At 65.4% G+C, this 56,363-nt stretch carries 53 protein-coding genes (1 of these 53 running past the window's edge); 29 read left to right on the top strand and 24 right to left on the bottom strand.

Annotation, left to right across the window (positions count from 1 at the left end; all coding sequences use genetic code 11):
- Nucleotides 1-429 carry the 3' portion of a TetR/AcrR family transcriptional regulator gene (locus AC57BR_RS00645; protein ID WP_496357866.1) on the top strand. Its footprint begins 258 nt before the window's first position, so the window shows 429 of its 687 coding nt (coding positions 259-687); its start codon lies beyond the left edge, outside the window; it ends in the stop codon at nt 427-429.
- Between the two features lie 29 nt (nt 430-458).
- The gene (locus tag AC57BR_RS00640) at nt 459-2,534 is read left to right on the top strand and encodes an acyl-CoA dehydrogenase family protein (protein ID WP_496357865.1); all 2,076 of its coding nucleotides are present in this window, start codon (nt 459-461) and stop codon (nt 2,532-2,534) included.
- 82 nt (nt 2,535-2,616) lie between these two features.
- Here the strand turns inward: AC57BR_RS00640 and glgA are convergent, their stop codons facing one another.
- Nucleotides 2,617-3,813, bottom strand: a complete 1,197-nt coding sequence (glgA, locus tag AC57BR_RS00635) for a glycogen synthase (protein WP_496357864.1) — start codon at nt 3,811-3,813, stop codon at nt 2,617-2,619.
- A 99-nt stretch (nt 3,814-3,912) separates the two neighbouring features.
- On the opposite strand from glgA, the gene glgC reads away from it, so the two are divergent.
- The 3 genes from glgC to AC57BR_RS00620 all read left to right on the top strand — a co-directional run bounded on the left by glgC (nt 3,913) and on the right by AC57BR_RS00620 (nt 7,426).
- Nucleotides 3,913-5,328, top strand: a complete 1,416-nt coding sequence (gene glgC, locus AC57BR_RS00630; protein ID WP_496357863.1) for a glucose-1-phosphate adenylyltransferase — start codon at nt 3,913-3,915, stop codon at nt 5,326-5,328.
- A gap of 77 nt (nt 5,329-5,405) precedes the next feature.
- The gene (locus AC57BR_RS00625) at nt 5,406-6,857 is read left to right on the top strand and encodes an SDR family NAD(P)-dependent oxidoreductase (RefSeq protein ID WP_496357862.1); all 1,452 of its coding nucleotides are present in this window, start codon (nt 5,406-5,408) and stop codon (nt 6,855-6,857) included.
- An 86-nt stretch (nt 6,858-6,943) separates the two neighbouring features.
- Complete coding sequence (locus AC57BR_RS00620) at nt 6,944-7,426, top strand: pyridoxamine 5'-phosphate oxidase family protein (RefSeq protein ID WP_496357861.1); 483 nt, start codon at nt 6,944-6,946, stop codon at nt 7,424-7,426.
- 15 nt (nt 7,427-7,441) lie between these two features.
- On the opposite strand, the gene AC57BR_RS00615 is transcribed toward AC57BR_RS00620, so the two are convergent.
- Genes AC57BR_RS00615 through AC57BR_RS00605 form a run of 3 tightly spaced genes read right to left on the bottom strand, consistent with a single transcriptional unit; the run spans nt 7,442 to nt 10,804 of the window.
- Nucleotides 7,442-8,293, bottom strand: coding sequence for a transglutaminase family protein (locus tag AC57BR_RS00615; protein ID WP_496357860.1), 852 nt, complete (start codon nt 8,291-8,293; stop codon nt 7,442-7,444).
- Nucleotides 8,290-9,216 (bottom strand): alpha-E domain-containing protein, encoded by a 927-nt coding sequence (locus AC57BR_RS00610; RefSeq protein WP_496357859.1) that lies wholly within the window; start codon nt 9,214-9,216, stop codon nt 8,290-8,292. Before AC57BR_RS00610 ends, AC57BR_RS00615 begins: the two co-directional genes overlap by 4 nt.
- Complete coding sequence (locus AC57BR_RS00605) at nt 9,209-10,804, bottom strand: circularly permuted type 2 ATP-grasp protein (protein ID WP_496357932.1); 1,596 nt, start codon at nt 10,802-10,804, stop codon at nt 9,209-9,211. The genes AC57BR_RS00610 and AC57BR_RS00605 overlap by 8 nt, the downstream gene beginning before the upstream one ends.
- A gap of 156 nt (nt 10,805-10,960) precedes the next feature.
- On the opposite strand from AC57BR_RS00605, the gene AC57BR_RS00600 reads away from it, so the two are divergent.
- Complete coding sequence (locus AC57BR_RS00600) at nt 10,961-11,986, top strand: YeiH family protein (RefSeq protein ID WP_496357858.1); 1,026 nt, start codon at nt 10,961-10,963, stop codon at nt 11,984-11,986.
- A gap of 55 nt (nt 11,987-12,041) precedes the next feature.
- Nucleotides 12,042-14,675 (top strand): aminopeptidase N, encoded by a 2,634-nt coding sequence (gene pepN / locus AC57BR_RS00595; RefSeq protein WP_496357857.1) that lies wholly within the window; start codon nt 12,042-12,044, stop codon nt 14,673-14,675.
- Between the two features lie 8 nt (nt 14,676-14,683).
- Here pepN and lplAB read toward each other — a convergent pair whose 3' ends face one another.
- The 5 genes from lplAB to AC57BR_RS00570 form a co-directional block, all read right to left on the bottom strand.
- Nucleotides 14,684-15,778 carry a lipoate-protein ligase LplAB gene (gene lplAB / locus AC57BR_RS00590; protein WP_496357856.1) on the bottom strand — a complete coding sequence of 365 codons (1,095 nt, stop codon included), beginning with the start codon at nt 15,776-15,778 and terminating at the stop codon, nt 14,684-14,686.
- Nucleotides 15,779-15,860: 82 nt separating this feature from the next.
- Entirely contained in the window at nt 15,861-16,118 is a 258-nt protein-coding gene (locus AC57BR_RS00585) for a type B 50S ribosomal protein L31 (RefSeq protein WP_003802336.1), read from the bottom strand.
- A gap of 167 nt (nt 16,119-16,285) precedes the next feature.
- Nucleotides 16,286-17,095 (bottom strand): TrmH family RNA methyltransferase, encoded by an 810-nt coding sequence (locus AC57BR_RS00580; protein WP_496357855.1) that lies wholly within the window; start codon nt 17,093-17,095, stop codon nt 16,286-16,288.
- A 19-nt stretch (nt 17,096-17,114) separates the two neighbouring features.
- Nucleotides 17,115-17,900, bottom strand: coding sequence for a sulfite exporter TauE/SafE family protein (locus AC57BR_RS00575; RefSeq protein ID WP_496357854.1), 786 nt, complete (start codon nt 17,898-17,900; stop codon nt 17,115-17,117).
- A gap of 18 nt (nt 17,901-17,918) precedes the next feature.
- Nucleotides 17,919-18,704, bottom strand: a complete 786-nt coding sequence (locus AC57BR_RS00570; protein WP_496357853.1) for an ABC transporter ATP-binding protein — start codon at nt 18,702-18,704, stop codon at nt 17,919-17,921.
- A 91-nt stretch (nt 18,705-18,795) separates the two neighbouring features.
- Here AC57BR_RS00570 and AC57BR_RS00565 point away from each other — a divergent pair, with 91 nt between their 5' ends.
- The 3 genes from AC57BR_RS00565 (at nt 18,796) to AC57BR_RS00555 (ending at nt 21,766) form a co-directional block, all read left to right on the top strand.
- On the top strand, nt 18,796-19,158 hold the full coding sequence (locus AC57BR_RS00565; protein WP_496357852.1) for an ArsR/SmtB family transcription factor: 363 nt from the start codon (nt 18,796-18,798) through the stop codon (nt 19,156-19,158).
- Entirely contained in the window at nt 19,155-20,333 is a 1,179-nt protein-coding gene (locus AC57BR_RS00560) for a cation diffusion facilitator family transporter (protein WP_496357851.1), read from the top strand. The genes AC57BR_RS00565 and AC57BR_RS00560 overlap by 4 nt, the downstream gene beginning before the upstream one ends.
- A gap of 170 nt (nt 20,334-20,503) precedes the next feature.
- Nucleotides 20,504-21,766, top strand: a complete 1,263-nt coding sequence (locus tag AC57BR_RS00555; protein ID WP_496357850.1) for an MFS transporter — start codon at nt 20,504-20,506, stop codon at nt 21,764-21,766.
- Here AC57BR_RS00555 and AC57BR_RS00550 read toward each other — a convergent pair.
- Nucleotides 21,743-22,501 carry a phosphatase PAP2 family protein gene (locus tag AC57BR_RS00550; RefSeq protein WP_496357849.1) on the bottom strand — a complete coding sequence of 253 codons (759 nt, stop codon included), beginning with the start codon at nt 22,499-22,501 and terminating at the stop codon, nt 21,743-21,745. The genes AC57BR_RS00555 and AC57BR_RS00550 overlap by 24 nt on opposite strands.
- A gap of 182 nt (nt 22,502-22,683) precedes the next feature.
- Between AC57BR_RS00550 and serB the strand changes: the two genes are divergently transcribed.
- Nucleotides 22,684-23,589, top strand: coding sequence for a phosphoserine phosphatase SerB (serB, locus tag AC57BR_RS00545; protein ID WP_496357848.1), 906 nt, complete (start codon nt 22,684-22,686; stop codon nt 23,587-23,589).
- Between the two features lie 10 nt (nt 23,590-23,599).
- On the opposite strand, the gene AC57BR_RS00540 is transcribed toward serB, so the two are convergent.
- The 3 genes from AC57BR_RS00540 to AC57BR_RS00530 form a co-directional block, all read right to left on the bottom strand.
- Nucleotides 23,600-24,460, bottom strand: a complete 861-nt coding sequence (locus tag AC57BR_RS00540) for a VOC family protein (RefSeq protein WP_496357847.1) — start codon at nt 24,458-24,460, stop codon at nt 23,600-23,602.
- A 225-nt stretch (nt 24,461-24,685) separates the two neighbouring features.
- Nucleotides 24,686-25,438 carry an SDR family oxidoreductase gene (locus AC57BR_RS00535; RefSeq protein ID WP_496357846.1) on the bottom strand — a complete coding sequence of 251 codons (753 nt, stop codon included), beginning with the start codon at nt 25,436-25,438 and terminating at the stop codon, nt 24,686-24,688.
- 161 nt (nt 25,439-25,599) lie between these two features.
- A complete protein-coding gene (locus AC57BR_RS00530; RefSeq protein WP_496357845.1) occupies nt 25,600-26,325 on the bottom strand; it encodes a beta-ketoacyl-ACP reductase in 726 nt (241 codons plus the stop codon).
- Between the two features lie 139 nt (nt 26,326-26,464).
- On the opposite strand from AC57BR_RS00530, the gene AC57BR_RS00525 reads away from it, so the two are divergent.
- Genes AC57BR_RS00525 through AC57BR_RS00510 form a run of 4 tightly spaced genes read left to right on the top strand, consistent with a single transcriptional unit; the run spans nt 26,465 to nt 28,537 of the window.
- Nucleotides 26,465-26,908, top strand: coding sequence for a DUF3099 domain-containing protein (locus AC57BR_RS00525; RefSeq protein WP_496357844.1), 444 nt, complete (start codon nt 26,465-26,467; stop codon nt 26,906-26,908).
- Nucleotides 26,905-27,165 (top strand): hypothetical protein, encoded by a 261-nt coding sequence (locus AC57BR_RS00520; protein ID WP_496357843.1) that lies wholly within the window; start codon nt 26,905-26,907, stop codon nt 27,163-27,165. Before AC57BR_RS00525 ends, AC57BR_RS00520 begins: the two co-directional genes overlap by 4 nt.
- Nucleotides 27,166-28,038 (top strand): SURF1 family cytochrome oxidase biogenesis protein, encoded by an 873-nt coding sequence (locus AC57BR_RS00515; protein ID WP_496357842.1) that lies wholly within the window; start codon nt 27,166-27,168, stop codon nt 28,036-28,038.
- A 16-nt stretch (nt 28,039-28,054) separates the two neighbouring features.
- Nucleotides 28,055-28,537 (top strand): YbaK/EbsC family protein, encoded by a 483-nt coding sequence (locus AC57BR_RS00510; protein WP_496357841.1) that lies wholly within the window; start codon nt 28,055-28,057, stop codon nt 28,535-28,537.
- A 37-nt stretch (nt 28,538-28,574) separates the two neighbouring features.
- Here the strand turns inward: AC57BR_RS00510 and AC57BR_RS00505 are convergent, their stop codons facing one another.
- From AC57BR_RS00505 to AC57BR_RS00495, 3 genes are all read right to left on the bottom strand, one after another.
- The gene (locus tag AC57BR_RS00505; RefSeq protein ID WP_496357840.1) at nt 28,575-29,153 is read right to left on the bottom strand and encodes a dihydrofolate reductase family protein; all 579 of its coding nucleotides are present in this window, start codon (nt 29,151-29,153) and stop codon (nt 28,575-28,577) included.
- A gap of 341 nt (nt 29,154-29,494) precedes the next feature.
- Nucleotides 29,495-31,177: a DUF222 domain-containing protein gene (locus tag AC57BR_RS00500; RefSeq protein ID WP_496357839.1), complete on the bottom strand. Its 1,683-nt coding sequence runs from the start codon at nt 31,175-31,177 to the stop codon at nt 29,495-29,497.
- A 304-nt stretch (nt 31,178-31,481) separates the two neighbouring features.
- The gene (locus tag AC57BR_RS00495; protein ID WP_496357838.1) at nt 31,482-33,080 is read right to left on the bottom strand and encodes an ABC-F family ATP-binding cassette domain-containing protein; all 1,599 of its coding nucleotides are present in this window, start codon (nt 33,078-33,080) and stop codon (nt 31,482-31,484) included.
- A gap of 313 nt (nt 33,081-33,393) precedes the next feature.
- Between AC57BR_RS00495 and AC57BR_RS00490 the strand changes: the two genes are divergently transcribed.
- From AC57BR_RS00490 to AC57BR_RS00480, 3 genes are read left to right on the top strand one after another with little or no spacing between them, the layout of a single operon-like run.
- Nucleotides 33,394-34,083: a biotin transporter BioY gene (locus AC57BR_RS00490; protein WP_496357837.1), complete on the top strand. Its 690-nt coding sequence runs from the start codon at nt 33,394-33,396 to the stop codon at nt 34,081-34,083.
- Nucleotides 34,080-34,805, top strand: coding sequence for an energy-coupling factor ABC transporter ATP-binding protein (locus AC57BR_RS00485; RefSeq protein WP_496357836.1), 726 nt, complete (start codon nt 34,080-34,082; stop codon nt 34,803-34,805). The genes AC57BR_RS00490 and AC57BR_RS00485 overlap by 4 nt, the downstream gene beginning before the upstream one ends.
- A complete protein-coding gene (locus AC57BR_RS00480; protein WP_496357835.1) occupies nt 34,802-35,425 on the top strand; it encodes an energy-coupling factor transporter transmembrane component T family protein in 624 nt (207 codons plus the stop codon). The genes AC57BR_RS00485 and AC57BR_RS00480 overlap by 4 nt, the downstream gene beginning before the upstream one ends.
- A 93-nt stretch (nt 35,426-35,518) precedes the next feature.
- Here the strand turns inward: AC57BR_RS00480 and AC57BR_RS00475 are convergent, their stop codons facing one another.
- Nucleotides 35,519-36,526 (bottom strand): LacI family DNA-binding transcriptional regulator, encoded by a 1,008-nt coding sequence (locus AC57BR_RS00475; RefSeq protein WP_496357931.1) that lies wholly within the window; start codon nt 36,524-36,526, stop codon nt 35,519-35,521.
- A 208-nt stretch (nt 36,527-36,734) separates the two neighbouring features.
- On the opposite strand from AC57BR_RS00475, the gene AC57BR_RS00470 reads away from it, so the two are divergent.
- The 7 genes from AC57BR_RS00470 (at nt 36,735) to AC57BR_RS00440 (ending at nt 44,655) form a co-directional block, all read left to right on the top strand.
- A complete protein-coding gene (locus AC57BR_RS00470; RefSeq protein ID WP_496357834.1) occupies nt 36,735-37,988 on the top strand; it encodes a Gfo/Idh/MocA family protein in 1,254 nt (417 codons plus the stop codon).
- Nucleotides 37,989-38,145: 157 nt separating this feature from the next.
- On the top strand, nt 38,146-39,369 hold the full coding sequence (locus AC57BR_RS00465; protein WP_496357833.1) for a sugar ABC transporter substrate-binding protein: 1,224 nt from the start codon (nt 38,146-38,148) through the stop codon (nt 39,367-39,369).
- A gap of 60 nt (nt 39,370-39,429) precedes the next feature.
- A complete protein-coding gene (locus AC57BR_RS00460; RefSeq protein WP_496357930.1) occupies nt 39,430-40,389 on the top strand; it encodes a carbohydrate ABC transporter permease in 960 nt (319 codons plus the stop codon).
- 10 nt (nt 40,390-40,399) lie between these two features.
- Nucleotides 40,400-41,266, top strand: a complete 867-nt coding sequence (locus AC57BR_RS00455) for a carbohydrate ABC transporter permease (protein WP_496357832.1) — start codon at nt 40,400-40,402, stop codon at nt 41,264-41,266.
- A gap of 32 nt (nt 41,267-41,298) precedes the next feature.
- Entirely contained in the window at nt 41,299-42,078 is a 780-nt protein-coding gene (locus AC57BR_RS00450) for a ThuA domain-containing protein (protein WP_496357831.1), read from the top strand.
- Nucleotides 42,079-42,092: 14 nt separating this feature from the next.
- Nucleotides 42,093-43,301, top strand: a complete 1,209-nt coding sequence (locus AC57BR_RS00445; protein WP_496357830.1) for a Gfo/Idh/MocA family protein — start codon at nt 42,093-42,095, stop codon at nt 43,299-43,301.
- A 145-nt stretch (nt 43,302-43,446) separates the two neighbouring features.
- Nucleotides 43,447-44,655 (top strand): multidrug effflux MFS transporter, encoded by a 1,209-nt coding sequence (locus AC57BR_RS00440; RefSeq protein ID WP_496357929.1) that lies wholly within the window; start codon nt 43,447-43,449, stop codon nt 44,653-44,655.
- 49 nt (nt 44,656-44,704) lie between these two features.
- Here the strand turns inward: AC57BR_RS00440 and AC57BR_RS00435 are convergent, their stop codons facing one another.
- Both AC57BR_RS00435 and AC57BR_RS00430 read right to left on the bottom strand, forming a co-directional pair.
- Complete coding sequence (locus AC57BR_RS00435; RefSeq protein ID WP_496357829.1) at nt 44,705-45,304, bottom strand: recombinase family protein; 600 nt, start codon at nt 45,302-45,304, stop codon at nt 44,705-44,707.
- Between the two features lie 1,077 nt (nt 45,305-46,381).
- Nucleotides 46,382-46,699: a hypothetical protein gene (locus AC57BR_RS00430; protein ID WP_496357828.1), complete on the bottom strand. Its 318-nt coding sequence runs from the start codon at nt 46,697-46,699 to the stop codon at nt 46,382-46,384.
- 127 nt (nt 46,700-46,826) lie between these two features.
- Between AC57BR_RS00430 and AC57BR_RS00425 the strand changes: the two genes are divergently transcribed.
- Nucleotides 46,827-48,155 (top strand): hypothetical protein, encoded by a 1,329-nt coding sequence (locus tag AC57BR_RS00425; RefSeq protein WP_496357827.1) that lies wholly within the window; start codon nt 46,827-46,829, stop codon nt 48,153-48,155.
- A gap of 75 nt (nt 48,156-48,230) precedes the next feature.
- On the opposite strand, the gene AC57BR_RS00420 is transcribed toward AC57BR_RS00425, so the two are convergent.
- From AC57BR_RS00420 to AC57BR_RS00410, 3 genes are all read right to left on the bottom strand, one after another.
- Nucleotides 48,231-48,545, bottom strand: coding sequence for a hypothetical protein (locus AC57BR_RS00420; RefSeq protein WP_496357826.1), 315 nt, complete (start codon nt 48,543-48,545; stop codon nt 48,231-48,233).
- A gap of 252 nt (nt 48,546-48,797) precedes the next feature.
- Nucleotides 48,798-49,250, bottom strand: a complete 453-nt coding sequence (locus tag AC57BR_RS00415) for a hypothetical protein (protein ID WP_496357825.1) — start codon at nt 49,248-49,250, stop codon at nt 48,798-48,800.
- 212 nt (nt 49,251-49,462) lie between these two features.
- Complete coding sequence (locus AC57BR_RS00410) at nt 49,463-49,696, bottom strand: hypothetical protein (RefSeq protein WP_496357824.1); 234 nt, start codon at nt 49,694-49,696, stop codon at nt 49,463-49,465.
- A 1,496-nt stretch (nt 49,697-51,192) separates the two neighbouring features.
- Between AC57BR_RS00410 and AC57BR_RS00405 the strand changes: the two genes are divergently transcribed.
- The gene (locus AC57BR_RS00405) at nt 51,193-51,831 is read left to right on the top strand and encodes a hypothetical protein (protein ID WP_496357823.1); all 639 of its coding nucleotides are present in this window, start codon (nt 51,193-51,195) and stop codon (nt 51,829-51,831) included.
- A gap of 1,119 nt (nt 51,832-52,950) precedes the next feature.
- Here the strand turns inward: AC57BR_RS00405 and AC57BR_RS00400 are convergent.
- Complete coding sequence (locus AC57BR_RS00400) at nt 52,951-53,460, bottom strand: hypothetical protein (RefSeq protein ID WP_496357822.1); 510 nt, start codon at nt 53,458-53,460, stop codon at nt 52,951-52,953.
- Nucleotides 53,461-53,835: 375 nt separating this feature from the next.
- A complete protein-coding gene (locus AC57BR_RS00395; RefSeq protein ID WP_496357821.1) occupies nt 53,836-54,162 on the bottom strand; it encodes a hypothetical protein in 327 nt (108 codons plus the stop codon).
- A 230-nt stretch (nt 54,163-54,392) separates the two neighbouring features.
- Here AC57BR_RS00395 and AC57BR_RS00390 point away from each other — a divergent pair, with 230 nt between their 5' ends.
- Both AC57BR_RS00390 and AC57BR_RS00385 read left to right on the top strand, forming a co-directional pair.
- Nucleotides 54,393-54,959 (top strand): hypothetical protein, encoded by a 567-nt coding sequence (locus AC57BR_RS00390; protein ID WP_496357820.1) that lies wholly within the window; start codon nt 54,393-54,395, stop codon nt 54,957-54,959.
- 210 nt (nt 54,960-55,169) lie between these two features.
- The gene (locus AC57BR_RS00385) at nt 55,170-55,751 is read left to right on the top strand and encodes a hypothetical protein (protein WP_496357819.1); all 582 of its coding nucleotides are present in this window, start codon (nt 55,170-55,172) and stop codon (nt 55,749-55,751) included.
- The last annotated feature ends 612 nt before the right edge of the window (nt 55,752-56,363 follow it).

The raw sequence follows: 56,363 nt of genomic DNA, 5'->3' as shown, positions 1-56,363 counted from the left end.
CAAATGCAGCAGCGCATCAGGGAGGCGGCGCAAAGCGCGCAGACGCCCCGGGAGGGTCTGTTCGCCATGGTCTCGGCCTACCTCCAGATGGCTGAAACCAGCCCCAACGTCTACACGTTTGTGACCCGGTACTCCGCTGCGGAGTCCGACGGCGGTCCCACCTCGATCACGACGGCCGGCGCCCTGGGCCACTTTTTTGACGCCATCGCGGCCATGATCGCAGCGCCCATGCGGGCCCACCTCGGTGAAGGCAGGGAGTCCGTCATCGGCTACTGGCCCAATGCCGCCATCGGCCTGGTCCGCAACGCCGGCGAGCAGTGGCTGGCCAGTCCGGACTCCCCCGGCAAGCCGGACCACGAAACCATGGCACGCCAGATCACCGACTGGCTGTGCGTCGGCATCGCGCCGGAACTCAACGACATCCAATAGAACCTGTCAATACCAGCAAAGGATTCGACATGACTGAAGTAGCGGACCGCCCGGGCACAACAACCCCGGCAGCAGCCGCCGGGACGGCGGGCCCGTTGCCCGCCGTCGACGTCGCCGCCCTGGGTGAGCTGCTCCTGGGAAAGTGGGCAGATGTCCGCCGGCAGGCGCGTGACCTGGCCGCACGCGAGGAGCTCCACAAGAGGGAAGGCCTCACGCACACGGAGCACCGGGCGCGCGCCCTCGGACAGCTGAAGCACCTTGTGGACAGTGGCGCCGTCCACCGCGCCTTCCCGGCCGCCTTCGGCGGGTCCGACGACCACGGCGGCAACATCGCCGGCTTTGAGGAACTGGTCACCGCAGACCCGTCCCTGCAGATCAAAGCCGGCGTGCAGTGGGGCCTGTTCGGCTCGGCCGTGATGCACCTGGGTACGGCGGAACACCACGAGAAGTGGCTGCCGGGCATCATGAACCTGGATATCCCGGGCTGCTTCGCCATGACCGAGACGGGGCACGGTTCGGACGTCGCCAGCATCGCCACCACGGCAACCTACGATCCTGACGCACAGGAGTTCGTGATCCACACCCCGTTCCGCGCCGCCTGGAAGGACTACATCGGCAACGCGGCCAATGACGGGCTCGGGGCCGTGGTGTTCGCCCAGCTGGTGACGCGCGGAGTCAACCACGGCGTGCACGCGTTCTATGTGGACCTGCGTGACCCCATCACCAAGGCATTCCTGCCGGGGATCGGTGGCGAGGACGACGGCGTGAAGGGCGGACTCAACGGCATCGACAACGGCCGGCTGCACTTCGACCATGTCCGGGTACCGCGCACCAACCTGCTCAACCGCTACGGCGACGTCGATGCCGGGGGCAACTACACCTCGCCCATCGCGAGCCCCGGACGGCGGTTCTTCACCATGCTCGGCACGCTGGTGCAGGGCCGCGTGAGCCTGGACGGTGCCGCCGTCGCAGCGTCCAAGATCGCACTGAAAACGGCCATCACCTACGCAACCGAACGCCGGCAGTTCAACGCCTCCTCACCCGTCGAGGAGGAGGTCCTGCTGGACTACCAGCGGCACCAGCGCCGGCTCTTCACCCGGCTGGCCACCACGTACGCCGCGGGCTTCGCCCATGACCAGCTTCTCGAAAAGCTGGACGATGTCTTTTCCGGCGCCCACGATTCCGACGAGGACCGCCAGGACCTGGAAACCCTGGCCGCGGCGCTGAAGCCGCTAAGCACCTGGCACGCACTGGATACCCTGCAGGAATGCCGCGAAGCCTGCGGCGGAGCCGGGTTCCTCATCGAGAACCGCTTCGCCTCGCTCCGGGCCGACCTCGACGTCTATGTCACCTTCGAAGGCGACAACACCGTCCTGCTGCAGCTCGTGGCCAAGCGGTTGCTGGCTGACTATGCCAAGGAATTCCGCAGCGCCACGTTCGGGGTGCTGGCCCGGTACGTGGTCAACCAGGCCGCCGGTACCGCTGTCCACCGTACGGGTCTTCGCCAGGTGGCTCAGTTCGTGGCTGACAACGGCTCCGTCCAGAAGGCCGCCATTGCCCTCCGCGACGAGGAAAGCCAGCGCGCGCTGCTCACGGACCGGGTCCAGACGATGGTAGCCGAAGCAGCCGCAGCCCTCAGGGGCGCCAACCGGCTGCCCCAGCGCGAAGCGTCCGCCCTGTTCAACCAGCACCAGGACGAACTCATCGACGCCGCCCGGGCGCACGCCGAACTCCTGCAGTGGGAGGCCTTCACCGAGGCGCTGGGCGGGGTCACCGACCCGGGAACCCGGACCGTGCTGACCTGGCTCCGCGACCTGTTCGGGCTGTCACTCATCGAGAACAACCTCTCGTGGTACCTGATGAACGGCAGGCTCTCGATGCAGCGCGCACGGACCGTGGGCGGATACATCAACCGCCTCCTGGTCAAACTGCGTCCCCATGCACTGGACCTCGTGGACGCCTTCGGCTACGGCCCGGCCCACCTCCGCGCGGCCATCGCCACCGGCGCTGAAAAGGTCCGCCAGGACGAGGCGCGGGATTACTACCGGGTGCAGCGTGCCAGCGGAACAGCCCCCGTGCCGGAGAAATCACTTCCGCGAGCCTGACCAGCGACTTACCAGCACAAATGCCCGACGGCGGGGACCTACGTTAGGAGGTCCCCGCCGTCGGGCGTTGTATTAGGTAACGCTAGCTGAGGACGGAACGGTAGACGTCCAGCGTGGTCTGGGTGATCGACTCCCAGGAGAAGTGTTCCTCGGCACGCTTGCGGCCCGCCTGGCCCATGGCACGGGCACGGTCCGGGTCCGACACGACCTCGGTCAGGGCCGCGGCGAACTCGCTGACAAACTTCTCCGGATCCAGCGGCGTGCCGGTACCGTCGGTCACCTGCTCGAGCTCCACCAGCAGGCCGGTCTCGCCGTGGCTGACCACCTCGGGGATGCCTCCGGTTGCGCTGGCCACCACGGCGGCGCCGCAGGCCATCGCTTCGAGGTTGACGATGCCGAGCGGTTCGTAGATGGAGGGGCAGGCGAAAGCGGTGGCGTGGCTCAGGACCTGGATCAGCTCGTTGCGGGGAAGCATGCGTTCGATCAGCACCACGCCGCTGCGCTGGCTCTGCAGCTCCTCGATCAGCCGGGCGGTCTCCGCTGCGAGTTCCGGCGTGTCCGCCGCGCCGAGGCAGAGGACCAGCTGGACGTCGGCGGGGAGCTTGGCGGCGGCCCGCAGGAGGTACGGGACACCCTTCTGCCGGGTGTTGCGGCCAACGAACACCACGCTGGGCCGGCCGGGGTCGATGCCCAGGGTGCGGATGACGTCATCGTTTTCGTCGCGGTTCCACAGGCTGACGTCGATGCCGTTGTGCACCACCTTGACCTTGGCCGGGTCCACCTCGGGGTAGCTGCGCAGGATGTCCTGGCGCATGCCCTCGGACACGGCGATGATGGCAGCTGCCGCCTCATACGCGGTTTTCTCGACCCACGAGGACAGCGCGTAGCCGCCGCCCAGCTGCTCGGCCTTCCAAGGACGCAGCGGTTCAAGGCTGTGGGCGCTGAGCACGTGCGGGATGCCGTGCAGCAGCGACGCCAGGTGGCCCGCCATATTGGCGTACCACGTGTGCGAATGCACCAGGTCCGCGCCCGCGATGTCCGGGACGATGCGCAGGTCCACGCCCAACGTCTGCACGGCGGCGTTCGCTGCGCCCAGGTCCTCGGGCACCGAGTAGGAGGTCACGGAGGCGCCATGATAGTCGGCGTCCCGGGGCGCGCCAAAGGCACGCACCTGAAGGTCGACATGCTTGGCCAGGACCCGGCTCAGCTCGGCAACGTGGACGCCCGCGCCGCCATAGATTTCCGGCGGAAATTCTTTAGTCACAATGTCTATTCGCACGTTACCCAAGGTAGTCGTTACGGTGGAACTGTTCTAGTGTGAAGAAAGTCCGGACAAACCGGATTTTTTGGGGAGTTACGAAGGCGTACAGGAGCGACCATGCCGTTAACAAAGAAAGTCCTGGCCATTGTCCTTGCAGGGGGCGAGGGAAACCGTCTTATGCCGCTGACGGCAGACCGGGCGAAACCTGGCGTGCCTTTTGCCGGCAGTTACCGCCTCATCGACTTCGCGCTGTCCAACCTCGTCAACTCCCGGTACCTGCAGATCGTGGTCCTGACGCAGTACAAGTCCCACAGCCTTGACCGGCACATCTCCGAGACGTGGCGGATGTCCACGCAGCTGGGCAACTACGTGGCCTCCGTCCCGGCCCAGCAGCGCGTCGGCAAAAGCTGGTTCCTCGGCAGCGCCAACGCCATCTACCAGTCCCTGAACCTGATCCGCGACGCCAATCCCGACATCGTCGTCGTGGTCGGTGCCGACCACGTTTACCGCATGGACTTCGCCCAGATGGTCGAGCAGCACGTCCTGAGCGGCGCGAAGGCCACCGTGGCCGCCGTCCGCCAGCCACTGAACATGGCCAACCAGTTCGGCGTCATCGAAGTTGACCCCGAAGACTCCCAGAAGATCGCCGCGTTCGTGGAGAAGCCCGCCTCCACCCCCGGACTGGCAGCAGACCCCACCCAGTTCCTGGCCTCCATGGGCAACTATGTCTTTGACGCCGACGCCCTGGTGGATGCCCTTCACGTTGATGCGGAACGGCTGGACACCAAGCACGACATGGGCGGGGACATCATCCCCTACTTCGTCAACCAGGGGCAGGCCGGCGTGTACGACTTCACCCTCAACGACATTCCCGGTTCCACCGAACGGGACCGGACATACTGGCGCGACGTAGGCACCATCGACTCCTTCTACGAAGCCCACATGGACCTGATCTCGCCGCTGCCGGTGTTCAACCTGTACAACTCCGAGTGGCCCATCTACACCCGCCAGAGCATTTCCCCGCCGGCCAAGTTCGTGCGCGGCGACAACAACACCGTGGGAACGGCCCTTGATTCCATCGTCGCCAGCGGCGTGGTCATCTCCGGCGGCATCGTGGAAGGCTCCGTGCTGTCCAACGACGTCTACGTCGGCTCGGCCAGCCGCGTCATCGATTCAGTACTCATGGACAAGGTGCAGATCGGCGAAGGCGCCGTGGTGCGCCGGGCCATCATCGACAAGAACGTCAAGGTGCCCGCCGGTGCGGCCATCGGCCTGGATGCGGAACTGGACCGCTCCCGCGGCTTCAAGGTGACCGACTCGGGAATCACTGTGCTCTCCAAGGGCCAGGCCGTTCCTGAGCCGGGCGACGAGGAGCGGGCGCTGTCCGCCGCGAACCTGCACCTGGTCCCCGACGCCGTAAAGGCCGCCACCGAGAACTGGCCCGAGGTCCGCAACTCGGTGGAACAGGTGGGCAAGGTCCAGGCGGCCTCCGTCGGCGTGGACTCCCCGCCGCACCAGGCCGTCCGTTCCTGATCCCCTGTTGAAGTAATCCCGGTTCAACAATTTCCCTGAGGCAGGTCTGACGCTCCACAGGCTGTAAAATCAGATCAATGAGCTCCGCCGATCTGACGCCTGAAGAGATTCAGGCCTGCCTCAAGGTTTTGAACACCATCCACGTCTACGACGAGGAACACCCCGACTACGTCTCGGTGCGCCGCGCCACCGGCAAGATGTTCAAGGCCGTGAAGCGGCACCGGCGGGTGACCAAGCGCGACCTGATCGCCGAAGCGGACCGCGCCGTGCTTGCGCAGACCGCCACCGCCGCGCCGGACCGGATCGACGACGAGACGCGCGGCAACAAGCTTGCCCCGTCCGCCACGGGACAGGTCGCCGGCCACCTCATCAGGTCCCGGCCCTGCTACATCTGCAAGCAGCACTACACGCAGGTGGACGCCTTTTACCACCAGCTGTGCCCCGAGTGCGCGGCGTTCAGCCATTCCAAGCGCGATGCCCGCACCGACCTCACCGGCCGGCGTGCCCTGCTGACCGGCGGCCGCGCCAAGATCGGCATGTACATCGCCCTGCGGCTGCTGCGCGACGGCGCACACACCACCATCACCACGCGTTTCCCCAAGGACGCCGCGCGCCGCTTCGCCGCCATGGAGGACAGCGGGGAATGGCTGCACCGGCTGAAGATCGTGGGCATCGACCTCCGCGACCCGTCGCAGGTCATGGCTCTCACCGATAACCTCAATGCCGCGGGGCCGCTGGATATCATCATCAATAACGCAGCCCAGACGGTGCGCCGCTCCGGCAATGCCTACAAGCCGCTCGTGGACGCAGAGGACGAGCCCCTGCCCGCCGCCCTGGAGGTGGCCAACGGCGGCCCGGAACTGGTCACCTTCGGCCACGCCCACGACAAGCACCCGCTCGCGATTGCCAGTAGCGTCACCGAACATCCGGTCCTGGCCGGCGACGCCGTCACGTCCCTTGCCCTGTCCACCGGTTCGGCATCACTGGAGCGGATCGCGGCCGGAACGGCCATCGACGCCGGTGGCCTGGTCCCGGACCTGGCCACCATCAACAGCTGGACGCAGGTGGTGGACGAGGTGGACCCGCTGGAGATGCTCGAGGTCCAGCTGTGCAACGTCACCGCGCCGTTCCTGCTGGTCAGCCGGCTGCGGGACGCCATGAAGCGCTCAACGGCGCACCGCAAGTACATCGTCAACGTCTCCGCCATGGAGGGCCAGTTCTCCCGCGCGTACAAGGGACCCGGCCACCCGCACACCAACATGGCCAAGGCGGCCCTGAACATGATGACCCGGACCAGCGCCCAGGAGATGTTGGAAACCGACGGGATCCTCATGACCGCCGTCGATACCGGCTGGATCACCGACGAACGCCCGCACTTCACCAAGGTCCGGCTGATGGAGGAAGGCTTCCACGCTCCCCTGGACCTGGTGGACGGTGCGGCCCGGGTCTACGACCCCATCGTCATGGGTGAAAAGGGCGAGGACCAGTACGGTGTGTTCCTGAAGGACTACAAGGCCAGCCCCTGGTAGACCGCCGCCGTCTTCTGTCGGGGCCGCGGTCCGGCTAGCCGGCTGCGCTCTGGCGGGACCTGTGGCTCCAGCGTAGGCTCTGGTCCATGACGAACGTGCAGCCCGCCGACGCATCCCACGAGTCCGTTGAACACCTGGATTCCAGCCAGTGCTGGGACCTGCTGAGGCAGGTTTCCGTGGGTCGCCTCGCCGTGTGGGTGGACGACCATCCGGATATCTTCCCGCTCAACTACACCGTGGACCACGGAACACTGGTGTTCCGCACAGGCGAGGGCACCAAACTTGGTGGCGCCCTCGGGGAATCCGCCGTGGCACTGGAAGCCGACGGCGTGGATGCGACTTCCGGGTTGGCCTGGAGCGTGGTGGTCAAAGGGAAGGCTGCCGCCCTCAAGAGCACCGAGGAGATCCTCGATTCCGCCTCGCTCTACCTTTTTCCATGGCAGGCAGGGCAGAAGGACAACTTCATCCGCATCACGCCGGACTCGATCACCGGCAGGCGGTTCAAGGTCACCGCGCCGCTGACCTGGTGGACCCAGCTCAGCGGCGCGGTTAAGACCTCGGCGGAGTGAAGCTTCCGCTGGAGCCTAGGCCAGCCGGGTGATCTCCACGCTCACGCTCAGGTTCGAGCCGCCGCCACCGGAGAGGATGCCCTTCAGCGGTGGCACGTCCCGGTAGTCGCGGCCGCGCGCCACCGTCACATGGAAGTCGCCGGCCGGCTTGTGGTTGGTCGGGTCCCAGCTGCGCCATTCGCCGTCCCACCACTCCAGCCACGCATGCGACTGGCCGGCCACCGCCTCGCCGATGTCCGCCGTCGACCGCGGGTGCAGGTAACCGGAGACGTACCGGGCCGGGATGCCGCAGCTGCGCAGGGAACCAATGGCGAGGTGGGCCAGGTCCTGGCACACGCCCTGGCGCTGGGTCCAGGCTTCCTCGGCGTTGGTGGTGACGCCGGTGGTGCCCTTCATGTAGGTCATCTCGCCGCGCATCCAGGCGAAGATGGCCATGGCGGCCTCGTGCGGGTTCTTGCCCTCGACCACACCGGGGATGATGCCGAGGACCTCCTCCCCCGGACCGGTGAGCTGTGACTGCGGCACCCAGTCGCTGAACTGGTTGAGTATCTCGGGTGAAGCGAGCTCGTCCCAGCCCACAATGTCGGCCTCCGAGGGGACACGTATGGCCCGGTGGACCTCCACTGTGGTGGTGGCAAGGACTTCCAGGTGCTCGTGCGGCATCTGCATGTCGAACGCCGTGACCCGGGTGCCCCAGTAGTCGCGGTAGCTGCTGACGGCAGCCTGCGATGGCGTGACCTTCATGGAGGACTCCAGCACCACCTGCTGCGGGTCCGTCAGCGGCGTCATGCGTGCCTCGTTGTAGGACAGCGTGACCCTCTTGTTGTACTTGTAGCCGGTCCTGTGAACGATGCTCAGCCGGGTCATGAAACTTCTCCCACCCAGGCCAGTTCGTCCGCCTGATTGAAGTACTTACGGGAAATGGCGTCGGAGGCCTGGGACACGGCCTTCTGCACGCGCTCCATGTGCTCCGGCAGCTCGGACATGAGGTCGTCCGTGCGGTGGAACTCAAGGAAGGTGCGGGCCTGGCCCACGATCCGGCGGGCGTCGTTGATGAAGCCGACGCGCTGGGCCGAGGGGTCCAGCTTCGCCAGGCACTCGTCGGCGTCGCGCAGGGCGTAGACGATGGAGCGCGGGAACAGCCGGTCCAGCAGGAGGAACTCGGCCGCGTGCTGGTCGCCGAACGCGGCCCGGCGGGTCCGCAGGAAGGACTCGTAGGCGCCGGCGCAGCGGAGCATGTTCACCCAGGACATGCCAGCGGAGAGGACGTCCCTCGTGGACAGCATCCGGGCGGTCATGTCGGCCCGCTCCAGCGAGCGGCCCAGCGCCAGGAAGAGCCAGCTGTCATCGTGGCTGACCGTGGTGTCGGCCAGGCCGCTGACCATGGCTGTACGCTCGAGCACCCAGTGGCAGAAGCGGTAGGTGCCCACGACGTCCTTGCGGTGCTGGTTCAGCCCGTAGTAGGTGGTGTTCAGGCTCTCCCAGAGACCGGACGAGACCGTTTCGCGGGCACGCCTGGCGTTCTCGCGGGCGGCGCCGAGGGAGCCTGCAATCGAGGTGGCGCTCTGCTTGTCGTAGGCGAGGGCGTGGAGGAGTTCCTCCAGCCCGAAGTCCTCGCTCTGCGGGCGTGCCCCCATGACGCCGAGCAGCTCGCGGGCAACGCTGCGCCGCTCCTCGGTGGGCAGGTGGTTCAGGCGCTCCAGGTGGACATCGAGGATGCGGGCCGTGCCGTCGGCACGTTCAACGTAGCGGCCGATCCAGAACAGGGATTCGGCAATTCGGCTAAGCATTCGCGGGTACCTCCTGCGCGTCAGAAATCTGCTGCTGCTGCTGTTCCGACTGCCGGTCGCGCCAGTTGCTCTCGACCGGCCACACGGAGACCCGCTCGCGGACGGTGACGGACTGCTGCGGCAGCCGCTCCACCGGCACCTGCGGTGAACCGGCCAGCACCCAGGTGTCCTTCGACCCGCCGCCCTGGCTGGAATTCACGATCAGTGACCCTTCCTTGAGGGCCACCCGGGTAAGGCCGCCGGGCAGCACCCAGACGTCGTCGCCGTCGTTGACCGCGAACGGCCGGAGGTCGACGTGCCGGGGGCCGAACTTGTCGCCGCTGAGCGTCGGCACGGTGGACAGCTGCAGCACAGGCTGCGCGATCCAGCCGCGGGGGTCGGCGATGATGCGCTTGCGCAGTGCCTCGAGTTCGTCCTTGGATGCGTCCGGGCCGATCACCAGGCCCTTGCCGCCGGAGCCGTCCACGGGCTTGACCACGAGTTCGTCCAGCCGGTCCAGGACGTGCTCGCGGGCTTCCTTCTCCTCCAGCCGGAAGGTGTCCACGTTGGCGATCACCGGTTCCTCGCCGAGGTAATAGCGGATCAGGTCCGGAACGTAGCTGTAGACCAGTTTGTCGTCCGCCACGCCGTTGCCCACCGCGTTGGCGATGGTGACGCCGCCGGCGCGGGCGGCATTGACCAGGCCGGGGCAGCCGAGCATGGAGTCGGCGCGGAACTGCAGGGGGTCGAGGAAATCGTCGTCGATGCGCTTGTAGATGACGTCCACGCGCTGCTCACCGGCGGTGGTGCGCATGTACACCCGGTTGCCGCGGCAGATAAGGTCGCGGCCCTCCACGAGCTCCACGCCCATCAGGCCTGCCAGCAGGGTGTGCTCGAAGTACGCGCTGTTGAAAACACCCGGGGTCAGCACCACCACGGTGGGGTCGTCCACGCCCGACGGCGCCGTCTTACGAAGGGCGGACAGCAGCCTGCGCGGGTACTCCTCCACGGGCCGGATGAGCTGCTGGCCGAAGGCCTCCGGCAGTCCCTTGGCCATGGCCCGCCGGTTCTCCAGCACGTAGCTCACGCCGGAGGGCACACGCACGTTGTCCTCCAGGACCCGGAACGTTCCGGCGGCGTCCCGCACCACGTCGATGCCGGAGATGTGCACGCGCACCCCGCCGGCAGGTTCGAAGCCGTGCACGGCGCGGTGGAAGTGCGCGCTGGTGGTGACCAGCTGCCGCGGGATCACGCCGTCGGACACCACGGTCATCTTGTCGTAGACGTCGTTCAGGAACGCCTCAAGGGCGCGGACCCGCTGGGCCACGCCGCGTTCCAGCACGTCCCATTCGCGGGCAGGGATGACGCGCGGCACGATGTCCAGCGGGAAGGGGCGCTCCTCCCCCGCGAAGTCAAAGGTCACGCCGCGGTCCAGGAACGTCCTCGCCATCGAGTCCGCCCGGGCGCTGACGTCTGCCAGGGACAGCTCCCGCAGGGCGCCCGCAACCTGGCCATACGACTGGCGTGCCTTCTGCCCTGGGGCAAACATCTCGTCGTAGGCGCCGGTGCGGCCGGCAGCCTCGGAGTAATCCTGGAATAGGTCAGACATGGTCATTAGCCAACCACCTTTTTGTTGCGAATTCATTTCCCGTCCCGCCCTGGCGTGTTGGCGGGCTTCCGGTTGGTCTTTGGCGGCGGCGTCCGGCAAGGTTGGGAGGTGCCAGACTTCCGACTCCCGCCGCCGCTGCTAGCGCAGTTGCGCGGGATGACGCATCAGAACTTTACCCGGATTCTGCCCGGCCTGCTGACCGCCGTCGTCGCCCTGGCTTTCGCGTTTGCCATTCATGGCGCCGTGCCCGCGCTTCCGGCCATGACCCTGGCCGTGGTCCTGGGCCTGCTTGCAGCCAACCTTCCCGGCACGGCCGTGTGGACGGCCGGCCGCGCCCGGCCGGGGCTGGACTTCGCCGGCAAGCACCTGATGCGCGGCGGCATCGTGCTCCTGGGACTGAAGGTGAGCCTCTCCGACGTGCTGGGCCTCGGCTGGCTGGCCCTCCTGCTCATCACGGCGGTGGTGGTGGCCAGCTTCGCGGGCACCTACGGAATTTCCCGGCTGTTCCGGCTTCCCGCCGACACTGCGCTGCTGATCGCCACCGGCTTTTCCATCTGCGGTGCCTCGGCGATCGGCGCGATGGCCGCGGTCCGGCGCATCAGCCACCGGGACACGGTCCTGCCGGTGGCGCTCGTGACGCTGTGCGGGACGCTGGCCATCGGCGTGCTCCCGCTGCTGGTCCATCCGCTGCACCTCAGCACCGAGGCCTTCGGTGCGTGGACCGGTGCATCCGTCCACGACGTGGGGCAGGTCGTGGCCACAGCGCAAACCGCCGGTCCGGCGGCACTGGCCCTCGCCGTCGTCGTCAAACTCACCCGGGTGATCCTCCTGGCGCCGATGGTGGCCATGGCCGGGGCGGAGCAGAGGATCCGGCACCGCCGGGAGGCAGACAGCCTGGATGGCGGCCACGCCGCGGGCAAGCCTCCGCTTGTTCCGCTGTTCGTCATTGGATTCATCGTGATGGTGGCGCTGCGCTCCAGCGGCTGGCTCTCCACCGGCTGGCTTGAGGCGGCGGCCGGGCTGCAGGACGTGCTGCTGGGCGCAGCCTTGTTTGGCCTCGGATCGGCGGTGCGCATCCGCACCCTGCTGCACACCGGGGCGCGCGCCGTCCTGGCCGCCCTCGCGGCCTGGCTGCTGATCGCGGTCCTCGGCCTGGCAGCCGCGCTGCTGATGGTCCAATAGCGCACGCGATTCAATATCCCCCGTGGTGCAATAGCGCACGTGATTCAATAGCTGGGTGCCGAACCAGAATCTCCACCGCAGCGAAGCGGCAGAGCGATCCGCCCTGATCACCACACATAGCTACGACGTCTCGCTCGACGTCCGCAGCGCACCGGATCCGGCGCAGGCCGGCTACACCAGCCGGAGCACCATCGCCTTCTCGGCAGCGAAACCCGGCGCATCCACCTTCCTGGACTTCATCGCCGGGGATGTGCACAGCGTGGTCCTCAACGGCGTCGAACTGCCGGTCTCCGAGGTGGTAAACGGGGCACGGATCCGGCTGGACAACCTCCAGCCCGAGAACAGGGTGATGGTCACCGGGACTGCCCTGTACAGCAGCTCGGGCGAAGGCATGCACCGGTTCTTCGACCCGGCCGACGGCCAGTGCTACCTCTACACGCAGTACGAGCCGGCCGATGCCCGCCGGGTCTTCGCCAACTTCGAACAGCCCGACCTCAAGGCCCGGTTCACCTTTTCCGTCACTGCCCCGGCCGGCTGGGAGGTGGCCTCCAACGGCGCAGAGGCAGCGCGCCTGCCGCTGGCGGACGACGCCGCGGCGGCCCGCTGGGATTTCGTTCCCACGTTGCCCATGTCCACCTACATCACCTCGGTGCTGGCCGGGCCCTACTTCAAGGCCGAGGACCACTGGAGCAGGACGGACGACGGCGGGACCCGCCTTGAAGTGCCGCTGGCACTCTACTGCCGGGCCTCCATGGCGCCGTCGTTCGACGCCGCCGAGCTGTTCAGGCTCACCAAGCAGGGACTGGAATTCTTCAACCAACTGTTTGACTACCCCTATCCGTGGGGCAAGTACGATCAGGCCTTCGTGCCCGAATACAACCTGGGCGCGATGGAGAACCCCGGCCTGGTCACCTTCACGGAACACTACGTTTTCACTTCGCGGGCGGCCGATTCCCAGTACCAGGGCCGGGCCAACACGCTGCTGCACGAGATGGCGCACATGTGGTTCGGCGACCTCGTGACCATGCAGTGGTGGGACGACCTGTGGCTGAAGGAATCCTTCGCGGACTACATGGGCACCCTCGGCGTGGACCGTGCCACGGACTGGGAGACGGCTTGGGTCAACTTTGCGAACAACCGGAAGGCCTGGGCCTACGTCCAGGACCAGCTGCCCACCACCCACCCGATCGTCGCCGATATCCCGGACCTCGAGGCGGCCAAGCAGAACTTCGACGGCATCACGTACGCGAAGGGCGCCTCCGTCCTCAAGCAGCTCGTGGCGTACGTCGGCTTCGACTCCTTCATTGCCGGCTCGCGTCAGTACTTCAGGGAGCACGAGTACGGCAACACCACGCTGGCGGACCTGCTCGGCGCCCTCGCCGATTCCTCAGGCCGGGACCTCACTACCTGGGCGAGGCAGTGGCTTCAGACGTCCGGCATCTCAACGCTGAGCGCCGAACTGGAGACGGCTGAACCGGCTGACGGCACTGTAACGCCCGACGGCGGCACCCTCGGGCGGGTCACGCTGCTGCAGGACGCTATCGACCCGGCCACCGGCCGTCAGGAACCGCGCCCGCACCGGCTGCGGATCGGGCTCTACAACTTCGACGCCGCCGGCATGCTGGTCCGGACTGATTCCGTGGAGACCGACCTGGCCGGCGCGGCCGAGCAAGTCCCGGCCCTGTCCGGGAAGGCCCGCCCGGCGCTGCTCCTGGTCAATGACGAGGACCTCACCTATGCCAAGGTCCGGCTGGACCCCGTCTCCGAGGCCACCGTCCGGGCCTCACTGGACCGGATCAGCGACCCCATGGCCCGCGCCCTGTGCTGGTCCGCGCTGTGGAATTCGGCCCGGGACGGCATCACGCCGGCTTCACAGTACGTGGATGCCGTTCTCCGGTTTGCTGCCGCCGAGTCCGGAATCGGTGTCCTGCTGAACGTCCAGGGCAACGCCACCATGGCCCTCGAACAGTATGTGCCGGCCACAGAACGTGAAGGCCTGCGGAAGTCCTTTGCCGAGGGCGCGGCACGGGAACTGTACGCGGCGGAGCCCGGCTCCGACCAGCAACTTTCCTGGGCCAGGACACTCGCCACGGTCAGTCGGACCGAGGGCAGCCAGGCGGGACTGCTGCGCGGGCTGCTGGACGGCAGCGAGCGGGTGCCCGGACTGGCCGTGGACGCGGAGCTCCGCTGGAGCCTGTGGCACGCCCTGGCGGCCCTGGGCCTGGCCGCGGAGCAGGAGCTCGACGCCGAGCTGGCCAGGGACACCACGGCCTCCGGACGGGCAGGGCATGCCACGGCGCTGGCGGCCCGGCCTGAGGCGGCGGTCAAGGCCGCGGCCTGGGACGCGGCGGTCCGCGGGACGGGGCTCTCCAACCAGCTGCTCAGCGCGACCATAGCGGGGTTCAACACCGCCTCCGAAGAACTCCTGGACCCGTTTGTGGAGCCCTACTTCGAGTGCCTGGAAACAGTGTGGGCGGAGCGGAGCATCGAAATCGCGAGCCGGATCGTCCGTGGGCTCTATCCCGGGGTCCGGGATTTGGGCCCGGCCGGGAACCCGGAGGACCATCCCGTGCTGGCACGCACCGACCGCTGGCTCTCAGAGCACCCGGACGCCCCGCGTGCCCTGCGCCGGATCATCATCGAAGAGCGCAGCCATCTGCACCGTTCGCTGGCGGCGCAGGCTCTCTGAGCCGGTTTCTAAGGCACCCGGTGCAGCCACGCGTCCGTGCCGAACTTTGATTCGACACGTTCACGGGCGGTCTCCAGCTCCTGCGCCGTGATCTCTGACGGAGTGGCGCCGTAGCGTTCGGCGAACACTTCCATCATGGCAGCTACGATCTCGGCCCGTGCCAGGCCTGTCTGGCGGCGCAGAGGGTCCACGCGTTTCTTGGCGCTGGTGGTTCCCTTGTCCGAGAGCTTTTCCTTGCCGATCCGGAGCACGTCCACCATCTTGTCGGCGTCGATGTCGTAGCTCATGGTCACATGGTGCAGCATGCCGCCGTTGGCCAGCCGCTTCTGGGCCGCCCCGCCGATCTTGCCCTGGCCGGTGGCGATGTCGTTGAGCGGGACGTAGAAGGCGTCGATGCCGAGCTTTTTCAGGGCGGCCATGACCCACGCGTCGAGGAAAGCGTAGGAGTCGGCGAAGCTGATGCCGTCCACGAGGGTCTGCGGCAGGTAAAGCGAATACGTGATGCAGTTGCCGGCCTCCATGAACATGGCTCCCCCGCCGCTGATGCGGCGGACCACGGTGATGCCGTGCCGGGACACGCCGTCGGGGTGTACCTCATTGCGGTAGGACTGGAAGCTGCCGATCACCACCGACGGCTCCTCCCAGTCCCAGAAGCGGATGGTGGGGTTGCGGCGCCCGGCACCGACTTCCTCGGTGAGCACCTCGTCCAGCGCCACGTTCAGGTGGGTGGGCAGCACGCTGGGCGCGATGATGTTCCAGTGGTGGTCCGTCCATGCAGTGGCCTTGGCCAGCGCCCTGCGGACGGCGATGGCAACGGCGTCGGCAGAGAACCCGAACAGCACCGCGTCCTCCGGGAGGGAAGCCTCCACCGCGGCGGCGATGTCAGCCGCCGTCGAATTTTCCGGCAGTCCTCCCAGGGCGGCGTTGATGGCCAGTAAGGCCTCGTCCGGTTCGAGGAAGAAGTCGCCGCTGAGGGAAACGTCCGCCAAGGCGCCGTCCACGACGTCCAGGTCCACCACCACGAGCTTGCCGCCCGGGACCTTGTACTCGCCGTGCAGCCCCGGGGCCGCCTCTCCCCCTGTAGATATTGGCATGGCAGTCATGCCTTCCATCCTGCCCCACAAACGCGAAAAGCCCGCACCGTTGCCGGTGCGGGCTTTCCAAAGAACCTTGGGGAGAAGTGAATTACTTCTTGCCGCCGAAGCCCTTGAAGCGAGCGTTGAAGCGCTCGACGCGGCCAGCGGAGTCCATGATGCGCTGCTTGCCCGTGTAGAACGGGTGGGACTCGGAGGAGATTTCGACGTCGATGACCGGGTAGGTGTTGCCGTCTTCCCACTCGATGGTCTTCGAGGAAGACACGGTGGAGCGGGTCAGGAACTTCGTGCCGGAGGCCAGGTCGTTGAAAACAACAGCTTCGTACTTCGGGTGGATATCAGACTTCATAATGGGACCTTTTGTTCACGCAGCTGGATTTTGCCAGTTGCCAGGTATGAATGGGATGGCTTCCGTCCGTGCTTCGGCCGGCCAAAAGGCCAGCGAAAAACACAGGGGAACCAGCTATCAATCATAGCGGATGCTGGAGGTTCTAACGAACCCGCCGCTCCGGGTGGTCAGGCCCGCGGCCGCAGCTCCCAGAATGCGACGGCGGACGCCGCCGCCACGTTGAGTGAGTCCACGCCCGTGCGCATCGGGATCTTCACGGCGAGGTCGACGGCGGCAAGTGTGTCCGCGTTCATGCCGGCACCTTCCGTACCCAGCACCAGGGCGAGCCGCTCCGGGTTTCTGGCTGCCAGCTCGTCCAGGTCCACGGCATCGTGGGTGAGCTCCATGGCTGCCACCGTGAACCCCTGCTCCTTGAGGGGGGTCAGGTCCTGCGGCCAGCTTTCCAGCCTGGCCCACGGCACCTGGAAGACGGTGCCCATGCTGACGCGGACGCTGCGGCGGTACAGCGGGTCGCCGCAGCGTGGCGAGACCAGGACGGCGTCGACGTCCAGCGCCGCTGCCGACCGGAAGATGGCCCCCACGTTGGTGTGGTCCACGATGTCCTCGAGGACCGCCACGCGCCGGGCCCCGGCCAGCAGTTCCGGCAGCGGAACCGGCGCCGGGCGGTGCATGGCTGCCATGGCTCCGCGGTGCAGGTGGAACCCGGTGATTTCCTCCAGGAGTCCGGCGCTGCCGATGTACGCGGGAACGTCAGGGTACTGCTCGAAGATGTCCTCGAGGTCCGGAAGCCATTTCTCGGCGAGGAAAAAGGACCGCGGCCGGTGCCCGGCGGCGAGGGCGCGCCGCAGGACGCGGGAGGATTCGGCGATGTACATGCCCTCGGCGGGTTCGCGGAGTTTCCGGAGGTGCACGTCCGTGAGCTGGGTGTAGTCGGCGACGCGCGGATCCGCGGCAGACTCGAGATAGTGGAAAGTCACCGGCCAGTCATTTCCGTAGTCACTTGAGCAGGTTCGCGACCAGGAAGCCGAGCGCCACCAGGCCAAGGGCAAAGATGACTCCGCGCAGTACAGGCGGGGACAGCCTGCGGCCCACCTTGGCGCCGACGAGGCCGCCGATCAGGGAGCTGACGGCGATGATGGCCACCACCGCCCAGTTGATCCGGTCGAAGGCAAACAGCAGATAGGACGCGGCCGCGATCAGGTTCACGCCCAGTACCAGGACGTTTTTCATGGCGTTGGCGTTCTGGATGGTGCCCGTCATGAAAACCCCGAGGATGCCCACCAGCAGGATTCCCTGTGCCGCCACGAAGTAGCCGCCGTAGACTCCGGCGAGGAAGACGAGCATCACCAGCAAAACGCCGTGGTGCTTGTCCCGCAGGGCGTGCTCGGGGTTTTCCTCACGGTTCCGCACCCAGCGCTGCAGCCGGGGCTGGAACACCACCATCAGCAGGGCCAGGACAATGAGGACCGGCGCCGCGTAGTGGAAGACCTTCTCCGGTAGGTGGAGCAGGAGCCAGGCTCCGGTGATGCCGCCCAGCAGGGACGCCGGGAGCAGCCGCAGGAGCTGCCGGCCGCGGCCCTTCAGCTCGCGCCGGTAACCCCACGCCCCTGCGGCGCCACCGGCGACCAGGCCCATGGCATTGCTCATCGATGCGGTGACCGGTGCGATGCCCAGGGCGATCAGCACCGGGAAGGTGACAAGCGTTCCGGACCCGACGACGCTGTTGATGGTGCCCGCCCAGAGGCCGGCGAAGAACACAAAGATGCCGCTGAAAAACTCCACGCTGTGCGGGCCGCTCCGCTAGCGGCGGGCTGTTGCCGTGTAACGGCCGGCGTTGACCGAGACGTCCAGGGGCAGGCCGAAGGTCTCGCTCAGGTTGACCGAGGTGAGGACCTCCTCGACCGGCCCGGCGGCCACCACTTCGCCGTCGCGCATGAGCATGGCGTGGGTGAAGCCCGGCGGGACTTCCTCAAGATGGTGGGTGACCAGCACGATCGCGGGGGCGTCCTCGTCCATGGCCAACTGGCTAAGGCGGTGCACCAGGTCCTCGCGGCCGCCCAGGTCGAGACCGGCGGCGGGCTCGTCGAGCAGCAGCAGTTCGGGGTCGGTCATGAGGGCCCGGGCAATCTGGACGCGCTTGCGTTCACCCTCGGAGAGCGTGGCGAACTTGCGGTTCAGGAGCGGGCCCATGCCCCAGTCGTTCAGGAGGGCAAAGGCACGGCGCTCATCGTCCTTTTCGTAGCCCTCGCGCCAGCGGCCGGTCACGCCGTAGGCCGCGGTGACCACGACGTTGAGCACCGTCTCGTATTCGGGGATCTGGTTGGCCAGGGCGGCCGAGGAGAGGCCGATCCGTGGCCGCAGTTCGAAGACGTCCACCTTTCCGAGGCTTTCGTCCAGGATGCCGGCGATGCCGCTGGTGGGGTGAAGCCTTGCAGCGGCAATCTGCAGCAGAGTGGTCTTGCCGGCGCCGTTGGGGCCAAGGATGACCCACCGCTCGCCCTCCCTGACCTGCCAGTCCACCTTGCTCAGGAGCGTTTTGGCTCCGCGCACAACGCTGACGGCGGCCATTTCAAGAACTTCACTCATAGAAGTAGACACTAGGACAAAACACGGTGGGACTGATAACCGGTAACGCCAGCCGTCGGCGGGCCTTCCTCACTTATGGCATTATATGCGTATGAACGCAGATAAGCAGGCTTGCAGGCTCGACGTCGACAGCCAGTATGTGGAGCTAGCAGTGGAGATCTTTGCCATGCTGGCGGACGCCACCAGGGTGCGGATCATCCTGGCTCTGCGCGAGGGTGAGATGGCCGTGGGAGCTTTGGCCGAGGTGGTGGGTAAATCGCCGGCGGCGGTGTCCCAGCACCTGGCCAAGATGCGGCTGGCGCGCGTGGTTTCGACGCGCCAGGACGGGACCAGGGTCCTCTACCGGCTCGAAAATGAGCACGCACGCCAGCTCGTCGCGGATGCAATCTTCCAGGCCGAGCATGCGCTCGGCGGGCAGCCGGCCCACCACCGCATGAAGGGAGCCGCATCATGAGCGACCGGACGCAGACCACCGGCGTGCCAGCGGGCGGAAGCGCCCCCGGTCACCACGAGCACGACGAGCACGACCACCGTGAGCATGATCACGGTCACTCACATGGCCATGGGGACCAGGGGCATCATCACCACGACGATGGGCATGACCACTCACACGACCACGGGCACGACCACTCACACGAGCACGGGCACGACCACTCACACGAGCACGGGCATGCGCATCACAAGGGGCTGAAGGGCTGGCTTTTCGAACTGTTCGTCCCGCACACCCATGACGCGGCCGATTCGGTCGATGACGCCCTTGAAGCCAGCGCGCGGGGCATCCGGGCGCTGAAGATCAGCCTGTTCATGCTGCTCGGGACGACCGTCCTGCAGTTCCTTGTCGTCCTGGTGAGCAGTTCGGTTGCCTTGCTGGCCGATACCATTCACAACTTTTCCGATGCCCTGACCGCCGTCCCCCTCTGGGTGGCGTTCATCCTGGGGCGCCGCCCGGCCACCCGCCGCTACACCTATGGCTTCGGCCGGGCAGAGGACCTGGCAGGGCTGTTCATCGTCGCCGTCGTAGCTCTCTCGGCGGTACTGGCGGCCTGGCAGTCGGTGGACCGGCTGATTCACCCGCAGGTGCTCCAGAATCTGGGCTGGGTCATGGCCGCAGGGCTGATCGGCTTTGCCGGAAACGAGGCGGTGGCGATCTACCGCATCAGGATCGGGCGCCGGATCGGTTCGGCGGCGCTGGTGGCTGACGGCGTTCATGCGCGGATGGATGGCTTCACGTCCCTCGCCGTGGTCCTCGGCGCCGGCGGCGTCATGCTCGGCTTCCCCCTGGCGGACCCGATCGTCGGCCTGCTGATCTCCGCGGCCATCATCATGCTGCTGTGGGGAACAGTCCGCAGCATCGGACGCCGCCTGATGGACGGAATTGAGCCTGAGCTCGTGGACCGTGCCCGCAGCGCTCTTGAGGGTACTCCTGGCGTGATTGACGTGAAGCGCGTGCAGCTGCGGTGGGTTGGGCACCGGCTTCAAGGTGCGGCGACCATCGCCGTGGACGACGGCGCCAGTCTTCGGCTGGCCGAACAGATCCTGCACGAAGCCAAGCACCGGCTCCGGCACGCCCTGCCCAAACTCGACGAGATGGTGCTGACGCCCACGGCTGCCGGTACCCACACGTCGTAGTTCCACCGGCTATTTCGCCGAGGGAGTCCTGCGGGCCACGTGTCCAGTGCACCCAGTGCCCGGTGCCCGAGTCAGTCGGATCTCGTCATGGTTGAACGCCTAAACCCATGGCAGCACAGTTGTCTTGTGGAGTGTCCACGACTAGCACCTGCCCGAGGGGACCACGCAACGTGACCAGCACCGCCGAAGCAACCCGTTCCACACAGCGCCGCATCGTTCGGACCCTATCGGTCGCACAGATCTTTTCCGGCCTGGGCAACGGCTCGACCCTCGCCCTGGGCTCCATCCTGGCCGTTGACCTGTCAGGCTCCGAAGGGTGGGCGGGGTCCGTCAACACCGCCCTCACCCTGGGCACCGCGGCCACGGCGATTCCGCTTTCCCGGCTGGCCCTGCGCCGGGGACGCCGGGTGGCGCTTACCACCGGGCTGGCTGCAGCGATCGCCGGCACGTTCCTGATGGTCGCGGCCGTGACCACGGAACTGTTTGTGCTCCTGCTCGGCGGGGCCTTCCTGGTGGGTTTGGCTTCGGCGGTGAACCTGCAGGCCCGCTTTGCCGCCACCGACCTGGCCGAGCCGGCCCACCGGGGACGGGACTTGTCCCTGGTGGTCTGGACGATCACTGTCGGCGCCGTGGCAGGGCCTAACATGGTGGCTCCCGGTGCCGTCCTGGCCGGCTGGCTGGACATTCCGCCTGCTGCCGGCCCCTTCCTGATTTCCGCGCTGGGGATGGTGGTTGGCGCTGCCATCGTGGCGCTGTCCCTGCACCCGGACCCGCTCCTGACCCGTCGCGCCCTTGACCGGGCGGACCTCCTGCCGGCTTCCAAACGCTCCGGCAGCTGGCGGGAAGGATGGCGGATCGTCAGGCAGCACCCCACGGCCCTCGCAGCCGTCATCGCTGTCATTGCGGCCCACGCGGTGATGGTCGCCGTGATGTCCATGACACCGCTGCACATGCAGCATCACGCCGGACACTCGGCCGGAAATCCGGACACCATCGCTCTGATTGGCCTGACCATCTCCCTGCACATTGCGGGGATGTACGCCCTCTCACCGCTGATGGGAGTCCTCACCGACCGGCTCGGGCCGCGCACCGCTGTCCTGGCGGGTCTGCTCACCCTGCTCGCGGCTGTGGCACTGACCGGGCTGGCGTCCCAGAACATGGGCTCGGTCACCTTCGGCCTGGTCCTTCTCGGGCTGGGCTGGTCGACAACAACCGTTGCCGGTTCCACCCTGCTCGTGGCTACTCTCACACCCGCTGAACGCGTCCCCGTCCAAGGGTTCTCGGACGCCACCATGTCACTGGCCGGAGCACTGGGAAGCGCGGCTGCAGGGCCGGTCATGGGCCTGACCGGCTACTCCGGCGTCAGCGCCCTCGCGGCGGCAGTAGTCGCGGCCGCAGCCGTGGCACTGCTACGGCTGCGCGTCCCGCGCTGAGGCATCATCAGCGTCCGGGCCCCCCGGGGTTTTGGAGCGATTCTTCGCAGAACCGTGCCGGGCTGCGTCCGTGAATACCGCTACCGCGGCAATCGCAAGCGCCACCCCGAAGGAAGCCACGACGTCGGTGAGCCAGTGGTAGCCCAAATACAGCCGGCTTAAGCCAACCAGCGCCGTGACTGCAAAGGCCCCGGCGAACCCAAGCACCGCCGTCGTACGTGTCCCGGACCGTGACAAAACGAGATAGGTGAGCACAACCGTGAACACGCCGATCCCCACCGTGTGCCCCGAGGGGAATGAGAGCGCGTCGTCCGGGCCAAGCAGGAAATCAGAAACGGGCGGGCGGGACCGGCTCACGAGTTGTTTGATGAGGGTGGTCAGCACGACGGCCAGCACCATGGCGCCCATGAGCACGGCCGGCCGCCATAGCTCCCGCTTCCACAGCGCCCAGGCCACCGCAAACACCGCGCCGATTACGCCCAGCACTTCCGGTGACGTCACGGTGGTCAGGGCCGCCAACAGCACGGTGGCGGCGGGATTCCGGGAATCCACCATGAGGCTGTGCACAGGGCCGTCCATCGCTGCCAGCCCCGAGTCCGACTGGATGGCAGCGAACATGAGCCAGAAAACAGCGTCACCGGCCACCAGGAGAGCCCCGGCCCAGCAGAAAAGTACCTCCCGCGGCGCCCGCAGCAGGGGCGCCGGACGCAGGCGGGCAATCAGGGCAAAGAGCATCGGACCATTCTGCCCGACCGGCCTCCGGGTTGGCCGGACGTTTGCTGGGAGCCGGCTGGGGACCGCTTTTGCGCACTGGACCAACGCAACGGATGCTGGCAATCGATGCCTGGCAGCGGATGTCATGCGATGAATGCCCAACGGATTCGGGAGGCGGCGCTGCGCTGGATAAGATTGCAGCCATGACTTCGAACGTGACTGCGGTCAGCTATGGCCCGAAACTGTCCCCCTCGGAACCGGAAATCCTGCGGTCCCTGCTGGCGGGCTCCGGCGTCACCTTCGGAGAAGCCTCCAGCACAGGCGACGGACGTTTCGACGTCTGCACCGTGGACTTTTCCGTGCCATCCGGCTCCGCTGCGGACATCGCCGCTCTGCGGCACGCGATTGCCGCTGCGAAGGAAAACGCGGAGCGGACCGGCGTGGACACAGCCATCGTCCCCGAGGAACTCCGGAAGGCGCACCGCAAGCTGCTCATCATGGACGTCGACTCCACCCTGATCCAGCAGGAGGTCATCGAGCTCCTCGCCGCGTACGCCGGAAAGCGCGATGAAGTAGCTGCCGTCACGGAGGCTGCCATGCGCGGTGAACTCGACTTCGCGCAAAGCCTGCACGCCCGCGTGGCCGTCCTTGCGGGGCTGCCGGCCGACGTCGTCGAGTCCGTCCGCGCGGAAGTGAAGCTGAGTGAGGGGGCCGCCGAACTGGTGGCCGCGTTCAAGGCCGCAGGCCATGCCGTGGCGGTGGTGTCGGGCGGCTTCAACCAGATCCTGCGCCCCATCGCCGAGGACCTGGGCATGGACTACTGGATCGCCAACGAGCTGGAAATTGTGGACGGGGCCCTGACCGGCAAGGTCCTCGGGGCCGTGATCGACCGCGCCGCCAAGGAAAAGTACCTCCGCGAATGGGCAGCCGCAGAGGGCATCGCGGTGGAGCACACCATTGCCGTGGGCGACGGAGCGAATGACCTGGATATGCTCGGCGCCGCCGGCATCGGGGTGGCCTTCAATGCCAAGCCCGCTGTCCGCGCCGTGGCTGACGCCGCCATCAACATGCCGTACCTGGACGCGGTGCGGCACATCGCCGGAGTCTGAACCACCAGAACTAGAAGCCCGACGGCGGCGTGAACTGGCTTGCCGTGAACATAGCCCCGCCGGGGTCCCTGATCAGGGCAGTCCGTGTCCACTCGGTGTCGTCCTGCCCCAGGACGTGGCCGCCGAGGCGCTCTGCCTCCTGCGTCGCCCAGTCCCGGTCCGCGACGGTGAAGGTGACATGCCAGTGCGGCCGCTCGCCCGGGGCCACCGGTGCAAGCCAGCCCACGGCGTCCGCGAAGCCGGCCGGGACCATGTCACCCGATTGCCGGGCCCTGATGCCGGGGTCGACTGTTGCCTCCAGATGGTCGCCGTACCCGGGGCGGCGGATCATGGTGCCGAAGTCGAGGCGGTCGAACTGCCAGCCGAAGGCCCTGGCGTAGAAGTCCGCGGCCGCATCCGTGTCCGCTGTGTGAAGGTCACTGAAGTTCCAGCCGCCCGGCAGGTTGACCGCCTGGGCGCCCGGGCGCTGCCCCGGCTGCCAGATCCGGAACTCCGCTCCTTCGGGATCGGCCAGCGCGGCCCGCACACCTCCAATGCCCGTATCGGCAGGGGCCGATTTCAGGGTGGCGCCGGCTGAGAGCAGGTGACGCACCGCGGCGTCTGCATCCTCGACCGCGATATAGGTGTTCCAGGCCGGGACGCCATGGGGCCCGGGGCCCAAATCGGTGATGGCAGCTACCTCCTGGCCGCCGAGCCGGGCGACCACGTAACCGCCAGTGTCCCCGGGCGGCGCCGTACCGGCGTCGAACTCCCAGCCCAACAGCCCCCCGTAGAACCTCATGCCTGCTTCCACGTCGGGCTGCTGGCTGTCCACCCAGCACGGCACGCCGGCCGGATAGCTCCGCTTCGTCTCTGCTGCGTCCTCTGCCATGGCTATGACCCTAGGCGTCCCGGGCCGCCCGGACAACGCCTGCGGGACTGGTTTGGGCGCTGGTGCGGGAGACAGCGGGTTGCGGCGACAGCGCGTTGGAGGGACAGCCGGCAGCGGGGACAGCGCGTTGGAGGGACAGCCGGCAGCGGGGACCACGAAGGCCCGGCGCTATTGCACCGGGCCTTCGTGTCAAGTAACCGTGTAAGGCCCCCGCGGAGGGAGCGACTAGCCGGCGTCCTTGCCGAAGTAGTCCGCGCCGCCGGCGTATTCCGTGTGGCCGGACTCGACGTCGGCGGTGGCCATGCTGGCAACCACTGCGGCGAACTCCTCGACGGAGTACAGCTTGCCGGCTTCGGCGCGGCGGGCCTCGATGGCTCCCGGGTTTGAACGGTCCAGCAGCGTGGCGGTCACGGTCCCCTCGATCATGTCGCCGGACACGACCACCAGGGAGATGCCTTTGTCCGCCAGGTTTGGCAGGAGCTCGCGCAGGGCGTCCTCACCGGCGCGCTTGCTGCGGGCCACGGGCTCGTACTCGGGCATGGTGGCGACCGAGTTGATGAAGTGGGCCTGGTGGCTGGTCACGAAGACAACCCGGGAGCCTTCCTTCATGAGGGGCACGGCGGCGTTGAGCATGTTGACCTGGGCGTCGCGGTTGAGCTTGAGGGCGTACCCCTCCTCCATGCCGGTTTCCATGCCGCCCGAGGCGTTGAGGACCAGGACGTCGAGCGAGCCGAAGTTTTCCATGGCGGCGCTGGCCAGCGCCTGCACGCCTTCGAGGGTGGTCAGGTCCGCGCCAACGGCAACGGCGCGGCCGCCGTCGGCCTCGATCCCGGCCACCACTTTGTTGGCGCGCGGCGCCTTCTGGCGATAGTTAACGACGACGGCGGCGCCCTCGCCGGCGAGGATCTTGGCAACTTCGGCGCCGATGCCGCGCGAAGAACCGGTGACGATGGCTGTCTTGTTGTCCAGCTGTCCCATGTGGGCTCCCTTGTCTAAAGCTATGTCTTTGTGCAAAACGTCTAAGTACTGATGGCCTGCAGTCCATCATGCCAGCGGGCGCGCCGGTTTCCTTTGTCGGAACACGACAAAGAAGGTGCCGGCCCGTGCGTTGGCGAAAGTTGTGTTGGCGCCAGAGGGGCCTAGTGTCCCATGCCCAGGCCGCCGTCGACCGGAATCACGGCGCCGGAAATGTACGCGGCCTCGTCGCTGGAGATCCAGCGCACCACGTTGGCCACCTCGGAGGCATCTGCGAAGCGCCCGGCGGGGATGCTGGACAGATAATCCTTCTGGGTGGCTTCCGGCAGCTCTGCCGTCATGTCCGTGTTGATGAACCCGGGCGCCACGACGTTGGCCGTGATCCCGCGCGAACCGAGCTCACGGGTTAGGGAACGGGCAATGCCGACGAGCCCGGCCTTGGAAGCGGAGTAGTTGATCTGCCCCGGTGCGCCGTACAGGCCTGAAACGGAGGAGATGAGCACCACGCGGCCCTTGCGAAGCCGGATCATGCCCCTCGAGGCGCGCTTGATGACGCGGAAGGCGCCGGTCAGGTTGGTGTCGATGACGGACGTGAAGTCATCCTCGCTCATGCGCAGGAGCAGGGTGTCCTTGGTGATGCCGGCGTTGGCTACCAGAACCTCGACGGGGCCGTGGGCGGCCTCCACCTCTTTGAATGCAGCGTCCACGGAGGCTTCGTCGGTCACGTCGGCCTTGACCCCGAGGATGCCCTCCGGCAGCTTCGATTCGCTGCGGTACGTCACGGCCACCTTGTCCCCGTTGGCCAGGAATGCCTCTGCGATGGCCAGGCCGATGCCGCGGTTTCCGCCGGTGATGAGGACGCTGCGGGCCGTGGTTGCTGCTTCAGACATGTGTGCTCCGGATTTCTGCGGAGCATGGCTCCGCTGTGGTGGCTGGATTTTTGACTGCCTCCGATCTTATCGTCCGATTGGGAGCCACCTTCGGATGGTGAGAGAATTGGGGTAGCCATTGGAGTGTGATCAGACAGTCGTGACACCTGAACCCCAGCCCGGACAGCAGACGCCCGGGAAGCGTGACGCCGCCGGCCATCCGGAAGTAGTCAGCATTACGGATGCCGCCGCAGCGCATTCCGAAGACATGCGGGAGCGCATGATCAAGTACGCCGTCGCCATGGGTATCCGCATGGTGTGCCTGATCCTGATCTTCGTGGTGGACGGGTGGTTCAAGCTGGTTGCGGTGGCGGGCGCGGTCTTCCTGCCCTGGATTGCCGTCGTGATCGCAAACGGTTCGGACAAGGCCGAGATCCACAGCGACGCGCTGCTCGACTACACGCCCTACGCTGAGCTGGGGTCTGCCGACGGATCCGGGACTGCAGAAGGCGCCGACGCCGCGGATGAACCGACGGTGCTCCAGGGCGAACTCATTGCTGATGACGAAGAAGACGACGACGGCCGGGGACAGAAAGCTTCATGAACATTTTCAATCTGGGTGGCGGCAGCGGCGATCCTGCCGGACCGGCATCCGCGGTCACCTGCTCCCGTAAAGCGTGCCGGGCCGACGCGTCCTGGCAGCTGCTGTGGAACAATCCCAAGATCCACACGCCTGACCGCCGCAAGGTGTGGCTGGCGTGCGGCGAGCACAAGGCGTGGCTGGAGGATTACCTGCAGACGCGCGGGCTCTGGAAGGAGACCGTGCCGCTCGAGGCCGCAGAGACCGGCGGGAACAGCTGAATGTACAAGTTCCTGTTTTCCAGCAAGTGGCTGGGCTACCTCCTGCTGGCCGCGATCTTCGCCACCGGCTGCGTCTTCCTTGGCCGCTGGCAGATGGATCGCCGGGCGGAGACCCTGGCGGAAATCCAGCGGGTAACGTCAAATTACTCGGCAACTCCCGTCACCTTTGATCAGGCCCGCAACGAGTTCAACCAGCTGGACCCGTCCCGGGAATGGACCCAGGTCAAGCTCCAGGGCAGCTACGACGTCGACGGGCAGCGGATCGTTCGTAACCGTCCCCTCAACGGACAGCCCGGGTATGAAGTGGTGGTGCCGTTCAAGCTCGCGTCGGGCGAGACTGTGGTGATTGACCGCGGCTGGCTGCCGATCGGCAACAAGACCCCCGGCCGGCCGGACTCCATTCCGGCGCCGCCGTCCGGGCAGATCACGGCGGTGGTGCGGCTCAAGCACAGCGAACCCACGCTCCAGCGCGGCGCGCCGGAGGGCCAGCTGGCGTCCATTGACCTGCCAACTTACGCCTCCGAGCTGGGCTATCCGCTCCTGACCGGGGCCTACGGGCAGCTCGCGTCGGAGACGCCACCGGTGGCGGACATGCCGCAGCCGTTCCCCATGCCCTCGGTGGACGAGGGAACGCACCTGTCCTACTCGCTGCAGTGGTTCGCCTTCGGCGTCCTTATGTTCGTGGGCTTTGGTTACGCTGCCCGGCAGCAGGCGCGCAACGCTGCGATGGATGCCGAGGACGCCGAGGCGTTGGACGGCGGGCCTGCCCACACCCCCGCGGGAGCCCGCCGTCGTCCGCCGGCACCCCGGAAGCGCAAGCGGCCGACTGCGGAAGAAGAGGAAGACGCGATCCTGGATGCCCAGGGCTACTGACGACAGGAGCACGGATATGCCTGCCGATGCGGTGGCCACCGACCCGGTGGCCAACGTGCGCCGCGCCCTCACCGCAGCAGGAGCCCGGGACACAGTCACGGTTCTTCCCGGTGCGGTTCCGACGGCGGCCGCTGCGGCTGACGCGCTCGGCTGCGACGTGGCGGCGATCACCAACAGCCTGGTGTTCGAAGTGGACGGTACTCCCCTGCTGATCCTCGCCAGCGGCGCCGCGAAAGTGGACGTCCGGCTGGTCGCCTCCCAGCTGGGTACCGGACGGATCCGCCGTGCGGCCCCGGACTTCGTGCTGCACCACACCGGCCAGGAGGTGGGCGGTGTTGCGCCGGTGGGCCATCCTGCCAAGATCCGCACCCTGCTGGACGCGTCGCTCGAAGAGCACCCAACGCTCTGGGCCGGAGCCGGCGACCATCACTCCATGTTCTCCATCAGCTACGAGGAGCTGCAGCGCATCACGGACGCCCGCGCGCTCCGGGTCCGGTGAGGGCTGGGCCGTTCAGGCCTTTTGGTGTGCCCTGGAGTCAGGCGTGCAGGGTGGGCCGGTAGATGAGCTCCAGGGTGTGGCCGTCGAGCGTCCGGCTCTCGATCAGCTCGAGGTCGAAGTCGGCAGCGCCCTGGAAGATCGGCTCCGCCCCTGTCTGACCGGTGATCACAGGGAAGAGAGTCACCTGGACGCGGTCCACCAGACCGGCGGCCATCAGTGCCCGATTCATCGACAGGCTTCCGTGGGAACGCAGCGGCACTGCTGACTCGTCCTTGAGCCGGGCCACGACGTCGACTGCGTCGCCACTCGCGACAGCCGCGTCCGGCCAGTCAAGTGGTTCCTGCAGCGTTCTCGAAACCACCGTTGCCGGCAGGTTCCTCATCCGCGTGACCCACGGGTCAAGGACCTCGGGCTCCTCGCTACTCGCCGCCAGCATCCGCGCGAACGCCCGATACGTGTTGGCCCCGAAGACCATCCGCTGCTCCTCGCCGTACAAGGCGAGGCGGTGCTCGAGCAGCTCGGGGCCTTGCTTGCCCCAGTAGCCGCCCCAGTTTCCGCTGTGGGAGGCGAAGCCGTCGAGGCTCGAAAAGACGTCGAAGGTATAGGTAGCGGCCATGATGCTCTCCTCGAGTGCGGCCGGATGGGGTTTGGGACTACAAATGCCGCCGCGGGAAGAGCTTAGCTACCGAAACGAAGGCTGACCACGGCTGATCCGTCCGACTACTCCGGCCAGAAAGATCTAAGTCCTGCGATTGGCAACGTTCGGCTTCCATCCGAGGTCAACCCACGGGTTGCAGCCACAGGCGGGAGGGCGCGCTAGTCAGCGGAAACCGGCGGAAGAGCATCCTCCGGTGTGTCCGGTCCGACTGCGGGTCAGAGGGCGAGCATTTCTGTGACTGGTTTTTCGGTTTGGACGGCCTAGCGTGCGGCTGCGCAAGCGAACGTGGCGGGTTCCGTTTATTCGTGTTGGGGTCGTGAGCGGAAGTAGTGGTTGCGGCGGGGTTTTCGGTGGGGGTCGAGTTCTGGTGGGGGTTTGAACCAGGGGACCTCGTTGGTGACTTCGATGGTCCAGTGTTCTTTGTGGATGAGGTGGTGGTGATGGGTGCAGAGCAGGACGCCGTTGCCGGTGCCGGTGGTGCCGCCTTGGGACCAGTAGGTGATGTGGTGGGCTTCGCACCAGGGGGCGGGGATGGTGCAGTCGGGGAACGCGCAGCCCTGGTCACGGGGCATGATGGCTTTGCGGATGTGGGGCGGGAAGACCCGTGAGGCGCGGCCGATGTCCAGGATGCGGCCTTCGCTGCCGAGGACGACGGGGATGATGTCGGCGTCGCAGGCGATTTTGCGGATCGTGGCCGGGTTCACGGGCCCGGTGAACGCGAACAGGGCGGTGCCGTCGCCGGTCCGGCCGGTGTAGCCCGGCCGGGGGCCCTGCGCGCCCTGGAACCAGTGCGCGTTGTGCCGTTGGTGGAGTTCGGCGAGGAGGTCGCGGTAGTTGATGGTGACCAGGATCTGGGGCCGGTGGCCGCCGTTGGCGGGCAGGGTGTCGGTGGTGAGGGCGGTTTGGCAGGCGCCGACGAGCCCGTCGAGTCTCTTTTGGCCCTGTGACCGGTGATCCAGGGGGATCTCCGGCAGGCCCGGGGTGTCCCAGCCGGCAGGGCCGTCCTCAGTATTCCCGTCCCCGTCGCCACAGGTCCCGCCGCGACCTGTCCCGTCATTGTCTGCCCCGGCACTGCTGGTCCTGTCGGTGCTGGTCCCGTCGGTGCTGGTTGGGGTGCCGGGGGCCGGGGTGCGGGGGTTGGTGGCGGTGTTCATGACGGTGGTGAGGGCTTCGAACTGTTCGGCGGTGGCGAAAATTTCCAGGTGCTGCAGTCCGTGTTTGGGGTGGCGGATGAAGGCGCCCTGGATCTGGCGGAGGGCCGGTTCGGAGGGTTCGGTCCCGTCCTGGTCGATGGCCTCGGCCCAGTGTTTGGTGACCCGGGTCAGGAAGTCGCCGTCGCTTTCGACGGCGGTGCGGGTCAGGGCGTGTTCCATCTCGGCGGTGACGCCCGGGGTGGTGAGATGCCGGGCCCGGTCCAGGGCCAGGGTGATGGTGGTCCCGGCGCGGGAGCTGATCCGGGCGGTGCTGAGCGCGGCGGCGAGTTCTTCGTAGCGGGGCGGGAGCTGCTGGCCGCCGAACCCTGCCCTGGGCAGGACGGCGTCGGCCAGGGAGAGGCGGCGGCGGGCTTCGGCGGCGGTGATCCGCAGCCTGGCCTGCAGGAACTCGACAGTGGTGCGGGTCCCGTCATCCCCCGGACCCGGGGCGGCATCAACACCGGGCGTGGGGACGAGGGGTGACGCGGCGGTGGTCAGCGCCGTGGTGCGGGCCCTGTCCACAGCGCCGGCGGCGATCACCTGCAGATGCTCCACGTGGCGGGAGAGCTTCTCGACCCGGTCCGCGAAATCCGCGGCCTGCCCGGAACCCCACAACGCCGTGTCTTCGGCGGTGATCGCGTCCGAGGCCAGCAAAGCAAGGGCGTGGTCCACCGCGTCGGCCTCGGCCGGGAGGACCTGCAAGGCGTTGGCGCCGGCAGTAGCCAACCCGCCGGCACCGGCACCGGGCCGTCCGGCCCGGTCTGCGGTGAATCCCCCAACGGCTTCCATGGACCCATTCTGATCCGGGGGTCTGACATTAATAGCCCCGCCGCTGTCCGACCGGCCGTTAGCCGACCGGCCGTTGGCCGACCGGCCGACCGACGTGCCGCCGTCGGACGGCAACCGATCAGGCCGGCTACCGCCGTCGTTCCCCGAAACGGAAACCAACCCACCGACACCGGGCCGTCCGGCCCGGTCTGCGGTGAATCCCCCAATGGCTTCCATAAATACAGTCTGATCCGAGGGACTGACATTTAAGGACTTTTAGCGCGCCCTGGCAGCGATAGCGGGGCCGACCAGCCCGACGGTGAAGCTAGGCCAGCGTGATGAGGTCCAGGTAGTCTTCGTTCCAGTGGTCCTCGACGCCGTCGGGCAGCAGAACGACGCGCTCGGGATTCAGTGCCTCGACAGCACCCTCATCGTGGCTCACCAGCACAACGGCACCGGAGTAATTCCGGAGTGCACCGAGGATTTCCGCACGGCTGGCGGGGTCCAGGTTGTTGGTGGGCTCATCCAGGAGCAGCACGTTGGCGCTTGAGGCGACGATGGTGGCCAGGGCCAGGCGGGTCTTCTCGCCGCCGGAGAGAACACCGGCAGGTTTGTCGACGTCGTCACCGGAGAACAGGAACGAACCCAGGATGCCGCGGACTTCGGCGTCCTTCATGTCCGGTGCGGAGGAACGCATGTTCTCGAGGACGGTGCGGTTGACGTCGAGCGTCTCGTGTTCCTGGGCGTAGTAACCCACCTTCAGGCCGTGGCCCGGGATGACTTCACCGGTATCGGGCTTGTCCACGCCGGCGAGCATGCGCAGCAGAGTGGTCTTGCCGGCACCGTTGAGGCCCAGGATGACCACCTTGGAACCCCGGTCGATGGCCAGGTCAACGTCGGTGAAGATTTCGAGGGAGCCGTAGGACTTGCTGAGCCCGTCCGCGGTGAGCGGGGTCTTGCCGCAGGGCGACGGGTCGGGAAAGCGGAGGGCTGCCACCCGGTCGTTTTCGCGTACGGCCTCCAGCCCTTTGAGCAGGCGTTCGGCGCGTTTGGCCATGTTCTGCGCGGCGACAGCCTTGGTGGCCTTGGCCCGCATCTTGTTGGCCTGGTCGAACAGGACTTGGGCTTTCTTCTCAGCGTTGGCGCGTTCGCGCTTGCGGGCGCGTTCGTCGGTTTCGCGCTGCTGCAGGTAGCGCTTCCAGTCCATGTTGTAGAAGTCGATCTGGGCACGGTTCGCGTCCAGCAGGAACACCTTGTTGACGGTGGCCTCGAGCAGTTCCGTGTCGTGGCTGATCACGATCAGGCCACCTTGGTGGTTCTTCAGGAAGTCACGCAGCCAGGCGATGGAATCGGCGTCGAGGTGGTTGGTGGGCTCATCGAGGAGCATGGTCTCCGCATCTGAATACAGGATGCGGGCAAGTTCAACACGGCGGCGCTGCCCACCGGACAGGGTTTTGAGGGGCTGGTTCAGCAGGCGGTCCGGGAGGGCGAGGTTCGAGCAGATCGCTGCAGCCTCGGCTTCGGCAGCATAGCCGCCGGCCGCCAGGAACTCCGATTCCAGCCGGTCATAGCGGTTCATCGCCTTCCGCTGGACGGCGGCGTCCTCGCTGGCCATCTCTTCGTGGGCCATACGGAGCTTGCCGACGGCGACGTCCAGGCCGCGAACAGAGAGGATGCGGTCCCGCGCGAGCTGCTCCATGTCCGGGGTGCGGGGATCCTGTGGAAGGTAGCCGATTTCACCCGTGCGGGTGACTTTCCCGGCCGCGGGCAGCCCTTCTCCTGCGAGTACGCGGGTCAGCGTGGTCTTGCCCGCACCGTTGCGGCCGACCAGGCCGATCTTGTCTCCCTTGTCGATCCGGAAGCTCACCTGGTCCATAAGGAGGCGGGCGCCGGCGCGCAGTTCAAGATCCTGGACGGTAATCAAAGCAGGTAAGGCCTTTCACAACAGGGAATGCCGCGGCACGCGGGCTACATGCCGCACGGCGAAAGGTAGGAACGCCGGGGATGCCAGCCGGGAGAACGGCCGGTTCAAGTCTACCGTCCGGCGCCGCCGGGCCAGAACACGCCTTCCCCGCCGAGCAAGAGTGGAATACCGGCGAGGAAGAGCGGAGTATTTGTACCCAGCACCAGACCCCGTGCCGTCCCTCTTGTAGAACAGCAACAAAATGCGGCCGTTCCCGGGCCAGTAACGTCAACACCAGCCGATAATTGTTTGTCCCCCTCCGACAGGACCTCCCATGACCCAGACCCATTCCGCCGGCACCCTGCAGCCGGCAAAGCGCAGTCGCTGTAACGCTACCGACCTCGGACTCATCGCCGTCTTCGCCGCGCTCGTGGCGGCGTCAGCCCTGGTTGCGGCCATCCCGGTGGGCGGCCTCGGCGTCCCCATCACGCTCCAGACGCTCGCCGTCATGCTGACGGGGCTTACCCTCGGCCCCGGCCGGGCCTTCGCCGCCGTCGGGCTGTACACCCTCCTCGGGCTCGCCGGACTCCCCATTTTCAGCGGCGGCCGCAGCGGGCTGGGAATCCTGGCCGGACCGTCGGCCGGCTACATCATCGCGTTTCCCCTCGCCGCCGCGGCGGTGGGATGGCTGGCCGCCGTCGTCATCCGCCGCACGGTGAAGTTCCGTGCCCTGTTCCTGTTCGCCGCCGCGATGGTCACCAGCATTGTGCTGATCCACGGACTGGGCATCGCCGGCATGATGGTTAACGCCAAGCTGGACTTCGCCAAGGCATTCCTGGCCGATCTCCCCTTCTACCCTGGTGACATCATCAAGAACGTCCTCGCCGTCGCGGTGGCCATCGCCCTGCACAAGGCCTTCCCCGACCTGCTCGTCCGCCGGGTCCGGCAGCTCCCCCAGCAGCCCGCCACACAGCAGCCAGCCACGCCGGAAGCCTCCGCTCCGGAAGCCTCCACCCAGCAGTGAGCACCATCTCCCTCAGGAACGCAGGGGTCAGCGTGGCCGTCGACGGCCGCCCTGACCCCAAGGTCCTGCTGCAGGACATCTCGCTGGAGCTCACTGAGGAACGAGTCGGCGTGATCGGGGCCAACGGCTCGGGCAAGTCCACCCTGCTCCGCCTGCTCAACGGCCTCGTGGCCCCCACCGAAGGGACCGTGACCGTCAACGGCGCCGACACGGTCCGGAATGTGCGCGCCGTGCGCCAGCAGGTGGGCTTCGTGTTTACCGATCCCCTCTCCCAGCTGGTCATGCCCACCGGGCGCGAGGACGTGGAGCTGTCCCTGCGGCGTTCGGTGCGGCACGGGAAGGAGCGCCGGGAGCAGGCCACCGCCGCCCTGGACCGGTTCGGGCTCCTGCCGCTGGCGGACCAGAGCATTTACGAGCTCTCCGGCGGGGAGCGGCAGCTCCTCGCCCTGGCGTCCGTGCTGGCGGTGGAGCCGGACGTCCTCGTGCTGGACGAGCCCTCCACGCTCCTGGACCTCAGGAACCGGGAGCTGCTGCGCCGCACCCTCGCCGGCCTGCGCCAGCAGCTCGTCATGTCCACCCATGACCTGGAGCTGGCCCTGGACATGGACCGGGTTCTAGTGGTCGAAGCCGGACGGATAGCGTACGACGGCGGTGCTGCCGCCGCCGTCGAGCATTACCGCTCGCTGTCTGCCCGGAGCCTGTCAGACAGGGACTTCCGGTGAGGGGCCACGGCTTCCTGCTTGCCAACTACGTGCCCGGCACGTCCCTTATCCACCGCATGCCGCTGTGGCTGAAGTTCCTGCTGGTTCTGGCCTGTGGCATGGCCTCGTTCCTGATCGTCGACTGGCGGCTGGCCGCCGGAGCCCTCCTTGTGATGTGCGTGCTGTTCCTGCTCAGCGGCGCCGGGGCCGTGCGCCTCTTCCGCGCGGTGCGGCCGCTGCTGCCCATCCTGCTGGTCCTCGGAGCGTTCCAGTGGTGGCAGCTGGGTGGGCCGGTTGCCGCGCGCATCGTCCTGAACATCCTGCTGTGCGTCGTGGCGGCGTCCCTGCTGACCGCCACCACGCCGCTGCACCGCCTGCTCGACGGCGTGGTTTCCCTCGCCCGCCCGTTCCGGCGCTTCGGCGCGGACCCCGAGCGCTTTGCCCTGACCATCGCCATCATGCTGCGGAGCATTCCCTTTATTGCCGGGGCCTTCGCTGACGTCCGGGATTCGGCGCGTGCCCGCGGACTGGAACGTAACCCGCGGGCACTCGTCCTGCCGGTATTCATCACCACCGTCGCCTATGCCCGCCATACCGGCGAGGCACTGGCAGCCCGCGGGCTGGGTGAACCGGAAGACTGAGCGCGTGCCCCTAGACGGCTTTTAACCCCAACTGGGTCGCAGCACAGGGCGTTCTGAGCGCTCAGAACCCCCACAGCTGCGACCTAGTTGGGTTTACCGCTGGGCCGGCCCCGTTGACTGCCCTTCCTCGAAACGGCAGATCACCACTGCCTGGCGCATGGGACCGCCCCGTTCCTCGAGCTGATCGACGAGCGTTTCAACGCCCATCCGTCCCAGTTCGGTGCTGGGCAGCGTGAGCACGGTCAGCCGGGGATCTGTCGTCGCGGCCCCGTCCGGCGTTGAGCCGATCAGCAGGACCGACATGTCGCCGGGAACGTCGATTCCGTGCTTGTCCAGGCCGTTAATGAAGCCGAACGAGGCGTTGTCGTTCATGAGGATCACTGCCGTCGTGTCCGGGGCAGTCTCGAGGAGCTTTTCGGCGGCGCCCTGACCTGACATAGGCGATTCCTCGCACGAGATGTGGACGGATTCCAGCCCCCGGCGCTCCACTTCCGCGGCAAAGGTCGCCCGGCTCCGCACCACGGGGCCGTAGCCGCTGAGGGCATGTTCGGCCCCGCCGCTGTCAACGAAGCAGAACCTGCGGTGGCCAAGCCCCTCCAGGAAGGAGACGGCCTCGACCATGGAATTCTCAAAGTCGACGTCCACGTACGGCAGTTCCTCCGGATGCCGCGTCCGTCCAATCAGGGCAAACGGCAACGTGGAACGCTGCAGCCGCTCCACCCGGGCATCGTCCAACTGCACTTCCATAAGCAGGACGCCGTCGATGAAGCCGCTGGAGATGAGCTCCTCAACCTGTTCGGCGTCGTTGCTGATGGGCCACAGCACAAGGTTGTAGCCGAGGTCCTTCGCCGTCTGCGTGGCGCTGGTGAAGAACTTCACGGCGGTTTCGCTGAGCCGCCGCTGCAGGGCCGGGTACAGCAGGGCAATGATCCGGGTGCGCTTGCTGGCCAGCGCACGCCCTAGGGCATTCCGGCGGTAGCCAAGTTGCTGCATGGCCTCCTCAACCCTGGCGCGGGTGGCCGGGGCAACCGGCTTGGTGTCGTTGATGACAAACGACACCGTGGCGATCGAGACGTCCGCCAGCCTCGCAACGTCTCTCATGGTGGGCACAGCACGCCTCTTTCAGTTCAGACTCGGGGAACCGGACAGGACTCCAGTAAAGCGGTTAACTTTTTCCTTGACAACCCCTCGACGTGGCATGCAGAGTTGTTCCGACATCCCCCGACACATTGAAGCCGGGCCGGTTTTAGGCCAATGAGTTAACCGCTTAACTGACGATCCGCACGACCTACTTTTCGACAGGAGGACGATGACGTCCACAACAGCAGAGCCCAGGAAGCTGCGGATAGCCCTCATCGGTTACTCGTTCATGGGCTCCATCCACGCCCAGGCCTGGACCACGGCCCCGAGATTCTTCGGCCTCGACGTTCTACCCGTCCTCGCAGCGGTCTGCGGCCGCGACCAGGAAGCAGCCCAATCCTTCGCCAACAGGTTTGGCATCGGCCGGGTCGAGAATGACTGGCGGACCCTCGTGGAGGACCCGGATATCGACGCCGTCGACATCTGCGTTCCCGGGAACCTGCACGCAGAGATTGCCATCGCCGCGCTTCAGGCCGGCAAGCATGTCCTCTGCGAAAAGCCCATCGCCAACACCCTGGCGGAAGCCGAGAAAATGGCTCTCGCTGCGGAGGAGGCGAAGGCCCGGGGCGCCCTGGCGATGGTCGGCTTCAGCTACCGCCGGACACCGGCACTCGCGTACGCACGGGAGCTGGTCCGGGACGGCAGGCTGGGCACCATCCGCCATATCCGTGCCTCGTATCTGCAGGATTGGATCGTGGACGAGGACTTCCCGCTGGTCTGGCGCCTGGAGAAGGACAAAGCCGGGTCGGGTGCGCTCGGCGACATCGGCGCGCACATCATCGACCTTGCGCAGTACGTTACCGGCCACCGTCTGGCGGGGATCAGCGCGCTGACGGAGACGTTCGTGAAGACCAGGCCGCTTGCCGGTTCGTCGTCCGGACTTCAGGCGCTGCCTGGCCTTGGGGCATCATCCGGCCCGGAAGCATCATCCGGCCTGCGAGCGCAGGGCAGCGATAAGGCTGAACGGGGCGCAGTGACCGTGGATGATGCCGCCGTCATCATCGGCCGGACAGCCGAAGGGGCGCTGGCCACGTTCGAGGCCACCCGCTTCGCCACAGGCCGCAAGAACGCCATCAGGCTTGAGGTCAACGGTTCACTCGGTTCCCTGGCCTTCGACTTCGAAGACCTCAATGAGCTCTGGTTCCATGACCACACCGACCCGGCCGAGTCCGCAGGCTTCCGCCGGATCCTCGTCACCGAGCCCAACCACCCCTACGCCGGAGCGTGGTGGCCGCCCGGACACGGGCTCGGCTACGACCACGCCTTCGTCCACCAGGCTGCCGACTTCGCCCGGTGCATCGGCCGCGGCGAGCAGCCGGAGCCATCGTTCGCGGAGGGGCTGCAGATCCAGCGCCTCCTCGACGCAGCAGAAACCAGTGCCGCCAACAACGCCCGGTGGCAGGACGTAACGGCCGGCGCGTAGCCCGCCGTCGTTCCCCCGCCGCAACCAACCAGCGAACCAACCACTACACCAGCCAACCGCGGCGGCCACAGGCCGCCCTGACGATCCCTTGCGCCCGGAACCACCGGAACGAACGAACAAACACCGCAACCACTGAAGCACGGCAAAGGAGCCCCCCATGAAGAAAGCATCACTGACCTGCCTGATGGCCATGGCTGCCATCGCACCCCTCGCCCTCACCGCCTGTGGCGGCGGCAGCGGCCAGGCCGCCGCCAACGAGAAGGTCGACTCGCTCACCGTCCTGGACTACTACAACAACGAACCCGATAAGACCCACATCCAGGGCGCGCTGGACAAGTGCGCCGCGCAGCTGGGCGTGACGCTCAAGCGCGAGACGGTCCCCGGCAAGGACCTCATCCAGAAGGTCCTCCAGCGGTCGTCCTCCCGGACCCTGCCGGATGTGCTGATGCTGGACAACCCCGACGTGCAGGAGATTGCCGCAACCGGGGGCCTGGCCCCGCTGAACGACTTCGGCGTGGACACCTCCGGCTTTGCGCAGGGCATGCTGGACGCCGCCACCTACGAGGGCAAGGTGTATGGCCTGGCCCCCACCGCCAACACGCTGGGCCTGTTCTACAACAAGGAGATGCTCGCCGCTGCCGGCATCCAGCCGCCCAAGACCTGGGATGAGCTGAAGGCAGCGGCGGAAAAGCTGACGACCGGCGACCGCTACGGCCTGGCGTTCTCGGCGATCGCCACCTATGAAGGCAGCTGGCAGTTCCTGCCCTTCATGTGGACCAACGGCGGGGAGGAAACCGAGCTGAAGAGCCCCGAGGTGGCGGAGGCGCTGGGCTTCATTGACGGCCTGGTGTCCTCAGGCTCCGCGTCCAAGAGCGTGGTGAACTGGAGCCAGGCGGACGTGCGGGACCAGTTCGCCGCCGGCAAGGCGGCCATGATGATCAACGGACCGTGGCAGATCCCCTCCCTGGCCAAGACGCCGAACATCAAGTGGGAGGCAGTCCAGGTCCCCGTCAACGCACCGGGGCAGACTCCGGTGGCCCCGCTGGGCGGCGAAGTCTGGACGGTGCCGCAGACCGGCAACAAGGCCAAGCAGGCGAAGTCCGCCGAGCTCGTGCAGTGTATCAGCAGCGACGAGAACCAGCTGGCCCTGGCCAAGGAGCGCTTCACGGTGCCCACCAAGACCGCCCTCGCGGATGAGTATGTGAAGGCCGTTCCGGAAATGGCAGCGTTCACCGAGCAGGTGGCCCACGCGCAGTCCCGGACCGGCAAGCTCGGCAAGGAATGGCCCAAGACGGCGACGGTCATGTACACGGCAATCCAGCTGGCGCTGACCGACCAGGCGTCCCCGCAGGAGGCCTTCACCAAGGCCGAAGCGAAGTAGGCCCGGGATGAGGCAAGCACCCAGCACGCGTTACGGAGAGGAGCCGGAGCCGTGCCGACACTGACAACCACCCCGACGCCGGGAGGCCTCTCCCCCGCCACCGCGGGCACGGCAGAACGGGATGGACGACGGCGGGGCTTCCGCCGGGAGCGCCTGGTCCAGGCACTGTTTCTGGCGCCCGCTGCGCTCTTCCTCCTGCTGTTCTTCGGCTACCCCGTGGTGAAGAACGTGGTGATGAGCCTGCAGGAGTACACCACCCGGACCTTCTTCACCGGAGAAGCGCCCTGGGTTGGCCTGGCGAACTATGCCACCGCCGTCGGGAGCAGCCTTTTCGCCCCGGCGATGCTCAACACGGCACTGTTCACGCTTGGCTCGATCGCCGGCCAGTTTGTCATTGGCCTTACCCTGGCCAGTTTCTTCAAGCGGCGGTTCCCGCTGAGCGGTTTCCTTCGTTCGATGCTGCTGCTGCCGTGGCTGCTGCCGCTGATTGTCTCGAGTGCAACGTGGCGGTCGATCCTCGACCAGGACAGCGGCATCCTCAACGCGTTCCTTCGGAACCTGGGCGTGATCCAGGAACCGGTCCCGTGGCTGACCAGCCCGTCGGTGGCGCTGCTGGCCGTGGTCCTGGTCAACATCTGGGTGGGCATTCCCTTCAACGTGACCCTCCTCTACGGCGGCCTTCAGGAGATCCCCGAGGAGCTGTACGAGGCGGGCGCGGTGGACGGGGCAACCGGCTGGAAGGCGTTCTGGCACATCACCTGGCCCAACCTGCGTCCGGTGGTGAGCGTGGTCCTGGTCCTCGGCGTCGTCTACACGCTCAAGGTCTTGGATATCATCCTGGGCCTGACCAACGGCGGGCCGGCGAACGCCACCCAGACCCTGGCCGTGCGTTCCTACCAGGAGTCGTTCGTCAACGTCCAGTTCGGCGTCGGCGCCGCCTTCAGCAACATCCTGATCCTGATCTCACTGGTGTTCGCGGTGGTCTACCTCCGCATGAACCGCCGTGCGGTCGACGAGTAAGAGGACGACCATGACAACCCTGGATATAACGACGCCGCGCCCGGTGCCCGCCCGGCTGCGGCCGCGGAAGGCCAACCGGCCCAAGCTGGGGCACACCGCCGTCGGACTTCTGCTGCTCGCGGTGATGCTGTTCCCGGTGTACTGGATGGTCAACGCATCCCTGCAGCCATCCGGTAACACCCTCACCGCGGACTTCCTGCCGCTGAACCCCAGCTTCGAGGGCTACGAAAAGGCGATCGCGCAGCAGGGCCCCAACCTGCTGACCAGCCTGGTCATCTCGCTCGGCACAGTGGTGTTCAGCCTGGCCGTCGCGGCCCCCGCCGCGTACATGCTGGCGCAGTTCCGGTTCCGCTGGATCAACGCCGCGCTCCTGGCGATCCTCATCTCGCAGATGATCCCCGGCATCGTGATCGCCAACGCCCTCTACGCTGCCTACAACGACCTCGGCCTGCTCAACTCCATCCCGGGGCTGATCCTGGCCGACTCGACGCACGCCATCCCGTTCGTGATCCTGATTATGCGGGCCTTCATGATGCGGATCCCGCCCAGCATCGTGGAGGCAGCGAGGGTGGACGGCGCCGGCCTGGTCCGGGCGTTCGTGTCAATCGTGCTGCCCATCAGCCGAAACTCCCTCATCACGGCCGGGCTCTTCGCCTTCCTCTTCTCCTGGAGCGACTTCCTGTTCGCCCTGACGCTGACCACCACGGAGGACGTGCGGCCCGTGACGCTGGGCATCTACCAGTACCTGGGCACCCAGGTGTCCAACTGGAGTGCCGTGATGGCGACGGCGGTGCTGTCCTCGCTGCCGGCCATCGTACTGCTGGTCCTGGCGCAGAAGTACATCGCGGCCGGGGCCACCGGCGGCGCCGTCAAATAGCCCATTCTTCTTTCGAACCTAAGGAACCATTCATGACTGAGAACCACACTCCCCTGCGCGTCACCGTATGGGGCGAAAACCGCCACGAACAGCACCAGCCGCACGTGGCCGAGATCTATCCGGACGGCATGCACAACACCATCCGGGAAGGCATTGAGGAGAACCTTGGCCCGCGGGCCGAGGTGGCAACCGTGACCCTCGACGACCCCGAGCACGGCCTCACCGAGGAGCGGCTGCGGAACACGGACGTCCTGGTCTGGTGGGGCCACGCCGCGCACGGAGAGGTGGCGGACGAGGTGGTGGAGCGCGTCCACCGGCACGTGCTGGCCGGCATGGGCCTTGTGGTGCTCCACTCCGGGCACTGGTCGAAGATCTTTGGCAAGCTCATGGGCACCACCTGCACCCTGCGCTGGCGATCGGAACGGGACCGGGAGATTGTCTGGACAGTGGACCCCACGCATCCGATAGCGCAGGGCGTGCCGCACCCGTTCATCATTCCGGAGCAGGAGATGTACGGGGAGCATTTCGACATCCCCGCCCCCGATGAGCTGATCTTCCTGAGCACCTTCTCCGGCGGCGAGGTGTTCCGCAGCGGGTGCACGTTCAAACGGGGCTACGGCAAGATCTTCTTCTTCAGCCCCGGCGACCAGGACTACCCCGTCTACCACCACAAGGACGTGCGCAGGGTCATCGCCAACGGCGTGGAATGGGCCCGCACCGTGCGGCCCGGGCGCACCGACCCGGTCCTGCTGCGGTACGAGACCGAGGCGTTCTACACCGGCCACAGCTACGAGGGGGCGATGGCCAATTGAGCCGCTTCGCTACTTTGCCTGATCCAACGGCTCCCGTCCGCGTGGTCCAGGTGGGGGCCGGCGGCATGGGCCGGGCCTGGCTGCGGCTGCTGGGTGAGTCGGCCGACGTCGAACTGGCCGGCGTCGTGGACCTCAACCCGCAGGCGGCACGGGACGCGCTGGCCGATCTGGGCCTCGGCGATGTGCCGGTGGGGACGAGCCTGACCGAGCTGGCAGACGCCGTCGGGGCGCAGGCGGTGGTGAACGTGACGGTCCCGGCCGCGCACCATCCGGTGAATGTCGAGGCGCACTTCCTCGGGCTGCCCGTGCTGTGCGAGAAGCCAGCGGCGCCGACCGTCGCGGAAGCCCTCTCGCTTGCCGCGGTGGCCGAGGCAACCGGCCAGCTGCTGATGATCAGCCAGTCCCGCCGCTACTTCCGGACGCTCGCTGCCTTCAGGCGGGAGGCTGCACGGCTCGGCGAGATCGGCCTGCTGACCTGCGACTTCTTCAAGGCGCCGCATTTCGGCGGCTTCCGGGAGGAGATGGAGCACGTGCTGCTGGTGGATATGGCCATCCACGCGTTCGACGCCGCGCGGTACCTCCTCGGCCGGAACCCGGTTTCCGTCTACTGCGAGGAGTTCAACCCCGGCTGGAGCTGGTACACCGGGGACGCCGCTGCCACGGCCGTCTTCGAAATGGACGGCGGGACCCGCTTTGTCTACACCGGCAGCTGGTGCGCCGACGGGCTGGAAACCTCGTGGAACGGCAGCTGGCGGATCAACGGAGCCAACGGCACCGCGGCGTGGGACGGCGCTGCGGCGCCGGTCGCACAGCATGTTGCCGGGGACGGCGCTGTTGCCGGGGCTGGGGCCGGGGCGGACGACGGCGGCCGGCCGGGTTCTGCTTTTTCCTCGCCGGATTCTTTGGTTGCGGAGGGCGGGACGCCGGAAGAGATCGCCGGGGCGCTGGCTGAGTTCGTCCGGAGCCTGCGGACGGGTGAGGTTCCCTCGGGCGAAATCCATGCGAATGTCCTGAGCCTGGCGATGGTCGAGGCGGCCGTGAAGTCTTCGCAGACCGCGCAGAAGGTGCTCATCCGGGACGTCCTCGACGACGCGTACCGGCGGGCGCTCGCCGTCGAGCAGGTTCCTGCCGCGAGGGAGGTGTTGGCCTCGTGGGCATCGCCGCTCGAGGCCCTGGAACGGGCTGGCTATTCAGGGCAGGCTGTTTCCACGGCGCAGGGGTAGCCGGTGTGGTGGGAGTCCCTCGTGGAGGGGGTACCAGCAGGGACTCCCACAGCGTTGTAAAACGCTGGTTAGGTGGAAGGGCACCCCATCATCGCCGTCGAAATGGCGGCACCCCCTTACCCCCTTGAACGGAGGCAGCGTGACTGTGACCGACGCTCCGGTGACCACGCGCGAACAGGCAGTAGGACGGCCATTGGCAATTGTCCTTGGCCTGCTGACCATCTTCGGTCCGATTTCCATGGACCTTTACCTGCCTGTCCTGCCGGCCCTGACGGCGGAGCTTGGAAGCTCCACGTCGACGGCGCAGCTGACCATTACGGCATGCCTGCTCGGGCTGGCCATCGGCCAGGTGATTGCGGGTCCGCTGTCGGACCGCTTCGGCCGCCGGCTTCCCCTGCTGCTCGGCGTCGCCGCTTACACGGTTACGTCCGTTCTTTGTGCCGTCAGCCCCACTGTTGAGACGCTGATCGCCGCCCGGTTCGTCCAGGGCCTGGCCGGCGCTGTGGGCATCGTGATTGCGCAGGCGGCCGGGCGCGACGTCTACGAGGGCGCCAAGCTCCTCCGCTACTACGGCCGCCTGACTGTGCTCGGCGGATTGGCGGCGATCGTCGGTCCCGTCATCGGCGGGCAGCTGGCCACGGTCACCGACTGGCGCGGCGTCTTCCTCTTCCTCGCGGCGGTCGGCGTCGCGATCCTCGTGGCCTGCCTGGTGATCTTCAAGGAGACCCTTCCGGCTCAAAGGCGGGCGGCAGGCGGGTTTGCCCATACCCTGCAGGATTTCCGGCGCCTGCTGGCGGACCGAGTGTTCGTCGGCGCCGTGCTGATCACAGGCTTTACGTACTCTGCGATCTTTGCCTACCTCAGCGGCGCCACGTTCATCCTGCAGGGCATCTACGGGCTCTCGCCGCAGGGCTACTCGTTTGCTTTCGGCCTGAACTCCCTGGGGTTCATGATCTTTGGTTTCCTCGGCGGCCGGCTGGCCGAACGGTGGTCGGAGAAGGCGACGCTGGTGATCGGGCTGGCGATGGCCACTGCCGGTTCCCTTGGACTGCTCGTCACCGCGCTCCTGCACCTGCCCCTCATTGCCGTGATCCTGTCCCTCTTCACGATGGTTGGCGGCGTGGCGGCGGCCAGCCCGCCCGCGACATCCCTGGCCCTGAAGGGCTATCCGGACATCGCCGGCACCGCGTCGTCGCTGCTTGGCCTGGCCCGGTTTGCCTTCGGCGGCGTCGCTGCACCGCTGGTGGGTATCGGCGGGGCGGAGAACGCACTTCCGTTTGGCATTGTCACCGTGGTGTCCGTCGCGGCGGCAGTTGCCTGCCTTGGGCTGATCAGGCGCGTCGAGGCTCGTTAGGGGGCGCACGACGGCGGTGTCTGCCTTGGGAGCTTTAATTATCCATGCGTCAGGAGCCGGCCTTCTTTTCCGCCTTCTGACGCGCCCGGTCGAGCGCGCGGTAGACGGTGGAACGGCCAACGGAGAACAGTTCGGCCAGCTCATACATGGTGTGTTCTCCAGCGTCATGCAGCTGGACCAGGAGTGCCTCCTGTTTCGCCGATAGTTTGGGCTGTTTCCCACGGAGGCGGCCCTTGGCTTTGGCGATCTTCATGCCTTCGCGCGTGCGCGCCCGGATGAGATCGCCTTCAAACTCGGCAACCATGGCCAGAACGTTGAACAGCAGCTTGCCTATCGGGTCCGCGGGATCATGCAACGAACCGCCGATGTTCAGCTTCACCCCGCGCGCTGCGAGGTCGTCTGCGATCTGATGCGCGTCCCGGACAGAGCGGGCCAGCCGGTCGAGTTTCGTCACCATCAAGGTGTCGCCGCTTCGGCACGCGGCCAGCGCCTCACGCAGTCCTGGGCGGTTCGTGTTACTGCCGGTGAGGCCATGATCGACATAAATGCGATCAGGTTCGACGCCCATGGCCGCCAACGCATCCCGTTGGACGGTGAGGTCTTGTTCGTCGGTGGAAACCCTTGCGTAGCCAACCTTTATTTCAACCATGAACAGGAGTGTCCGCCATATGGGTAGCAGTGCGCCATATAGCAGCCCGTCACCGGACATATCCCCGGACCGTTCATGCGGAACGGTTGCCTCCGCCAAGACCTAACAGTCCAGATCAGATGGCGGTGCGTCCGGTGAGTGACCGGCTTACGGGACGGCTCTCGCGGTCTATACGGGACGCCTCTAACGGAAGGTCTCGTGCTCATCGCCGGAATCGGCTCGAAGCTGGGACGCAAATGTGCAGTGCTTACGCATTGAGCGCTCAGGATTTGCCGTACCAGTGATAGCGGCTTCCCATGGCCCTTACTGCCGTTTAAAACTATGCTCACGTCATGGACACGGGTGACCTTCAATTGGGTGAGATTCTCATGCCGGCGATTAGAAGCCCATTTCGATTTATTGAGGTGCGATGAGCAGCCTGCCGCGATCGCAGGGAGTCCGGCCCGGCGTCGTCGGATTGATTTTTCTTATAGTGCTTTGCCTCGCCGGGATAGCATTTGTGGTGCCACAACTATTCGCGCGGCCCAACGGTTGGACTGGGGTTCCCTTCCTCATCCTCATGAGCATGGGCGTCGTCTTCTTTGCGCGAGGACTGGCAACGAGAGCGAGGACCCTTGCTGCGGTATCGGACGGCAATTACTCAATACTAAAAACCCTTTCACTGACCGAGGCCTTTGTAAGTCTGCGCGGTTTGTCTCCCCAGGAGGCACTTACCCGCTGCTTTGATGAGATGAGTGAAGCTAATGGCTACCATGGCCGCCTTATGGAAGCCGACAAAGTAAGTGCGACCCTGAAGCGAACTTTTGCTCGGAGCCAAGTTCGATGTTCGGTTTCCGTCGTGGAGGGTGCCCTCAGAATTCAGTTCGAACGGGTCGAGGGCGGTGCTATATGGGCTGATGGGGGAAGGTTCGAGCGTGAAATTGATCGGCTGACCAAGCGTCTTCACTCACGGGCTCAGGGAGTATCTGGGTGAGTAAGGGCCGTAGAGCGTTCGTTAATGGGGTAAATTGCGCATCCTGATAACCCCTATCGAAGAAGCTTTCCCGAGATGCGATGTCGAATCGAGTTCGCTCAGTGTCAGTCGGTCAACCGTGTACCTGGCGGCCGGGAAGCATATTCACGCTGGATGGTTCTGAGCTCGTTGGCGAGTGCCGTGATTCTTGGCGTGGGTGGTTCTGGCGCTTCCTTGCTGTCGCCGAACCATTTCTGGCAGACAGCGGCGACTAGCTCTGGAGTGACGGGTTCGCCTTTGGCGATGAGGCGCGTGAAGTCTTCTATTTCGGGGTCGTATTCATCGGGCGGCGCATCGTCTAAGACTCCGAGAAGGTCATGCGCGTTGACGCACGCGGTTACCTCACGGCGCAGGCGTCGGTACTCCTGAGTTCTGGCATCCATGCGGTCATTCTAAGAGGAATCACACCCGTTAGAGGTTACCCATTCGAAAGGTGGCGGCATTCCAATGCTGGCGCTTTTGAATCCCTAGGTTTCGTGGAATGTGGGGTTGTCCCGGCAAAATGATGCCATGGAAAACCTCCGAGATCTGGTCCGGCCAAGCAAGTCAGACTGGATCAGCTTGCCCAGGCGGAGGTCCGGGTGCCGGATCGTTTTGACCGCATGGCTGACCGGTCTGGTCACCATTGGGTTAGCGTTCGTTCTTGATCGAGGGTGGGAGGAACCGGAGCTCTCGTGGGACGAGTCGCTCCTGCCGGTCAATGTCTTTGCTGCTGCCGCGGCGGCTTGCACGGGCATGTTTGTGCTCTTGGGGTGGGCGCTGGGCAGGGCATGTGCCTTCGGACTGGTAATAGTTCTTGTGGCCTGCGCTTGGCTACATGGCTCTGTCGGGGCTGCGTTTGCTCCTGTCTGGGCAGCAGGCGCTTTGGTCGCCGTTGTTCTAGCTGCTGCAGAAGCCCGGGCCTCGTCGCGGCAGTTGAAATCGGTCAGCCAGCTCGCGACCCGATTGAAAGACGGCTCAACGGTGCGGGTAGGAGCCAACGCGCTGTTGTCTGAACGGCGTGCCCTGACGCCGGGGCGTTGGATGACCGCCGGGCTGGCGACCGTTTCGGTCGTGCTCTGGGGCTGGTTCTCGGCTCAGTGGTCCCTAGCTATGAGCCAAACTCCACCTACGGACGGGAATCCCTTCGATCCCGTCGTTGCCCAGTTTGCCGCGGTGGCGACCGTGCTGACGGTAGTGTCTGCAGGCCGGAATCTCTGGCGGTGGTGGGCGCACCTGAAGGCACGGCGAACCGTATGGATGGTTCCCTGTGCAGGCGGGCCTGTCTGGGCACGTGGACTCGATCCTTTTTACGGCGACGGGATTGACCCGAAAGACAGGGAGGCGCCAGGCTGCTCCTGCCTGGCCGAGGCCCAACGCCGTGACATCGATGGCGAAGAAGATTGGAGCAACGGCACTATTCCGGCCGATGACTACTGCCCGGTGCACGGAATCGATGCGCTCAATTCGCTGGACCACGATACTTTTCGTTCCCTTGCCCGCGCCACCTGGCTATGGGACAAGAGCTCGATGGTGCCGGCCACAGAGTCTGACGATCCTGATACCGCCGCGGGTCTTCTTGCCTTTGCCGGGCACGCATTCGGCGGAATCCCTGTCCGGAGGAGCGGCGATCAGATGGATGCAGCAAGCCCACGGGTCGAAGCGGCCGAAGAGCTGAAAACAACAGACGCCGTAGTCCCGGAGTGGGCCGAGCCGGAGTTCTTGCCTCCCCCCGAGCGCGGAATCCTCGACATCGTGGACCTCACACCCGCCGGCCTGCCCGGAATAGCAACGCGATACGGCCACGGCCGGGCCTGGTACTCCCCTAATCGGACTCCCACAGGCAAAACCACACCGTAGAGGGTTCCCAGGATGCCAATGGACTAGACCTAGAGAATTGTGCCGTGAAGGGTTCCCCTAAAGCGGATCCGCCCTCTACTCCGGACGGATCTGAGCCCAGACTTCCCCGAGCAGCGGGCCGCCAGGCGGCTGCAGTTCATCAAATTTCTTCATAAATGCCCGACGTTCATCGTCGGTGGCCTCGACCTGGTCCATGAACGCAGCAATAGACGATGCGATGTGCTCAGCGGCAGGGGCCTCTTTCTTCAAATCAGCGGAAGCACTCGGATTGGTGGAGGCCCACCCATGTAGTTCCGGAAAGCGTTTCACAATCCTGTCCAGGATGTCGGGTGGTGTTGTGTAGTTCATGGCGAGCGAAGTAAAGATGTCGATATCGTCCGTGTCAGCCAAGATAAGAAAGACTTCACGACTAAGATTCTCGCGTCCGGCTAGGCCGACTTGTCATATACAGAGCCATTTCGCGCGACTTCTTCGTCCGGCCTGTCGAAATCCTCTGAAGGACTAGAATCCCAAGTAAAACCGCGCATCTCACTTACCGCTTTCCTGAAGGGGCTCATTGGGGCAGTCCCAAAGATGGGCCCATGGAGCTAGAACGGCCAGCTTACGTCACCACATGTCCCAGTCATTGTTCCGTTGATGGTCCTAGTCAGCCCAGCGTTCCCAGTAATTATCGGCGGCCTGCAGGAATCGCCGTGGATGCGTTCGCAGTCCGATGATGGGATGGCTGTCCGGCCTGCCTAGATAACCGGAAGCGTTGTTACCCGGGGTGAAGTTGACAGCAAGCAGAAATCCAAGGGCGAGGATGGGTGCGAAGCTCGGCAGCGTGAGGACCAGTCCATGGGTCAGCCCTGGCGCTTGCCGGCGTCGAGTCTGTAGTCGGAAGCCGCCAAGATAGGTGCCCAAAGTGTTTCCGAGGGCATATAGGACCCAATTGGCCATCAGTGCCAAAAGCACCATGGCCACGGCAACAAAGCCCTGGTGCGCTGATATAAGAAAGAACATCGAAAGCGCCGGTCCCCAAACCACGAGCGCATCGACGATAAGCGCGAACAGGAGTGAGGGCCAGTCTACAATTACGGGTTCAGGGGTTTCCACACGGTGATTCTGCCATGCGGCCGTCGCCGTCGCTGTCAATTACCGACAGGATCCCAGCGAAGGCTGAAAATGCTACATGACACCCGTGGAGGTATCCTCTCGTGCCCCAATGGGCGCATCGCCGAGGGGACTATGGACTAGACCTATGGAACTGTGCCATGAAGGGTTCCCCTATAAGCTCGGTCAGCTCCGGTCTAAACCGGGTCTCGTCGTCATTCAAGCTGTTGAAGGGCAACAGACACCAAACGCCTGAGCTCTCGTGCGTCAATGTAGGGCATGCCAGCTCCGGGCGAGTACATCGCGAGCCCCTCCAACAGATCCTCCACGCGCTCATCACCCGTGTACTCGTCGAGGACAACTCCCTCAAGTGTGCGTGCAGCAGCCATTGAATCGTCGCCGTCCATTATCCGAACGGCGGCGCCGCGAAAGCGATCCGAAACTGTCATAGACGCTGGCCCACCTCTCGATAGCTTGGTCCTACAACACTCGTGCCACGGCACCAGACTAACGGCTGTGTATGGATATACCCGCCGAGCTGTGCCGTGAAGGGTTCCACCTCCGGTAGGGCGATGTTGGCCTACTATGACACCACGTCAGATCTTGTTCGCCCTGACGGGGAGCTCGCTGGAGCCCAATGCAGCACGCCGGCCAGAACCAGACCGCATCCCATAACAGCCCCGCCCGCGTAGCTCGGGGGCCAGGCCCACTCGTTTGACGGCTGGGCCACTGCCACTGCTATGACGGCGAAGGAGAGAACAAGTTCTGCTGCGGCTTGGATGGTTCGTGCCCTATAGTCGGGGTTCGCTAGGCCCGTCAGGGGTATGAGGGGAAAGAAGAATGCGCTGAAGTTTGGGTAGATGGTGGCGACAGCAAAGATCGCCGACGCTGCGGCCAACAGCAAGAGGAATATCAGAGGCCGCATAACCCGCTGCCGCTGCGTGTAACTGCCCCAGTCATGGCAAATGATGGCCCATGCTGGGAGGCCCAAGAGCCAAAGCCCGCCCCAATAGCCAGTGCCCAGCGCCCACAGAATCCCCATAATGAAACCGGGTCCAACAAATCCCACGATCTGCGCGCCGTGCAGCGCTCTCCAATTGGGCCCGAGCATACACAGCCCCACCAGGACATACGTCGCTGCATATCCGAGAACCAACTCAACGGTCGGTCCCCGGGAAATCTCGGTCAGGAGCAGCATAAGGCCAATCACCATTACAGACACCGCAGCAGCGATCCAAGGCCTTCTGCCGCTAGGTGTAGCGATCAGACCGCGCTGCAAATCATCCCCCAGTTGTTGCATCCTTCGAGTATTCCATCGGCCAGTGCTCGAATGTCCGCTCACGGTTCTCTCAGGAAAATGGACTAGACCTAACGACTTGTGCCGTGAGGGGTTCCTCTGCCGTGCGTCCCCGTTAGCTGCGGGATCGGCAATGCGCGATCCGGGCGGGTTATTTCGAAGCGCCCTCTAGCGCCCGGTAATGAGGCCGTAAATGGTGAATCCGGCCCCAAGGAGAATCCAGGAAGCGGCGATCAAACGTACTCGTGGGATCTCGCGTTGCGTCCGCCACGCTACGTCCACGCTTGAGGAGAACCATGTCCGTATGATCGCGGCGCTCCTTGCCAGAGGCCGCGATATTGCCACGACGAACAGCCCTGCGCCAACCAGAACCAAACCGAACAACGTCGCTGGTGTCATTCTGCATCTCCTGACTTTTCAGAGCTGCCTCCGTGGGCACCAGCGTAGCCCTCTATCTGACGGACTATGACGGCATCGCCGCAAGCGGTCAACTCGGCTAGTCCCCTGCTCCGTTCAGCGTTCCCCGCAAGGGCCGAGGAGCCGCCAACTCGCGAGGCTGAAGGATCGGCCTGAACCGGGTAGGGTCTGGGGCCTCTGATCCGTAAACTCCCCGTGGTTCCTCAGGAACACAAGAGCGATACTTTAGGCATGAGGAGGCGCGGAATTGCCAGAGGCGCGTTAATTGGCGGCCTCGCCGTTGTGCTTGCTGGCTGCACCCCGACCGTTCAACCAGGCGACCGTACCACCGGCACGGTCGAGGCGTCGAAGTCCTCCATCGCGGGAACGGAACTTATGGGGCAGGGAACAGTGCTTCAAAGGCGACCCGCAGAGCCCGAATTCTGCTTGGGCTACATCGCGACGTCTGATCCTCCCATGTGTAGGGGTCCAGTCATTGACGGCTGGAACTGGGACTCGGTCACCGGATCGACGACCGTTGGGACGGTCACGCATGGCGATTACCTGCTGCAGGGAAAGTGGGACGGCAAAACGTTCACACTCGGGCAAACACCTCCACGGCCGCTCGGACGCAATGAATATGTCCTCCGCGGGCCAAGCGACCCCCGCCGGGACGCAGCGCATCGAGGTGCTGGCACAGCGGATCAGCTGAGGAAGATCCAAAATGAACTGTTGAACTCCGCCGAGCCGACAATGCTTTCTGCACTGGCCGAAAACGGCTACGTCTTTTTGAAGGTCATTTACGACGACGGGAGCATCCAGAAAAAGATGGACCGGCGCTATGGCGAGAAAATTGTCGCCGTGGAATCCGCGCTTCTACCCGTCCCCTAACACGTCGTTTCACCGGTTTCACAGCAAGGACAGGCCGTTCGCTGCCGGACTTTCCCGCAGCGGGTTCGCCAAGGAGACTTGGGGTGAGCATCACGGTCACTCCTCCTACACCGTGTTTCCCCACTATTCGACGTCCGTCGACCGGGCCGTTGAGCTGAACGTAACCGACGAGGGTCACTTTCTGCGCGGTGCATGGGCTACCGGACGATGGGCCGGGACCCCGATAACGATTTCCGTCGGCTTCTCCTGAAGGTGCACCACATGCGGCACTAAACATCCGACCGATCCGGCTGAGAGGTAGATGCGGTTTTTTTCGTTGTCGATCCTCACCAGAGTCCATGGAACTCTCTCACCCGTAGCCTGCGAGCTGTCCGTTGGAAGTCGATTCGAAAGTGGAGTAATGGCATGGATAGGTGGGCTCGTCTTAGCCGGCGGTGCTGCAGGTGGAGTAACGGATGCTTGAAATGGAAGTTCTTTCCCCTGCTGAAAGGGCAGGACTCCTTGAGCGGGCGTAAGGGTGAACCACTCAGTGCCCTGCTGGGTGGCGAAAATGATGATTCGCTGATCCGTAGCGAGTGGGTCGCCGTCCGGGTAGGACTCGCCACCAGTACACGTCTGGGGTGTGGAGGAGACGCGAAGCCTTCCGGCACCAGGGTTGCCCTTAACTACACGTTCGACTTCTATCCGGTGGGTCGTGGCCCTGTAACCGTAGAGGCTGGTTTCACTGTCCTCGCCGACAGACCTACCGATCAGGACCATGCCGGCTTGGTCGTATTGGTCTTGAGGGGATTGCAACCGGACCCAGTCGACGCACGTCTCGGCGCCGCTGCCTGGACCGGTGCCGCACCCGGATCCAAGTACAACCACCAAGAGCCCAGCCAGCGCCAGCGATATATATTTCCCCATGCCACGAAGCTACGCGCAGTCGAAAACGTGCACTACTGACTCCCTCCAGTTGGAACTGAAACGAGACAGACACGGCTTGAGTGAATCTCCACTCGTTACGCAACGCTTGAATGTGCCGTTCAGCGTTCCCGAAGGAAATGGACTACCCCTAGCCTTTGCATCAGCCCTTAGTTCCGCCGGCGCTGCCACCTCCAGGCACACCCTTTTGTGGAACTATTCCCAGGAATTCTTGATGTCCTGAAGTGTCGTCCGCTCCCATGGCATCGTGAACTCCGTCGCAATCCCCCACTGGAGGTCGATGGTTGCCTGGCCGAAAAGTGCCGTATCGTCTTTGTGCTGGAAGCGCAGATGCGCATCCCCTCCGGACACTTCTGCGTCGATGACCCTCCAGTTGTCCATCTGTCCACCCCAAATGGGGAGGGAAAGGGGGAAAAACAGGAGCATTTCCGGTGGTATCCAGTCATCACGCTCTCTGGGTACAGTCTCAACGGCTCCGTCGCTGTGGCTGATGGTCCACCCGCTTTCTGGGTGAAATGCGGACGCCCCATTTTCGTCAGTTAGGGACCAGATTCGGTCGTTGAAATTTATATGCGCCTTTGCCACACTGCGACGGACTCCGCTGCGGGTGGTCTCCACGGTCGCCACCACGGCAGGACGGGTGCGAGCGTCACGAACGGCGGAAATAATGGCAAGCATCGCTCCAAAGGAATTCTGATCGTTCATGACATCCTCAATGACAGTGGGCACCCGCTTGGTGCTGTCCTGAATAGACTAGCGGCCGCAGGACTGCGCCTTGGTTTGACTTCACGTTCACTCTGGGCACTGCCATTGAGGGGGACATTTAGCGCTTGCGAAAAGACCGCCATTTATCGCTGCGATTCACAGGGACAACACTCACAGGAAAGTGCAGGCCAGGACAATCGCAATTTCTCGGGCGTAGTCCTGCCCCATGCTGAGAACTTCGTGTTCTCCGTCGGATACCTCGACCCATCCAATGGGGGTGCTGGGGCTCGGTGATTCGACTAGCCCGGCTTCCCCTTTGGAGTAGACCAAGTCAACTGGCCCAGTTGAGGTTCCTCTCAGGAGGCCCCGTGTGAGTCAGGCCGTTCCTAGTACATCGACCAAACGCTGGAAGTGAACCTGGGCAATCCTCGTAGCAACGGAGTCAATCGAAGGCTCACCCATGTGCTTGACCCACTCACCTCGTACAAATGAAGTGTCCAAGCGCCCATCTGCTGCAAACTTTTCTTCCACAGCGTCAACGAAGTCGTGTAAATGATCTGAAAAATTTAGGTACATCTCGTTGACCTTGGCCGTGGACACTACCGCCTCATCAAGGAACTTAGGGTGAACGGCACAATTGGCAATCGCTTCGAGTTCGAACGAAATCGCCGCTGCTCTAGGCTCCTTGCCAAACCATTTCAAGGTGTCTTTGCCTTTCCTCGGGCTACGACCCACACTTTCTCACGTCCGGACATGTTCGGGACAGGTGGAGGGCCGTGTGGCTAGGGAAGCAGGCCTAAGACGCGAGTGTCCGGGCCCGGCTTCCCGAAGGAAAAAGGACTAGACCTAGCGACTTGTGCCGTGAGGGGTTCGCCAAACGTCCAAGATTCAATTCCTCCCGCCCGGGCATCAGGGCGGGCTAGGATCAAGAAATGGCAGTTGAGATAAGGAATCCCACGCCGCTCGGGAAGTGGGAAAAGGCACTCTCACGTTCATACTGGTGGGTTCTCATCGTTGGCATCTTGGTCTCCAGCATCCTCCGTGAACCTCTCGGTTTCTGGCCCTCACTTGCAGTCACTGTCGCCGTCATCGCTGCCTTTGCACTCATAGTCGCGCGACTGGCAACGGCAGAGCGAGAGGCCCGTCTCGCCCGGGACGTTGAGCGCGGACTCATCGAATGCGCCATCCGCCACCCCAAGGCTCTCCCCGGTTCACTGAGCAGCAGGTGGGAACAGGGACTCGCCGAGGTGACCAACGGAATTATCAAATTCCGGCCTCTGTTTGGCGAGATGGGATCCCCCGCAGGGCATGTGCGGGAGTTCAGCGAGCTGTCTTCCTACAGATTGCTCGACCTTCCCGCGAAAAGGCCGGCCGAGCTCAAGCGGTCCTGGAAAATCGCGGCAATTGACACAAACAAGGGAGAGCTGGAAGTAGCCACCGGAGACGCAGGTCAGAGCCTGCTCGCTCGCCATACCGACCGCAAGACTGATCCCTTCTGAGACCGTCTCCACAAAAGAGCATTTTTGGACTAGACCAAGGAAGCTGGTCCGGTTGAGGTTCCCCAGACACAGCAGAACCTCATTTCGCGCCCGTGGAGCACCTGTTCGGAGGCCCCGGCCGCAGGTACTCTTCGTTTACACGGATCGCGGTAAAACGGCATGAATTGGTGGATACTGCTTTTACGTCTCTTCGGGGATAGGCAGGATGAAATGGGCACTGTAAAGGTGATGGCCGCAGTGGCGGTCCTCGCAGCTGTGCTGGCCGGCTGCGCGGCAGCCGACACAGTCCCGCCGGTAGCAGAGAGCACCAAAACGGAAATTACAGACACCACGAACATGCCTCCAACGGCGCCGCCCGGAGTCTCCGCAGCAATCGAGAGCGTAAAGGCCAGCGCCAAAAAGCGGGGCATCCTTCCCAATAATGTCTGGTATGAGGCTGTGCCTAACGCCGTGATCGCCATCATTCCTCCATCACCTGACGCCGACGTTCAGGGTTTCAAAGCTGATGTGGCAGCCATTTCGGCTGCGGCCGACGGGTTTACCGTCGGCATCCGCAACGCCCTTCGCAGCATTGAGCAAGCAAAAGCGATTCAGCGCCGCGTGGACGCCGACACCGAACACTTGCGCTCGAAGGGAATCAACATAACGGCCACCGGCATAACCACGAACGGAGACATCGTCCTGGTCGACGTTGTCGGGGCAAGGGACATTGAGGCCATAAAGCGGCAGCTTATCGACCGCTATGGACCTGGCATCGACGCACAAACTGCGGCCGGGGTAGCCTCCTACTAAGCCTCATAGGCCCGACGAGGACGCCGGCACAGAGTCTCAAACTCGGTCGCGCGGCAGATCACGGCTAAACCTACGGAACGACACCGCTAGGGGTTCCCGGAAGGAAGCGCCGCGAATCTTCAACGACGATCCTCCTATAGGCGTCAAATTGGGAGATGCGGCTTTCAATGGCGCAGGAGCAGGTTCAGGCCAGCGAACAGCAGACCGATCCCGAGGAGCCCAAACATCACCCCTATCGCCAGCCAGGTCCCCTCCGTGATCGCTTCAGCCGCTTGGCGGCCTCGCCGTCCAGCGAACATATCCATCCATTGCCGATGTCCCTTTGAGACGGCAGCCCGAAATACGGCTATCGCCAAGCCGAAGAGCAGGAATAACGCCCCAATTAAGGTGAAACCTAGTCCCGGCAAGGCCACTACGGACTCCTACTCATCAGCTGGCTGATTCCCTGCTCAAAGGAATAGAGGCCAGATGAATGTACCCCTCAACTCGGCAGGGACTGTAAGAAAAACGGTGTGTGAGGGTCCGGCCTGATCCGAAAGGAGACGGCCGTGTCAGAGTCCACGACCGAGATGACAGGGGTGATGATCGATCCTGTGACGGGAGAGATCATCG

This window comes from Arthrobacter sp. BGA-UO-ETr-C19 (genome assembly GCF_059568005.1).
This window is presented reverse-complemented; position numbering and strand designations above follow the sequence as displayed.

Excerpts from the sequence above, each read along its gene's own strand:
- AC57BR_RS00640 (WP_496357865.1), top strand. The coding sequence starts at position 459 with ATGACTGAAGTAGCGGACCGCCCGGGCACAACAACCCCGGCAGCAGCC.
- glgC (WP_496357863.1), top strand. The coding sequence starts at position 3,913 with ATGCCGTTAACAAAGAAAGTCCTGGCCATTGTCCTTGCAGGGGGCGAG.
- AC57BR_RS00625 (WP_496357862.1), top strand. The coding sequence starts at position 5,406 with ATGAGCTCCGCCGATCTGACGCCTGAAGAGATTCAGGCCTGCCTCAAG.
- AC57BR_RS00620 (WP_496357861.1), top strand. The coding sequence starts at position 6,944 with ATGACGAACGTGCAGCCCGCCGACGCATCCCACGAGTCCGTTGAACAC.
- AC57BR_RS00615 (WP_496357860.1), bottom strand. The coding sequence starts at position 8,293 with ATGACCCGGCTGAGCATCGTTCACAGGACCGGCTACAAGTACAACAAG.
- AC57BR_RS00610 (WP_496357859.1), bottom strand. The coding sequence starts at position 9,216 with ATGCTTAGCCGAATTGCCGAATCCCTGTTCTGGATCGGCCGCTACGTT.
- AC57BR_RS00605 (WP_496357932.1), bottom strand. The coding sequence starts at position 10,804 with ATGTCTGACCTATTCCAGGATTACTCCGAGGCTGCCGGCCGCACCGGC.
- AC57BR_RS00600 (WP_496357858.1), top strand. The coding sequence starts at position 10,961 with ATGACGCATCAGAACTTTACCCGGATTCTGCCCGGCCTGCTGACCGCC.
- lplAB (WP_496357856.1), bottom strand. The coding sequence starts at position 15,778 with ATGACTGCCATGCCAATATCTACAGGGGGAGAGGCGGCCCCGGGGCTG.
- AC57BR_RS00585 (WP_003802336.1), bottom strand. The coding sequence starts at position 16,118 with ATGAAGTCTGATATCCACCCGAAGTACGAAGCTGTTGTTTTCAACGAC.
- AC57BR_RS00570 (WP_496357853.1), bottom strand. The coding sequence starts at position 18,704 with ATGAGTGAAGTTCTTGAAATGGCCGCCGTCAGCGTTGTGCGCGGAGCC.
- AC57BR_RS00565 (WP_496357852.1), top strand. The coding sequence starts at position 18,796 with ATGAACGCAGATAAGCAGGCTTGCAGGCTCGACGTCGACAGCCAGTAT.
- AC57BR_RS00560 (WP_496357851.1), top strand. The coding sequence starts at position 19,155 with ATGAGCGACCGGACGCAGACCACCGGCGTGCCAGCGGGCGGAAGCGCC.
- AC57BR_RS00550 (WP_496357849.1), bottom strand. The coding sequence starts at position 22,501 with ATGCTCTTTGCCCTGATTGCCCGCCTGCGTCCGGCGCCCCTGCTGCGG.
- serB (WP_496357848.1), top strand. The coding sequence starts at position 22,684 with ATGACTTCGAACGTGACTGCGGTCAGCTATGGCCCGAAACTGTCCCCC.
- AC57BR_RS00540 (WP_496357847.1), bottom strand. The coding sequence starts at position 24,460 with ATGGCAGAGGACGCAGCAGAGACGAAGCGGAGCTATCCGGCCGGCGTG.
- AC57BR_RS00535 (WP_496357846.1), bottom strand. The coding sequence starts at position 25,438 with ATGGGACAGCTGGACAACAAGACAGCCATCGTCACCGGTTCTTCGCGC.
- AC57BR_RS00530 (WP_496357845.1), bottom strand. The coding sequence starts at position 26,325 with ATGTCTGAAGCAGCAACCACGGCCCGCAGCGTCCTCATCACCGGCGGA.
- AC57BR_RS00520 (WP_496357843.1), top strand. The coding sequence starts at position 26,905 with ATGAACATTTTCAATCTGGGTGGCGGCAGCGGCGATCCTGCCGGACCG.
- AC57BR_RS00515 (WP_496357842.1), top strand. The coding sequence starts at position 27,166 with ATGTACAAGTTCCTGTTTTCCAGCAAGTGGCTGGGCTACCTCCTGCTG.
- AC57BR_RS00510 (WP_496357841.1), top strand. The coding sequence starts at position 28,055 with ATGCCTGCCGATGCGGTGGCCACCGACCCGGTGGCCAACGTGCGCCGC.
- AC57BR_RS00505 (WP_496357840.1), bottom strand. The coding sequence starts at position 29,153 with ATGGCCGCTACCTATACCTTCGACGTCTTTTCGAGCCTCGACGGCTTC.
- AC57BR_RS00500 (WP_496357839.1), bottom strand. The coding sequence starts at position 31,177 with ATGGAAGCCGTTGGGGGATTCACCGCAGACCGGGCCGGACGGCCCGGT.
- AC57BR_RS00490 (WP_496357837.1), top strand. The coding sequence starts at position 33,394 with ATGACCCAGACCCATTCCGCCGGCACCCTGCAGCCGGCAAAGCGCAGT.
- AC57BR_RS00475 (WP_496357931.1), bottom strand. The coding sequence starts at position 36,526 with ATGAGAGACGTTGCGAGGCTGGCGGACGTCTCGATCGCCACGGTGTCG.
- AC57BR_RS00470 (WP_496357834.1), top strand. The coding sequence starts at position 36,735 with ATGACGTCCACAACAGCAGAGCCCAGGAAGCTGCGGATAGCCCTCATC.
- AC57BR_RS00465 (WP_496357833.1), top strand. The coding sequence starts at position 38,146 with ATGAAGAAAGCATCACTGACCTGCCTGATGGCCATGGCTGCCATCGCA.
- AC57BR_RS00455 (WP_496357832.1), top strand. The coding sequence starts at position 40,400 with ATGACAACCCTGGATATAACGACGCCGCGCCCGGTGCCCGCCCGGCTG.
- AC57BR_RS00450 (WP_496357831.1), top strand. The coding sequence starts at position 41,299 with ATGACTGAGAACCACACTCCCCTGCGCGTCACCGTATGGGGCGAAAAC.
- AC57BR_RS00435 (WP_496357829.1), bottom strand. The coding sequence starts at position 45,304 with ATGGTTGAAATAAAGGTTGGCTACGCAAGGGTTTCCACCGACGAACAA.
- AC57BR_RS00430 (WP_496357828.1), bottom strand. The coding sequence starts at position 46,699 with ATGGATGCCAGAACTCAGGAGTACCGACGCCTGCGCCGTGAGGTAACC.
- AC57BR_RS00425 (WP_496357827.1), top strand. The coding sequence starts at position 46,827 with ATGGAAAACCTCCGAGATCTGGTCCGGCCAAGCAAGTCAGACTGGATC.
- AC57BR_RS00410 (WP_496357824.1), bottom strand. The coding sequence starts at position 49,696 with ATGACAGTTTCGGATCGCTTTCGCGGCGCCGCCGTTCGGATAATGGAC.
- AC57BR_RS00405 (WP_496357823.1), top strand. The coding sequence starts at position 51,193 with ATGAGGAGGCGCGGAATTGCCAGAGGCGCGTTAATTGGCGGCCTCGCC.
- AC57BR_RS00400 (WP_496357822.1), bottom strand. The coding sequence starts at position 53,460 with ATGAACGATCAGAATTCCTTTGGAGCGATGCTTGCCATTATTTCCGCC.
- AC57BR_RS00390 (WP_496357820.1), top strand. The coding sequence starts at position 54,393 with ATGGCAGTTGAGATAAGGAATCCCACGCCGCTCGGGAAGTGGGAAAAG.
- AC57BR_RS00385 (WP_496357819.1), top strand. The coding sequence starts at position 55,170 with ATGGGCACTGTAAAGGTGATGGCCGCAGTGGCGGTCCTCGCAGCTGTG.